The 57,671-nt window shown below is 42.0% G+C and carries 50 protein-coding genes and 2 pseudogenes (1 of these 52 cut by a window edge); 19 read left to right on the plus strand and 33 right to left on the minus strand.

Annotation, left to right across the window (positions count from 1 at the left end; genetic code table 11):
- On the plus strand, window positions 1–483 hold the end of the coding sequence (locus PROVALCAL_RS11085; RefSeq protein WP_006659345.1) for a GMC family oxidoreductase. The gene continues 1,125 nt to the left of window position 1, outside the view; 483 of the gene's 1,608 nt are visible here — the last part of the coding sequence; the start codon falls outside the window, past its left edge; it ends in the stop codon at window positions 481–483.
- Window positions 484–530: 47 nt separating this feature from the next.
- On the opposite strand, the gene purT is transcribed toward PROVALCAL_RS11085, so the two are convergent.
- Together purT and rarD are read right to left on the minus strand one after the other, a co-directional pair.
- On the minus strand, window positions 531–1,709 hold the full coding sequence (gene purT, locus PROVALCAL_RS11090; protein ID WP_036961552.1) for a formate-dependent phosphoribosylglycinamide formyltransferase: 1,179 nt from the start codon (window positions 1,707–1,709) through the stop codon (window positions 531–533).
- Between the two features lie 162 nt (window positions 1,710–1,871).
- Window positions 1,872–2,798, minus strand: a complete 927-nt coding sequence (gene rarD / locus PROVALCAL_RS11095; RefSeq protein WP_006659347.1) for an EamA family transporter RarD — start codon at window positions 2,796–2,798, stop codon at window positions 1,872–1,874.
- 633 nt (window positions 2,799–3,431) lie between these two features.
- Between rarD and PROVALCAL_RS11100 the strand changes: the two genes are divergently transcribed.
- Window positions 3,432–4,061 (plus strand): LuxR C-terminal-related transcriptional regulator, encoded by a 630-nt coding sequence (locus PROVALCAL_RS11100; protein WP_006659348.1) that lies wholly within the window; start codon window positions 3,432–3,434, stop codon window positions 4,059–4,061.
- 660 nt (window positions 4,062–4,721) lie between these two features.
- Here the strand turns inward: PROVALCAL_RS11100 and PROVALCAL_RS11105 are convergent.
- The 3 genes from PROVALCAL_RS11105 to PROVALCAL_RS11115 form a co-directional block, all read right to left on the minus strand.
- Window positions 4,722–5,354 carry a helix-turn-helix domain-containing protein gene (locus tag PROVALCAL_RS11105; RefSeq protein ID WP_006659349.1) on the minus strand — a complete coding sequence of 211 codons (633 nt, stop codon included), beginning with the start codon at window positions 5,352–5,354 and terminating at the stop codon, window positions 4,722–4,724.
- A 217-nt stretch (window positions 5,355–5,571) separates the two neighbouring features.
- Window positions 5,572–6,906 carry a 30S ribosomal protein S12 methylthiotransferase RimO gene (gene rimO / locus PROVALCAL_RS11110; RefSeq protein WP_006659350.1) on the minus strand — a complete coding sequence of 445 codons (1,335 nt, stop codon included), beginning with the start codon at window positions 6,904–6,906 and terminating at the stop codon, window positions 5,572–5,574.
- Window positions 6,907–7,072: 166 nt separating this feature from the next.
- Window positions 7,073–8,002 carry a DUF7916 family protein gene (locus PROVALCAL_RS11115; protein WP_006659351.1) on the minus strand — a complete coding sequence of 310 codons (930 nt, stop codon included), beginning with the start codon at window positions 8,000–8,002 and terminating at the stop codon, window positions 7,073–7,075.
- A 266-nt stretch (window positions 8,003–8,268) separates the two neighbouring features.
- On the opposite strand from PROVALCAL_RS11115, the gene PROVALCAL_RS11120 reads away from it, so the two are divergent.
- From PROVALCAL_RS11120 to efeB, 5 genes are all read left to right on the plus strand, one after another.
- Complete coding sequence (locus tag PROVALCAL_RS11120; protein ID WP_006659352.1) at window positions 8,269–8,826, plus strand: iron transporter; 558 nt, start codon at window positions 8,269–8,271, stop codon at window positions 8,824–8,826.
- 100 nt (window positions 8,827–8,926) lie between these two features.
- Entirely contained in the window at window positions 8,927–9,265 is a 339-nt protein-coding gene (locus PROVALCAL_RS11125; protein WP_006659353.1) for a cupredoxin domain-containing protein, read from the plus strand.
- A gap of 8 nt (window positions 9,266–9,273) precedes the next feature.
- On the plus strand, window positions 9,274–10,131 hold the full coding sequence (locus tag PROVALCAL_RS11130) for an FTR1 family iron permease (protein WP_006659354.1): 858 nt from the start codon (window positions 9,274–9,276) through the stop codon (window positions 10,129–10,131).
- Window positions 10,124–11,011 carry an EfeM/EfeO family lipoprotein gene (locus PROVALCAL_RS11135; RefSeq protein ID WP_006659355.1) on the plus strand — a complete coding sequence of 296 codons (888 nt, stop codon included), beginning with the start codon at window positions 10,124–10,126 and terminating at the stop codon, window positions 11,009–11,011. Before PROVALCAL_RS11130 ends, PROVALCAL_RS11135 begins: the two co-directional genes overlap by 8 nt.
- 11 nt (window positions 11,012–11,022) lie before the next feature.
- On the plus strand, window positions 11,023–12,312 hold the full coding sequence (efeB, locus tag PROVALCAL_RS11140; RefSeq protein ID WP_006659356.1) for an iron uptake transporter deferrochelatase/peroxidase subunit: 1,290 nt from the start codon (window positions 11,023–11,025) through the stop codon (window positions 12,310–12,312).
- A gap of 75 nt (window positions 12,313–12,387) precedes the next feature.
- Here efeB and PROVALCAL_RS11145 read toward each other — a convergent pair whose 3' ends face one another.
- The 3 genes from PROVALCAL_RS11145 to PROVALCAL_RS11155 form a co-directional block, all read right to left on the minus strand.
- Complete coding sequence (locus PROVALCAL_RS11145) at window positions 12,388–13,122, minus strand: vWA domain-containing protein (protein WP_039861894.1); 735 nt, start codon at window positions 13,120–13,122, stop codon at window positions 12,388–12,390.
- Between the two features lie 143 nt (window positions 13,123–13,265).
- The gene (locus PROVALCAL_RS11150; protein ID WP_006659358.1) at window positions 13,266–14,153 is read right to left on the minus strand and encodes a hypothetical protein; all 888 of its coding nucleotides are present in this window, start codon (window positions 14,151–14,153) and stop codon (window positions 13,266–13,268) included.
- Window positions 14,154–14,336: 183 nt separating this feature from the next.
- On the minus strand, window positions 14,337–15,272 hold the full coding sequence (locus PROVALCAL_RS11155; protein ID WP_006659359.1) for a LysR family transcriptional regulator: 936 nt from the start codon (window positions 15,270–15,272) through the stop codon (window positions 14,337–14,339).
- 145 nt (window positions 15,273–15,417) lie between these two features.
- Here PROVALCAL_RS11155 and PROVALCAL_RS11160 point away from each other — a divergent pair, with 145 nt between their 5' ends.
- Window positions 15,418–17,226 (plus strand): adenine deaminase, encoded by a 1,809-nt coding sequence (locus tag PROVALCAL_RS11160; protein ID WP_006659360.1) that lies wholly within the window; start codon window positions 15,418–15,420, stop codon window positions 17,224–17,226.
- Window positions 17,226–18,569 carry an NCS2 family permease gene (locus PROVALCAL_RS11165; protein ID WP_006659361.1) on the plus strand — a complete coding sequence of 448 codons (1,344 nt, stop codon included), beginning with the start codon at window positions 17,226–17,228 and terminating at the stop codon, window positions 18,567–18,569. Before PROVALCAL_RS11160 ends, PROVALCAL_RS11165 begins: the two co-directional genes overlap by 1 nt.
- A gap of 79 nt (window positions 18,570–18,648) precedes the next feature.
- Here PROVALCAL_RS11165 and mdlC read toward each other — a convergent pair whose 3' ends face one another.
- A complete protein-coding gene (gene mdlC / locus PROVALCAL_RS11170) occupies window positions 18,649–20,322 on the minus strand; it encodes a benzoylformate decarboxylase (RefSeq protein WP_226890345.1) in 1,674 nt (557 codons plus the stop codon).
- Between the two features lie 663 nt (window positions 20,323–20,985).
- Here mdlC and gltS point away from each other — a divergent pair.
- The 5 genes and pseudogenes from gltS (at window position 20,986) to PROVALCAL_RS11195 (ending at window position 26,850) form a co-directional block, all read left to right on the plus strand.
- On the plus strand, window positions 20,986–22,191 hold the full coding sequence (gene gltS / locus PROVALCAL_RS11175) for a sodium/glutamate symporter (RefSeq protein WP_006659363.1): 1,206 nt from the start codon (window positions 20,986–20,988) through the stop codon (window positions 22,189–22,191).
- A gap of 186 nt (window positions 22,192–22,377) precedes the next feature.
- A complete protein-coding gene (locus PROVALCAL_RS11180) occupies window positions 22,378–23,286 on the plus strand; it encodes a LysR family transcriptional regulator (RefSeq protein ID WP_006659364.1) in 909 nt (302 codons plus the stop codon).
- Between the two features lie 56 nt (window positions 23,287–23,342).
- Window positions 23,343–24,583 (plus strand): annotated as a pseudogene (locus PROVALCAL_RS11185) (D-amino acid dehydrogenase).
- 3 nt (window positions 24,584–24,586) lie between these two features.
- Entirely contained in the window at window positions 24,587–24,940 is a 354-nt protein-coding gene (locus tag PROVALCAL_RS11190) for a RidA family protein (protein ID WP_006659367.1), read from the plus strand.
- A gap of 251 nt (window positions 24,941–25,191) precedes the next feature.
- Entirely contained in the window at window positions 25,192–26,850 is a 1,659-nt protein-coding gene (locus PROVALCAL_RS11195; RefSeq protein ID WP_006659368.1) for an alpha-keto acid decarboxylase family protein, read from the plus strand.
- Window positions 26,851–26,897: 47 nt separating this feature from the next.
- Here PROVALCAL_RS11195 and PROVALCAL_RS11200 read toward each other — a convergent pair whose 3' ends face one another.
- The 3 genes from PROVALCAL_RS11200 to PROVALCAL_RS11210 all read right to left on the minus strand — a co-directional run bounded on the left by PROVALCAL_RS11200 (window position 26,898) and on the right by PROVALCAL_RS11210 (window position 29,818).
- Window positions 26,898–27,443: a DedA family protein gene (locus tag PROVALCAL_RS11200; protein WP_006659369.1), complete on the minus strand. Its 546-nt coding sequence runs from the start codon at window positions 27,441–27,443 to the stop codon at window positions 26,898–26,900.
- 201 nt (window positions 27,444–27,644) lie between these two features.
- On the minus strand, window positions 27,645–27,914 hold the full coding sequence (locus PROVALCAL_RS11205; RefSeq protein WP_006659370.1) for a YdgH/BhsA/McbA family protein: 270 nt from the start codon (window positions 27,912–27,914) through the stop codon (window positions 27,645–27,647).
- Between the two features lie 257 nt (window positions 27,915–28,171).
- A complete protein-coding gene (locus tag PROVALCAL_RS11210) occupies window positions 28,172–29,818 on the minus strand; it encodes an alpha-keto acid decarboxylase family protein (RefSeq protein ID WP_006659371.1) in 1,647 nt (548 codons plus the stop codon).
- Between the two features lie 124 nt (window positions 29,819–29,942).
- Here PROVALCAL_RS11210 and PROVALCAL_RS11215 point away from each other — a divergent pair, with 124 nt between their 5' ends.
- From PROVALCAL_RS11215 to miaE, 3 genes are all read left to right on the plus strand, one after another.
- Window positions 29,943–30,833: a LysR family transcriptional regulator gene (locus PROVALCAL_RS11215; RefSeq protein ID WP_006659372.1), complete on the plus strand. Its 891-nt coding sequence runs from the start codon at window positions 29,943–29,945 to the stop codon at window positions 30,831–30,833.
- Window positions 30,834–31,038: 205 nt separating this feature from the next.
- A complete protein-coding gene (gene mutS, locus PROVALCAL_RS11220; RefSeq protein WP_006659373.1) occupies window positions 31,039–33,606 on the plus strand; it encodes a DNA mismatch repair protein MutS in 2,568 nt (855 codons plus the stop codon).
- Window position 33,607: 1 nt separating this feature from the next.
- Complete coding sequence (miaE, locus tag PROVALCAL_RS11225) at window positions 33,608–34,381, plus strand: tRNA isopentenyl-2-thiomethyl-A-37 hydroxylase MiaE (protein ID WP_006659374.1); 774 nt, start codon at window positions 33,608–33,610, stop codon at window positions 34,379–34,381.
- Window positions 34,382–34,436: 55 nt separating this feature from the next.
- On the opposite strand, the gene rpoS is transcribed toward miaE, so the two are convergent.
- The 15 genes from rpoS to cysJ all read right to left on the minus strand — a co-directional run bounded on the left by rpoS (window position 34,437) and on the right by cysJ (window position 49,932).
- On the minus strand, window positions 34,437–35,423 hold the full coding sequence (rpoS, locus tag PROVALCAL_RS19565; RefSeq protein ID WP_006659375.1) for an RNA polymerase sigma factor RpoS: 987 nt from the start codon (window positions 35,421–35,423) through the stop codon (window positions 34,437–34,439).
- Between the two features lie 54 nt (window positions 35,424–35,477).
- Window positions 35,478–36,539: a murein hydrolase activator NlpD gene (gene nlpD / locus PROVALCAL_RS19570; RefSeq protein WP_036961513.1), complete on the minus strand. Its 1,062-nt coding sequence runs from the start codon at window positions 36,537–36,539 to the stop codon at window positions 35,478–35,480.
- Between the two features lie 215 nt (window positions 36,540–36,754).
- On the minus strand, window positions 36,755–37,381 hold the full coding sequence (locus tag PROVALCAL_RS11240) for a protein-L-isoaspartate(D-aspartate) O-methyltransferase (RefSeq protein WP_006659377.1): 627 nt from the start codon (window positions 37,379–37,381) through the stop codon (window positions 36,755–36,757).
- The gene (surE, locus tag PROVALCAL_RS11245; RefSeq protein ID WP_006659378.1) at window positions 37,378–38,139 is read right to left on the minus strand and encodes a 5'/3'-nucleotidase SurE; all 762 of its coding nucleotides are present in this window, start codon (window positions 38,137–38,139) and stop codon (window positions 37,378–37,380) included. The genes PROVALCAL_RS11240 and surE overlap by 4 nt, the downstream gene beginning before the upstream one ends.
- Window positions 38,117–39,169: a tRNA pseudouridine(13) synthase TruD gene (gene truD / locus PROVALCAL_RS11250; protein WP_006659379.1), complete on the minus strand. Its 1,053-nt coding sequence runs from the start codon at window positions 39,167–39,169 to the stop codon at window positions 38,117–38,119. The genes surE and truD overlap by 23 nt, the downstream gene beginning before the upstream one ends.
- Window positions 39,135–39,647, minus strand: a complete 513-nt coding sequence (gene ispF / locus PROVALCAL_RS11255) for a 2-C-methyl-D-erythritol 2,4-cyclodiphosphate synthase (RefSeq protein ID WP_006659380.1) — start codon at window positions 39,645–39,647, stop codon at window positions 39,135–39,137. The genes truD and ispF overlap by 35 nt, the downstream gene beginning before the upstream one ends.
- A 9-nt stretch (window positions 39,648–39,656) precedes the next feature.
- Window positions 39,657–40,385, minus strand: a complete 729-nt coding sequence (gene ispD, locus PROVALCAL_RS11260; RefSeq protein WP_006659381.1) for a 2-C-methyl-D-erythritol 4-phosphate cytidylyltransferase — start codon at window positions 40,383–40,385, stop codon at window positions 39,657–39,659.
- Between the two features lie 60 nt (window positions 40,386–40,445).
- Window positions 40,446–40,742 carry a cell division protein FtsB gene (ftsB, locus tag PROVALCAL_RS11265; protein ID WP_006659382.1) on the minus strand — a complete coding sequence of 99 codons (297 nt, stop codon included), beginning with the start codon at window positions 40,740–40,742 and terminating at the stop codon, window positions 40,446–40,448.
- A gap of 158 nt (window positions 40,743–40,900) precedes the next feature.
- Window positions 40,901–41,509: an adenylyl-sulfate kinase gene (cysC, locus tag PROVALCAL_RS11270; protein ID WP_006659383.1), complete on the minus strand. Its 609-nt coding sequence runs from the start codon at window positions 41,507–41,509 to the stop codon at window positions 40,901–40,903.
- Window positions 41,510–41,513: 4 nt separating this feature from the next.
- Window positions 41,514–42,956 (minus strand): sulfate adenylyltransferase subunit CysN, encoded by a 1,443-nt coding sequence (cysN, locus tag PROVALCAL_RS11275; protein WP_006659384.1) that lies wholly within the window; start codon window positions 42,954–42,956, stop codon window positions 41,514–41,516.
- Window positions 42,957–42,978: 22 nt separating this feature from the next.
- Window positions 42,979–43,887, minus strand: coding sequence for a sulfate adenylyltransferase subunit CysD (gene cysD, locus PROVALCAL_RS11280; RefSeq protein WP_006659385.1), 909 nt, complete (start codon window positions 43,885–43,887; stop codon window positions 42,979–42,981).
- Window positions 43,888–43,901: 14 nt separating this feature from the next.
- The gene (gene cysG / locus PROVALCAL_RS11285) at window positions 43,902–45,314 is read right to left on the minus strand and encodes a siroheme synthase CysG (protein ID WP_006659386.1); all 1,413 of its coding nucleotides are present in this window, start codon (window positions 45,312–45,314) and stop codon (window positions 43,902–43,904) included.
- A 336-nt stretch (window positions 45,315–45,650) separates the two neighbouring features.
- Entirely contained in the window at window positions 45,651–46,385 is a 735-nt protein-coding gene (locus tag PROVALCAL_RS11290; protein WP_006659387.1) for a phosphoadenylyl-sulfate reductase, read from the minus strand.
- Entirely contained in the window at window positions 46,382–48,127 is a 1,746-nt protein-coding gene (gene cysI / locus PROVALCAL_RS11295; protein WP_006659388.1) for an assimilatory sulfite reductase (NADPH) hemoprotein subunit, read from the minus strand. The genes PROVALCAL_RS11290 and cysI overlap by 4 nt, the downstream gene beginning before the upstream one ends.
- Window positions 48,127–49,932 carry an NADPH-dependent assimilatory sulfite reductase flavoprotein subunit gene (cysJ, locus tag PROVALCAL_RS11300; RefSeq protein WP_006659389.1) on the minus strand — a complete coding sequence of 602 codons (1,806 nt, stop codon included), beginning with the start codon at window positions 49,930–49,932 and terminating at the stop codon, window positions 48,127–48,129. Before cysJ ends, cysI begins: the two co-directional genes overlap by 1 nt.
- A gap of 264 nt (window positions 49,933–50,196) precedes the next feature.
- On the opposite strand from cysJ, the gene queD reads away from it, so the two are divergent.
- The gene (queD, locus tag PROVALCAL_RS11305; protein ID WP_006659390.1) at window positions 50,197–50,562 is read left to right on the plus strand and encodes a 6-carboxytetrahydropterin synthase QueD; all 366 of its coding nucleotides are present in this window, start codon (window positions 50,197–50,199) and stop codon (window positions 50,560–50,562) included.
- Between the two features lie 48 nt (window positions 50,563–50,610).
- Here queD and queE read toward each other — a convergent pair whose 3' ends face one another.
- Entirely contained in the window at window positions 50,611–51,282 is a 672-nt protein-coding gene (gene queE / locus PROVALCAL_RS11310) for a 7-carboxy-7-deazaguanine synthase QueE (RefSeq protein WP_006659391.1), read from the minus strand.
- A gap of 177 nt (window positions 51,283–51,459) precedes the next feature.
- Here queE and PROVALCAL_RS11315 point away from each other — a divergent pair, with 177 nt between their 5' ends.
- Window positions 51,460–52,827 (plus strand): amino acid permease, encoded by a 1,368-nt coding sequence (locus PROVALCAL_RS11315; RefSeq protein WP_006661012.1) that lies wholly within the window; start codon window positions 51,460–51,462, stop codon window positions 52,825–52,827.
- A gap of 66 nt (window positions 52,828–52,893) precedes the next feature.
- Here PROVALCAL_RS11315 and PROVALCAL_RS11320 read toward each other — a convergent pair whose 3' ends face one another.
- The 5 genes and pseudogenes from PROVALCAL_RS11320 to PROVALCAL_RS11340 all read right to left on the minus strand — a co-directional run bounded on the left by PROVALCAL_RS11320 (window position 52,894) and on the right by PROVALCAL_RS11340 (window position 57,375).
- Window positions 52,894–54,084, minus strand: a complete 1,191-nt coding sequence (locus tag PROVALCAL_RS11320; protein WP_006659393.1) for a methionine gamma-lyase — start codon at window positions 54,082–54,084, stop codon at window positions 52,894–52,896.
- A gap of 14 nt (window positions 54,085–54,098) precedes the next feature.
- Window positions 54,099–54,491 carry a helical membrane plugin domain-containing protein gene (locus PROVALCAL_RS11325; RefSeq protein WP_006659394.1) on the minus strand — a complete coding sequence of 131 codons (393 nt, stop codon included), beginning with the start codon at window positions 54,489–54,491 and terminating at the stop codon, window positions 54,099–54,101.
- Between the two features lie 13 nt (window positions 54,492–54,504).
- Entirely contained in the window at window positions 54,505–55,692 is a 1,188-nt protein-coding gene (locus PROVALCAL_RS11330) for an NAD(P)/FAD-dependent oxidoreductase (protein WP_006659395.1), read from the minus strand.
- 242 nt (window positions 55,693–55,934) lie between these two features.
- Window positions 55,935–56,504 (minus strand): DUF1287 domain-containing protein, encoded by a 570-nt coding sequence (locus PROVALCAL_RS11335; protein ID WP_006659396.1) that lies wholly within the window; start codon window positions 56,502–56,504, stop codon window positions 55,935–55,937.
- An 80-nt stretch (window positions 56,505–56,584) separates the two neighbouring features.
- Window positions 56,585–57,375 (minus strand): annotated as a pseudogene (locus tag PROVALCAL_RS11340) (endonuclease/exonuclease/phosphatase family protein).
- Window positions 57,376–57,671: the final 296 nt, after the last annotated feature.

The raw sequence follows: 57,671 nt of genomic DNA on the forward strand, positions 1-57,671 counted from the left end.
GCTCATGGTTTTTCACTGAAAGTCGGTTACTTACAACCTAAGTCTCGCGGAAAAATTTTACTGCGTAGCCAAAACCCGCAAGACCCATTAAAAATTCATGCCAATTACTTAGCTGATCCTGAAGATATGGAGGGTTGCAAACGTGCGGTAAAATTTGGTTTAGACGTGTTAAGCCAGCCATCATTGCAAGCTGTCAGTAAAAATACGTTGATGCCACCTGCCCAAGTTCAGCATGATGAGGGTCAATTAGAAGAATTTGTACGTAATTTCTGTAAAACCGTATACCACCCAGTTGGTACTTGCCGTATGGGTACCGATATTGCAAATTCCGTCACCGATTTACGTCTTCGTGTTCACGGAATAAATAAGCTGCGCGTGGTGGACTGCTCCGTGATGCCTGAAATTCCAAGTGGCAATACCAATGCACCAACCATTATGATTGCGGAACGCGCTGCCGCGATGATTATTGAAGATAGACAATAATCACCCTAAAAAGCCCCCGCCAAAACCCAACAGGCGGGGGATAATCTCTAACCTGTTACTTTCACTCTAGCCGCCGCCACTTTCGCCATCTCTAACGCTTGCTCTATCGAATCCCCAATCGCCAATGCCACACCTAGACGGCGAGTTCCCGCGATTTCCGGTTTACCAAATAAGCGCAATTGAATATCAGAATTTAATGCCTCATCGATTCCCGTGAAAACCACATTACGACTATGAAGTTCCGGTAAAATAACCGCCGATGCGCTGGCACCGTATTGGCGAATAGAACCAATTGGCAAGCCCAAAAAAGCGCGAACATGTAAAGCAAATTCAGAAAGATTTTGGGAAATCAGTGTTACCATGCCAGTATCATGAGGGCGCGGAGAGACTTCATTAAAAATAATCTCGTCCCCACAAACAAACAATTCCACACCAAATAAACCGTATCCCCCTAACGCTGTCACGATTTTTTTCGCCACGTCTTGCGCTTTTTTCAAAGCAACGTCACTCATGGTCTGTGGCTGCCAAGACTCTCGATAGTCACCTTTTTCTTGACGATGGCCCACTGGCGCACAAAAATGAACGCCATCTACCGCGTTGATAGTTAATAACGTAATTTCAAAATCGAAATTCACCATCTTTTCGACGATAACGCGTCCTTGACCCGTTCGACCGCCTTCTTGAGAGTAGTTCCACGCACTGTCTAACTGCTCCGCGGAACGGATCACGCTCTGCCCTTTGCCTGAAGAACTCATCACCGGTTTGACAATACATGGGAAACCAATTTCATGGGCAGCAGCTTCAAAGTCCGCTTTGGTTTCTACAAAACGGTATTCAGAGGTGGGTAGTTGCAACTCTTCAGCCGCTAAACGGCGAATTCCTTCACGATTCATCGTGAGGTAAACAGCATTCGCAGAGGGTACAACCTTCTGCCCTTGTCGCTCTAAGTCAACCAAGGTTTTTGTCGCAATGGCTTCAATCTCTGGCACAATAAAATCCGGTTTTTCGCTCGCCACTAACTGCCGCAATGCGTCGCCATCTAGCATATTGAGAGTATAGCTGCGATGAGCAACATGCATAGCAGGTGCGTTGTCATAACGATCGACCGCAATCACTTCTATACCTAAACGCTGGCACTCAATCGCCACTTCTTTACCTAACTCCCCAGATCCGAGAAGCATAACTTTTGTCGCGCTAGAACAAAGTGCAGTACCTAATTGGCTCATGATAATGACCTTATATCCCAAGAGATTAATTTTGCTGCTTAAAAAATAATGTATAAAAAGATGGTTGAGATTATATACGCAATCGTTTGCCTTGACTATCATCGAAGAACCAATAGGCAATATACCGACTAGGAAATAACGCTAATCGCTTAAAATTACAGGCTAAATTTGTGGTGGCTCATCACGCCCCGTCACATACGGTTGGCGGCGAGCTCCCTTGCCATAGCGCTTATGCAACAACGCTAAGACACAGAATAGTAAACCAATCCAAATAAGGGTGAAACTCACACCTTTAACCCAGTCGAACACTTCATTAAACAGGAACACCGCTAATAAGAATTGAATGGTTGGCTCTATATACTGTGCTAAGCCAATAACCGTCAGCGTTGTGCGCTTAATAGCTGCGGTAAAGAACAAGAGTGGAATGATAGTAACAGGTGCCGCTAGCATATAGAGTATTTTCGTTTGCCAATCCCCGTTTGCTACTGCACTGATACCATGGGCAGATAACCACCAAGTGATACCGACTGCCAGTGGTAATAGCCATAAGGCCTCCAAGAATAGAGACGTAATGACATCAAAGCGGATAAATTTGCGGATCAATCCATAAACCGCAAATGCGCTCCCCATCACTAAAGCTAAAACAGGTAGCTCGCCATATTGAATAATTTGGTAAACCACTCCCGAAAAAATAAACACGACAGCCAACTTTTCAGCAAAGACCAAACGTTCCCGTAAAAAAATCACGCCAAGCAAGATGGAAAATAGCGGGTTAATAAAGTAGCCCAAGCTCGCGGCAAGTACTTGCCCGTGCGTTAAGGCATAAGTGAATGTCGTCCACGACACCGCCATAATGGAAGAACTAAAAAGACATAACACTATCGAGCGTTTGTCCGCCCATACTTGCTTCCATAATGATTTGTTTTTGATAAGTAATCGAATAACAAATAAAAAGGGAATAGACCAGATCAATCGTTGAGCTAGCAACTCCATGGCTTGAGCATCAGGTAACAGTCGATAAAACAGCGGGGTTATCCCCCAAAGGATGTAGGAAAAGATAGCCAATGCTACCCCTGAACGCAGCAACATAATTTATCCGTCTGAAAGTATGACCAATTTGCCTCTATAATACGCCAATAAATGAAAGAGTGTAGGTTGATGTGCAAACTATAATGAGAATAACCTCGCTACTTAACTCCTTTAAACACTTCCCTTAATAAAATATACGTAAATTATGCAATACTTTTAAACGTTCAATTACGTGTATTCACTCATTTTTGAGTGACAGTACTATTTGACTGAGACAAATTTTAATTTTCTGGTGATAAATTTAAAAAAGATAAAAATATTTCATAGGATGATTAATAAAATTTCATAAAATTGCTAATAGTGCTTTTTATGACTACCAATTTGCGATATTATTACTTAGCTAAATAACATTATTTTCGTGTTATCTAGAAAACATAATAATCGTAAGCCAAGTTTAAAATTCCATATTGTTACAAAACATTAAACAGATGTTACGTTTTGACACATACTTTAACTTTTGTTTCTTTTTTATATTAAAATTAGGCAAGTTCTTTTTTTAATATCATTTACGTTCAGCAATAATCTATAAAAAAGAATAGTTGAAAATACATTACCATTTTCATCGGTAAATTATTCTCATCCTATTTAACTATGTTAATTTGAATGTCAAATCCGTTTAACAGGAGTTTGGTGATGAATAGCGCCATTCATGTAATCGTTGAAAATGATAATGTCTTTAAGAATAAGCTGAAATCAAAGATGGAGTCTTTTGATTTTATTTTTAAATTCTATAATGACGAACAGGTATTTATTAGTACTTATACTTACCCTAAAGAGGAGAATGCAAAGGATTGTATCTTATTATTTGTAGACAATAACTCAAGTTATATTAATAAATTAAAAAACATTACTCAATCTTTAGCCATTGTACCCGTTATCGTCATTGCCCCAGAAGCATCTGCAACACTGTGCCGGGACTGCTTTAAAGCTGGTGCCTTTGACTTTTATGCATTTCCATTTGATGATCGAACGTTTCTAAGCGCTATTCAAGGAGCTAATGAGCACTTCGAAAAACAAAATGAAAATCATAAAAAATATATTTATTTATCGGACAAATTTGATCGACTCTCTGCCAGAGAACGTGAAATCATGGATATGATCTTAGACGGGAATACCAGTAGGGAAACTGCTGAAAAATTATCATTATCACCAAGAACCGTAGAAGTGCATCGCTCTAATATTTATACAAAACTAGGAATAAAGTCATTACCTCAATTAATCCAAGAGTATGAATATATTAATACTTATTCAGCAAACACTTAATTACTTTATTCACCAGATCTCTCCTGCCTGATGATCATGCCTAGAATCATCAGGCATTTTATTCCTTCTCAAATACCCATAAAAATATAACTAAAATTAGATTTTTATTTATATTTATTATTTAACTTAAAGAAAAAATTCAGAATAACTATTAATCCATGCTATTTACACTTATTTATTTAATGAGCATAGGATAACTATTTTTTAGCCAATAGTGGTAAATAAAATAAGTTGAACTATCATTTTCATACATGGAAATTATTACGTTAGTTATCAATAATGGAAGACTTATTTATAGCTAATTATTAAATTAATATATTTAGTTTAAAATGGTATATAAACCTATATATCCATCCATATCCACACACTCACACTGTAAGTATGCAATCTCATTGAAATAAAAATCTATAATCTTACGTTAAGACCAATTTCTAAAAAATGAAGACTAAGATCAACATACTTACCATCAAGTTAAGTTGATAATCTTAGCTCTTTTTCATTTCTTCTCTATAGTTTCGCCATCAGGCGTGACTGAGCCCACAATCAATAAATTGATATGTTAGGCTTAGTGATTACCGTAAGGCTGTGTGATTTGAATGCTTCGAACATTTTCGGCATTGTTTGCAGAGAATCAGTAGAAGCTTTTTTTATCTAGCAGGGCTATAGCTTGTATTCTCGAATATCAATCTGATATTGCTTTAACTTTCGCCAGAGCGTTGTACGCCCCATATTTAATGCTTGGTGCATCTCCTGAATTTTTCCACCATAAGCCAATGCAGCCTCAATGATAAGCGCTTTTTCCACTTCATGAATATTCAAATCATGGAACAGATTATGCCCTTGGGTCTTATTTGAAAGCTTTTGCCAGTAAAAGTGACACTTCAGCTTCTCACTGATTTCCCGCCCTAAAGCCAGTGTGAGTGCTAAAAGTAACTTACTACTCATCGAATCCCCACGTAAGATAAGTGTGGCTAACAGATGTTTTTCGTCATAAATAGGCGCGAAATAATAGGTATTTCCTTGTGAGTGAATTGGCTGGTCATCGAGAGTGTAGACCTGCATTTGAGAAAATATCCCCGATGGAAACTTAGTTGAGATCTCTGATTTACGGCTAGCCCATAAGGTTTCACCATATTTATCCAGCAACATCCCTTCAATGTCGAAATCATGGATAGACGATAAGCCATCGGTGATGGTATCACTTGCCAGTTGTATCAATAACTCTGGATTAATAGAGCATGATGATTTTTCTGTAAGCTGTGCGAGTTTGGGAATTGTAAAATCTATAGTCATAATCAACCTTATTCTTCGATAAGTATTCTCTTTGATTATGTCAACTTATCAGTTAAGTTTTATATCCTAGATCAAGTTATGATTTGATAGATTTTGGCGGGATGATATAGATCAAGTATTTGAAAAATAGAAAAAACCCAAACTGATCGGGCATATCGAAAAAAGCCTGCGAATATGACTCGCAGGCTAAATTTCGAACTAGATGATAGAACGTTTTTTATTCAGTGACAACAGTGCCCCACAGGTCATATTCATCAGCATGCTCAATCAGCACCTTAACAATGTCCCCTGCCTTCACATCAAACTCACCATTGAGGTACACCATTCCGTCAATTTCTGGCGCATCCGCCATACTACGACCAACGGCACCTTCATCATCAACTTCATCAACAATCACCCATAGCTCACGCCCAACTTTCTCTTGTAAACGCTGAGTGGATATCTCTTGTTGTAGCTGCATAAAGCGGTGATAACGCTCTTCCTTCACATCTTCCGGTACTTGATCAGCCAGTTCATTGGCTTTTGCCCCTTCAACAGGACTGTATTTAAAGCAACCCACACGATCCAATCTCGCTTCTTGCAAGAAATCCAGCAGCATTTGGAAATCTTCTTCCGTTTCCCCCGGGAAACCAACAATAAATGTCGAGCGTAATGTCAGTTCTGGGCACATTTCACGCCAGCGCTTGATGCGTTCTAAGGTTCTTTCGACCGCGCCAGGGCGCTTCATTAATTTTAGAATTTTTGGGCTTGCGTGTTGAAGAGGAATGTCCAAATAAGGCAGCACCTTGCCTTCCACCATTAATGGGATCACATCATCAACATGCGGATATGGGTAAACATAATGGAGACGAACCCAAACGCCCATCGATGCTAGCTGTTCACATAGCCCGACCATGCTAGTTTTCACTGGCTTACCATCCCAGAATCCCATTCGGTGTTTCACATCCACACCATAAGCGGAAGTATCTTGGGAAATTACCAGTAGTTCTTTAACACCTGATTCCACTAAACGTTTTGCTTCATTTAATACATCACCAATGGCACGACTATCTAAGTCGCCTCGCATAGAAGGGATGATGCAGAAAGTACAACGGTGGTTACAACCTTCCGAAATTTTCAAATAGGCATAATGCTTTGGTGTTAATTTCACACCTTGCTCTGGCACTAAACTAAAGAACGGATCATGCTCTGGTTTGGGAACATAATGATGGACATGATTGAGCACCTGCTCATAACTATGTGGACCTGTGATTTCTAACACCTTTGGGTGAACTTCACGGATTTGGTTCTCTTTCGCGCCCAAACATCCAGTCACAATCACTTTACCATTTTCATTCAATGCTTCACCAATAGCTTCTAACGATTCTTGAACCGCACTATCAATAAAGCCACAGGTGTTCACGATAACCAAATCGGCATCGTCGTAGCTTGGAACGACTTGGTAACCATCAGTGCGCAGTTCCGTTAAAATGCGCTCTGAGTCAACGAGGTTTTTTGGACAGCCAAGTGAAACAAAGCCAATCTTTGGCACTGAATTCGTATTTTGCGACATAACTCACTTCTTTTATTGTGTTATAGATATTGTTTTAAAAAATGGGCTGGATTTTACCTGAAGTATAGCGGGAATTGTATATTTTTTTAGCGATATGAATGTCATTTTGAATGGAATCCCACGCCCTAAATCACGCGGGAATTCCTCTGGGATAAACAGCAAAATATTAACGGTTAATTGAACGAGCTATACGAGCATAAGTATGTCTGACACCTCGAATAACAATGCCATAATTCAAAATATTCTCCGGTAAAGCAATTCCGTTATAGCCGGAGTCACCGATGTGATGTAAATCCGTGCCAGCCATTTTACACATTAACGCGATTTGACGAATAGTTTGCAGATCAGCCCCTTCTTGAGAAGTCCCGATCGCTGTCATGGTCATCACGCGTTGTGAATGGCAATAACTCACCATTCTTTGCACAAATTCCAATGAAATACCCGGTACCGTGCCCGGTGCAGGCAGTAAAATAATATCAGCCCCACTCTTAATAAAAGACTGAATATCATCTTCCGTAATAAGCTGTTCGGCGGACGCATTCAATACCCCTGCTGCATGCATTTTCCCCGTAATAAGCACAACATCTTCCCCCACCACCGCTTTTAACTCTTTTAAGCTTTGGTTAATTTCTTGGTTAGTAACGCCATTACCCGGATTGCCTGTTAACACGATAATATCTGCGCCCATCTGTTTTAGTTTCAGCGCATTTTTTACCGTTGCTAAACGCCCTTCAGATATTTGCCACTGTTTATCTTGATGCGGATTATTAAAGCCTGCGGGAACGGGTTCTAAATTGACGCCAATAGCACGCCCAGTTAAATGTTTTAGGGTTCGAATAATTTCATCTGGCGCGGTGCCTTCAGGTAACCCTTGCATCTCTGGGTGATTCACATCAAAGACATTCAGTAACAGAATATCTGCACCTTGACTTGCCGCTAGCTCTGCATTCGTGACATTCATCAGAACAGGTTGAATGGTTCCAATCGTTTCGCTAACTAATAGCCGACCTTCACTCGCTTTAATCGCCTCCAATAAATTCTTCTTATTGAGTTTTGCAATTTCAGAAGCGGAACAATCCAAATAACGTTTTTGCATTTCCAAAACCTCGGCTTTGTGCCCAAGAAAAGAGAGAAAGTGTTTTGACTATAACATGTGGAACCCACTATAGAGTCTGAACAACATCACCTTTCTAATACTTATTTTTTATGTCTAAAAAAGGAAACATTAACACTTTGATTAATATTAAATTTAAATATATTCATAGGGTAAATTTAACTATCCATTAAAACATTCTGCTTGTTTTTCATTAATAGTAATGATTATCATTATGTTTCTAACTTCATTCAGGTAAGGATGTCATAATGAAATTCGCTTATCAGGCAGCCGTTTCGGGCTTAGCCTTATTCTCTCTATCCGCCTTTGCACAAGAATATCCTCTCGGTCATCCAGTCATTAAAAACGGCATGGAAATCCAAGGTGTTTATTTACAACCTATCACCATGGATACCGAAGAAGGTCACCACAAAATGGCGCACCTACCTGCGGATAAAGCCGACGTTCACTTAGAAGCTGACATTCATGCCGTAGAAGAGAACCCGAATGGCTTTGCAGAAGGCGATTGGATGCCTTACTTAACCGTTGAATATACCGTCACAAAACTGGGTGATAAACCACAGACCCAGTCAGGCACCTTTATGCCGATGGTGGCTAGCGATGGTCCTCACTATGGTGAAAACATTAAACTGAACGGTAACGGTAAATATCGCGTAACCTACAAAATTTACCCGCCTTCACATAACCAACAAGCCGCTTTCGGTCGTCACATTGATAAAGAAACAGGCGTTGCACCTTGGTTTGAACCGTTTGAAGTCTCTTGGGACTTTGACTATGCAGGCATAGGTCGTAAAGGCAGCTACTAGTTTTTCAATGATGCGCTGGGGGCTTTCGCGGGGGTAATATTCCGCGCGAGCCCTTTTTCGCTAGTAAGAAACTCTCAATTTCAATAAGTTTGAGCCAACAATGAAAACATTTCTCAGCTTTTTACTGGTTTTTATTTGCGCATTATTTTCGCAATCCGCATTAAGTGCCGAAAAATATACGGTTGAATTAGAAATGAAGAATGGGGATTTAATCCCTCGCGTTCTCGAAGTACCAGCCAAAACCATTATTCGCATCAAAATTACCAATACTGGCACTGAACCCGCAGAATTTGAAAGCTTACAACTACGTAAAGAGAAAGTATTGGCGCCAGGCGCAAGCTCTGTTGTTGTTATTGCACCGTTAAAACCAGGTAGTTACACATTTTTCGACGATTTCCATCTTTCTCACCCAAAAGGCGAGATCATTGCTAAAGAGTAGGATCCAACATGGGGCAAGTTCTCTTTGTAGTTTGGCGTGAAAGTTTTGAAGCGCTATTAGTCATCGGTATCATCTACGCGTGGATCAAACGCCACCCAGACGCTCGAAATGGTATGAAGTACCTATGGGGCGGGGTTGGGTTAGGTATTGCCATGTCCATTTTACTGGCATTACTCATTTACGGTGTCTTCAATGTCCTTGATGACACCGGTCAATCGATTTTCATGATAGTCATGGAGATCCTCGCCTGCATATTGATTGTCCAAATGGTTTATTGGATGAATAAAAGTGGCGGCTCGATGAAAAAAGAGCTGGAATCCGGTATTAATCGTAATGCCGAACATCACAGTTGGTGGGGTGCAACACTGATTATTGCCATCGCCATTGCGCGTGAAGGCAGCGAAATCGTCGTGTTCCTCTCTAGCTTTATCATGTCGTTAACGTCAGCAAACGCGAATGAATTTATCTTTGAAGTGGCGGCTGGTATTGTCATTGCAGGTATGACGTTATACGCATTCTTATTAACTAACCGCATCATTTCATGGAAGATTTTCTTCAAAGTCACAGGCGTGATTTTGTTGTTTCTCGCCCTATCTTTACTGCTAAGGGGTGTCGAAGAAATTTCAAACTTAATGATTGAATTTGATTATCCAATCCCTGAATTTTTAATCTATCCAGCATGGGATACGAGTGCATTACTGGATGATTCTGGCGTTGCAGGAAACTTTATCTCATCATTCTTTGCGTATCGCTCACAGCCCATTTGGTTAAGTGTCATCACATTTGTTATCTACTGGATTGTGATCATCGCACTATTTATGTGGAACAAACGCCATACCGCTAAACGGAACTTACAAAATGCGTAAAACCTCTAGATTAGCAATCAGTATGATATTTGCCTCATTAATGGTATCCACTGCGCACGGCAAAGCCCTACGCTCCCCTGTGCAAACGGGGGATAATATCATTATTGCCAAAGGCGATATTCCCACCCCCGAAAAATATCAACCAGCCATTCAAGAATACTTAACCTTTGTCAATAAGGAGTTAAGTGAAATGGTCGAGCAGTTAGAGAAACTCAATCAAAGTATACAGAAAGGTCAACTGGCACAGGCTAAAGCAGCCTATATCCAAGCTCACCAGCACTATGAAACGGTACGCCCAATCATTGTGTTATTTGGCAATACTGACCGTACCATCAATTCTCGTGCAGATTATTTTCTGGATAAAGAAAAAGATTACCGCTTTGTCGGGTTCCACCTTGTTGAATATCTATTATTCTCTCAGCAAGATTTAAAAGCAGCGCTCCCCGCCTCTGATGAGCTATTACTCAAAGGCCGTGATCTGCAAAAACGTGTACTGACCGAAACCATTGAAATTCCTAAGTTGGTTCAAGCTTCTGCTGATTTTATCGAAATGATCCTTGAGACCAAATTGTCAGGTAAAGAGAATATCTATAGCCAAACAGATCTCTTCGATATGGCGGCGAATGCCAAAGGCTCTCAAGTGATCATCGATGTTATCAGCCCATTTGTTGAAGCCAAAACTCTTGATCAAATAAAAGAAAATGATCAGAAAATTAATAAAATAGTGCAGTCATATCAATTAGCTAAAGGGCAATACGCACCTTATAGCCAACTAAAACAACAAGACAAAATGACACTCTATTCTCTGTTAACGCAACAAGCTGAGCTACTCGCCACATTGCGCGCTCAGTTAGATGTTGATGTTTACTATAAATATTAAGGCATAAGTTTATGCAAGCTAAACCAAAAAACGAGTTAGATTCTTCCCGTTTTTCTCAGACCAATATTTCTCGACGCCATGCACTGAAAACATTAGTCATGGGTAGCGCAATTCTCGCCGCCCCCGCCCTCAGCGCTAAAGCGGCGATTGCCGATTGCCAACTGACTTATGATAAAAGCATCAATTACTTAGGCTCTCATCAAGCTGGGGTACTTACCCCTGAACAAAAGCATGCCTCGTTTATTGCGTTTCATATTACATCGACATCCATTGATGAGCTGCAATCGCTGTTTGATCTATTAACTCAACGCATTGCCTTTCTAACGCAAGTACAAAAATCCTCGCCAAATCAGAATGATAAAATGCCTCCTGCGGAGTCCGGTATTTTAGGAACGCTCATCCAGCCAGATTCTCTGAGTATCACCGTTTCTTTGGGAGATAGCCTGTTTGACTCACGTTTTGGGTTAGAGAAGCTAAAGCCACGCCAATTGGTGGAAATGACCAGCTTCCCGAATGACCGCCTAGAAGACAAATGGTGTGGTGGAGATGTGGTCCTACAAATTTGTGCGAATAGCCAAGAAAGCGTGATTTATGCCCTACGCGATGTATTGCGCCATACCTCGCCTTATTGGTTCCCCCTATGGAAAATCGATGGTTTCCTACCGTCACGGGATATCGACAGACACACTACCCCAATCAATTTATTCGGTTTTAAAGATGGCACCGGAAATGCGCCTTCAGATGATAATGCGTTGATGAATGAACTGATTTGGGTCACCGAAGACAGCAAAGAGCCACAATGGTGTATTGGCGGTACCTACCAAGCCGTTCGCCTTATTCGCTTCAATCTTGAATTCTGGGATAGAACACCACTGGAAGATCAAGAAAATGACTTTGGACGCCATAAAGAAACTGGCGCACCAATGGGTATGAAGCATGAGATGGATGATCCCGCTTTCGAGAAAGATCCTCACGGCGATCGCGTGCTATTTGACTCTCATATGCGTCGTGCGGAGCCAAGAAACCCAAGTCGCCATACTGCAAAATTACGCCGCCGCAGTTACAGTTATTCTTTAGGATTAACCGATAACGGCGCATTGGATATGGGGCTCATTTTTGTTTCGTATCAAAAAGATTTAAAAACCGGCTTTATTGATACCCAAAAACGCTTAAATGGTGAACCTCTCGAGCGTTACATCAAGCCATTTGGCGGGGGATACTATTTCGTTTTACCGGGAATTAAATCCGCTGAAGATCAGCTCGCCAAAGGATTATTTTCGGCATTGAAATCCACAAAATAATGCCATAAAAAAAGCCCCGATAGTCAGCTCGGGGCTTTTAGCTTTTTTCTATAAACTAAAATAGTTATTGTCTTATTATTTTTTACGATCCTTCGCGTCTTGCTCAACTTCCTGTTTCCATTCCTCTGATATTGGTGCAGCACTCTGTTTAGCTTCTACGGCTTTATTCACTGCTTTATACGCTTTATCGTAACCCGTGCCATCCTGAACATAGCCAGTCGCATTTGAACGCTTGATACCAATATTGTCAGCCTCAGCAATTGCATCAATATTGGCGCCTAAGAAAATAAAGTCCCATTTATCTTCAACTTCAGCGGATTTAATCATCGATTTAATCTTAGCTTGACTATATTTAGTGCTGCTGTTTTCTTCACCATCGGTAATAATCACAAACAACACATTATTGTTCTTGGTAATTTTTCTATTCTCACGCATCTTAATAATGCTATCACCAATCGCATCTAATAATGCGGTATTTCCCCCGACAGAATAATCATTCAAGGTAAGATTTTTAACTTTATCAATAGGTTCTCTATTATGTAGTAAACTCGTTTTATTATTAAATAAAATTGTCGTGATAAAGGTTTTATTCGCTTTATTTCTGTTCTCAGTCAGTACGCTGTTATATCCACCCACTGTGTCAGACTCAAAACCCGACATAGAACCACTTTTATCTAAAATAAAAATCAAGTCTAATACTTCAGGATCTTTAATTGGTTCAATAACTGATGTCGCGCTCGAAACATTGGAAAAAAATAATACAAAAATAGCGGATATCGTAGTAAAAAATGACGTTTTAAATAAATTCATCACCGAGCCTCTTATCATATTATCCTAATGAAACTATCGATTAGTTTCCTTGTTTCATCGGGATATCACATAAGATTACTCTGTTTAATTTATAAGCAAATTCTTAATTATCAAAACACTCACATAAACTTAATGGAATATACTTATCTCACCCACACTCCGTAATTTCGGATTTGATTAATCTGTTTAATAAACTTATTTAACTTTATATATTCCGCCGCAATCTGACTAGATGGGCTTTGTGTGAACGTTTCAACAAGCTGAACCGTTAATTGGTGATATTGTTTATTCAAATCTTGATGAATATCGACTTTATCAGCATGTTTTAGTGTTTCCGTTAATGCCACAATCTCGTTCGCGACAGTTTGCACCTGTGGGTCACTAAACGTGACTTCCGGCACTTGATAACTTAAGTGCTGGCTAATTGAATTATTTTCTTCATTTTGAGGGGTGTTAGGCACTAAATTTTGGTCGTGCACATTCGCGAAATATTCAATCAATTCAGACTGATCAAAACATTTCGATTTAATATCTTCTTGCTTGTATTGCTTATTTACCGCGCCCGGCAAAGCTTTTCCAATCGGATAAGTACAACGAAATAAATTGCCATCAATGACAGTCGCATTGCTACTTTTAATCGGTAGCGTTAATTCATGTCCATAAATAGTGACATCATACTGGGTGGGCTGATATCCCTTATAGTCATGTTGGTCGGTATACACTTCAGAAAAAGTATAATATACCCCGTGATTCGGGTTTAATATCCCGCCAGAGTTGTGCTCAAATACCATAAAAGTAGTTGTATGACCGAGTGCATCTTCCAGAGTATGCTCACCACTCGCTAATGCAACCGAACCAAATTGGTTAGGTTCAACGCGATACTCTTTGCCATCAACTTTAAATGAAATTGTTTTTTCTGTTGGATTGCTATAATAAAACTTTCCTTTATTCCCCATAATGTCCAGATCGCCACAGGCTGTCACCAATAGCATGGCTGTCGTGAGTAGGCTGACTTTCAATATAGCGTTCATTTATTCCCCCAACATCTTATTGACCACCTAGATATGCGACCAAAAAATAAACAATCAAGGGCAATAATCTTATTCATTTGAATAAAAATAGTTTTACGATTAGTGCTTAACACTCTTCACTTGTTATAAATCAAACAATCATCATGTATTACGGTAAATTATATTTAGATTTATGATGTCGAATTAATACTTATGAGTATGCGAGCGTCTTAATACTTTAAATAATAGCTGAAATACCGATTCCATCATCGGCGTCAATGTTTGGTTGTTACGCATTAGCGAAATTGAACGCGTCAGAGCTGGTTGTTGTAATTGTAAAACTTTAAGCTCAGGATCCCGTAAATGAACGGTATATAACTGAGGCAGAATGCCAATTGCCAATTTCGACCTGACCAAACCATATAAGGTTTCTATATAGTCGACTTGATAACGAGGGTTGATATTGAGCCGATTACTTTCAATCGTTGCCGTCACCAATCGGTGAATATTTCCTTTTGAAAACATCGCAATATCACGGTTATTTAATAGTTTCCAAGGTAAGTGAAATGCATTATCAGAAATAAATTCATCACGATGGATCACCGCCACAAACGGATCATCTTGAAGTGGGTACAGCGTTAATTCTTCAGGAACTGAACTATCCAAAACCCCGATGCCAAAATCAATTTCGTTATTGACCAATTTATTCACTAGTGAGTCATTCGTTTGGTCATAAAATTCCACATTCAACTTAGGAAAATATAGCTGTAATTGCTCAGGAATCATCGGGAATAATAACGAACTCACGGAAGGCACCAGCCCAATACGTAATGTGCCATCGCCCCCCTCTTCAATAATTTTCTGAATATCGCTAAACCCACGATGCGACACACTTAAAATACGCTCCGCATGAGGTAAAATCGCCGCGCCCAATTCGGTCAATGTGACAGAGGCTGCAGTACGGTTAATTAATTTACCGCCAATCACGGTTTCAATTTGCCGTAACGCGCTACTCAGCGCAGGCTGGCTCACGGCGAGACGGTTCGCTGTTTCGGTAAAATGGCGCAACTGAGCGAGGGTCACAAAATATTGCAACTGCTTTAAGGTTAATGCAGGAAGACGCTGCCATGGCTCAGTCATTGGATTTCCTCACTTAAATGGATAGTTATTCTTATCATTATGCTCTGCATTATAACCTCTCTTTATGATCTGATAAATTTTATCATCTTGGCAAACGTTTGCCTTACTCATAAAGTAGCGACATAAATCTTGAAGATGGTGTTTTATGAAGCTAACAAATCAAACTCGACGTCGTGCCGTTCAGGCCGCAAAAGGGGAAATTCCCTTTGACCTTTTGCTTACCCACGCCAATATCATCGATATGGTCACAGGTGAAATTCGCCCTGCCGATATTGGTATCACTGAAGGGCTGATTGCGAGTGTCCATCCGACGGGAAGTCGTACGGATAGCCATGAAATTCACGACCTATCGGGGCAGTTTATTTCTCCCGGCTTCATCGATACTCACGTTCATTTAGAAAGCTCCCATCTTCCTCCAGCTCGCTACGCTGAAATTGTCCTCACTCAAGGCACCACTGCAGTATTTTGGGATCCCCATGAATTGGCGAACGTACTTGGGTTGGAAGGGGTACGTTATGCTATTGATGCTAGCCGTAATCTACCTCTGGATGTCATGGTTGCTGCGCCATCTTCGGTACCATCAACACCCGGCTTAGAAATGTCAGGGGCAGACTTTGCAGGACAAGAAATGTCTACCATGCTCAGTTGGCCAGAGGTGCGTGGTGTCGCAGAAGTGATGGATATGTTTGGTGTGTTGCATGGCAGTGAGCGCATGGAAGAAATCCTCGATGCCGGATTAAATTCAGGAAAAATCATTGAAGGTCATGCGCGTGGATTAAAAGGCGCTGATTTACAAGCTTACCTTGCCGCTGGCGTGACATCAGATCACGAACTCACCTCTGCTGAAGATGCTCTCGAAAAACTACGTGCAGGGCTGACGCTCGAAATTCGAGGTTCTCACCCTTATTTATTACCTGAAATTGTCGCGGCCTTACAAACACTTCCCCATCTATCATCACAAATTACCGTGTGTACCGATGATGTACCACCGGATATGTTGATTGAAAAAGGGGGCGTGATAGCCCTACTGAATTTGCTGATTGAACACGGACTGCAAGCCACAGATGTCTTGCGCTTTGCGACGCTCAATGGCGCCATTCGCTTGCAACGCAATGACCTTGGTCTGATTGCCGCTGGTCGTCGAGCAAATTTAGTTGTGTTAAATTCACTGGAAACTTTAAACGCTCAGAAAGTGTACGTTGATGGTAAAAAAGTGGCAGAAAATGGGCAACTTACCCGCCCAATCGCACCAGAAAATACGATTTTGCCACCACGCGACACCATGCACTTAGCGCCAATCTCCGCACAAGATTGCCAACTTCAACTCACTGATTTACGAAATGGCACAGCGCGATTACGCCATATTAGTGGTGCTCGCTTTACCCAATGGGGGGAAGTGGATGTACCGGTGAAAGATGGCATAGTACAACTCCCTGACGAATTTAGTTTAATCCGCGTACAACACCGTCATGGTCGCCATGATGCCAAACCTCAAGTTGCCTTGTTAAAAGGATGGGGTGAATTACGCGGCGCCATTGCCACCAGCTACTCTCATGATTCCCATAACCTTGTGATACTCGGGCGGGATGCAAACGATATGGCAATGGCAGCCAACTTACTGATTGAAAGTGGCGGCGGTATGGCATTAGTCCAAGATGGTAAAGTCCTAGCCCATGTCGCCATGCCAATTGCGGGCATGCTATCTGAATTACCAGCGCCTGAGCTTGCTGCCCAATTTCGCCAACTGAGAGAATTAAGTAGCCAAATCGCCGATTGGGAACCACCGTATCGCGTGTTCAAAGCGATTGAAGGCACCTGCCTTGCATGTAATGCAGGTCCTCATTTAACTGATTTAGGATTAACTTGCGGTACCACCCGCCAAATTGTCAATGCCGTCTTAGAACGTCATGAACATACTCACCATATAAAAAATAATGATAGGAGCGCCAATTAATGGCTAACAATTCTCGTCATCAGCCAACATCAGGGAGTTGGTTAGAAAGACGTTTTGCACTGCGTGAACGGGGTAGTTCAATCAGAACAGAATGCCTAGCTGGAATCACTGGGTTCCTTGCAGCAGCCTATTTACTTGTGGTTATTCCGGGATTATTAGCCGCAGGCGGAATGGATAAAGGCGCGGCGACCACTGGCACTATCATCGTATTTGTATTAGCCAGCCTCTTAATGGCATTTTATGGCAATCTACCATTTATTGTGGGTCCCGGCATTGGCGGCTCCGTTTTAGTCGGGGTTACTCTCGCAGGCAGCGAAGGGATTGATTGGCAAATCGGTTTAGGTATCGCGTGTTGGTCTGGGATTTTATTTTTCCTGTTAACCAAATTCGGTTTACGTGAAGTGGTTACCCGTTCAGTTCCACAGTCTATCAAGCTCGGTTTAACTGCCTCGATTGGCTTGTTCGTGGCGATACTGGGTTTTCGTAACGCAGGCTTAGTCCTCGCTAACCCAAAAACGAATGCGTTAATGCTTGGCGACTTTCTCTCTCCGGGCGCCTTAGTCGCACTTGCCGGTTTCTTTGTCGCGATTGCACTGCAATCTCGCCGTATTCCGGGAGGGATTTTATGGGCAATTTTATTCGCCACTTTGCTAGGGATTCCTTTCGGCGTCACTAAATTACCAGAAAGTTTTATCGGCGTGCCCCACTCAATTGCCCCTGTTTTGGGACAAGTGGATTTAATCGGCGCACTCAATATCGCGTTCTTACCGTTCTTGTTCGTCTTTTTTGCAGCTGAATTTTTCTCCACCATGGGCACGACATTAGCGGTGGGTGGCGAGGCTGGATTACTGGATAAAGAAGGTAATATGCCGAATATCAATCGACCCTTTATTGTGGATTCCATTGCGGCGGCATTAGGTCCTTTAGTCGGTATTCCTGCAGCAACGGCTTTAATTGAATCTTCCGCCGCGGCTGAAGCGGGAGGAAAAACAGGGATGACCGCATTGGCGGCAGCATTTATGTTCCTTCTGATGTTGCTGTTTACGCCAATTGCTTTAATGATCCCAGCGCAAGCAACCGCACCCGCGTTAATCTTAATCGGCTTAAATATGTTTAGCGGATTACGCAAAGTTGATTTAGGTAACTTTACTGACGGCCTACCAGTACTCATGATGGTGATGATTACGCTCATCGCAAACAGTTTCGGTACAGGTATTGCTGGCGGGCTACTGTTCTATATCTTAATTAAAGCCGTAGCAGGCAAGTGGCGTGAAATTCCAATCAGCCTATGGATTCTCGCAGTCCCCTTAGTGTATTACTTCTCCACCCTCGTGAAGCACTAAGTTTAATAAAAAAATCCCCTAATTCTCTCAATATTAGGGGATTTCACGTTAAAGGTTATGATTCAATCTTCACCTTATTTTAAATCAACGGTGGAATTTGAGGCAGGATAGGCACTTCAATCACGGTAGGTCCTTGGCGGTTAAATGCGTCACGGCAAGCCGCTTTTACCTCATCAATCGTTGTGGCTTTTAACGCGGTACAACCATAACCTTTACCTAACGCCACAATGTCTAAGTTTGGAATATCCAGACCCGGAACCCCCGGCGTTTCTTCTAACACGGCAAATGATTTTAAAATCGCATATTCGCTATTTCGCGGGATTACAAATACAATCGGTAAATTGTGTTGAGCGGCGCTCCATAACCCTTGAATAGAATATTGCATCGAACCATCACCTATAATTGACATCACCGGACGATGGCGTCCACTGTCTTTTTCCGCTAATGCAATTCCCACGCTCGCAGGTAAATTCCACCCTAGCGAACCGCTGGCAAAGGTATAGAAAGAATCCGGCGATTCAATCGGCCATTCACGATGGAGTTCGCCAAGATTGGAAGGCGACTCTTCAACTAGAATCGTCTCTTTCGGAGAAACTTCTCTCAGCGCTTTAAACAGCTGTGCTGCACTCAAAACAGTAGAATCACCTTTTACTTCCGGCGCGGCTGGGTGTGGAGCCATACCATGTGATTGCTTTTCCACGCTATTTTTTGGCGCAGGTCGCGCTTTCACACGCTGTGTTAACCCTTCAATTGCCAATACTGAATCACTGAGTAAACTATCCCCAACAGGCGCTCTTCCTACCTCAATAGGATCGTCAGTAATATGCAATAAACGCATGCCATCAGGAAGATAACTTCCTGCCACATAAGGATAATAACGAAATACCGGCGCACCAATAATTAACGCCAAGTCGTGTCCTTTCAGCTTATCGGATAATGGACCCATCGCAAAAGGCAGTCCTCCGGCATACAGAGGATGCGTTTCAGGGAATGGTGGACGTTCAGAAGCCGGAGCCGCCCACACAGGAATATTGAGCTTTTCAGCTAATGCGATTCCAGCATCCCAACCCTCACCTCGAGCAATTGCAGAACCATAGATCAGTACCGGATTTTTCGCCGAGCTAAGCGCATCCGCAAAGGCTTGTAAGCGAGCGGGATCATAACCAATCCGCTGTGAAACTTCGCGTACAACGGCTTCTTGAGCAATCGCAGGCTTGTCCCAATCATCCAGCGGAATGGAAAGGAAAACAGGTCCTGCTGGCGGCTGGAGAGCCATCGCATACGCCCGCATAAATGCCGCAGGTACATCCTCTGCACGAGCCGGTTGATAACTCCATTTGACCCAAGGCTTGGGTAGCGTTTCAGGCTCAATATTGGTTAACCACGGCTCCATTAATAACATTTCACGGGTTTGGTTTCCGGCAGTAATAATCAGTGGAGTGCGATTCATGTAGGCAGTCAGGATGTTACTCATACCATTACTGAGCCCAGCGGAGGTATGTAAGTTGACCATCGCCACTTTACGCATACCTTGGGCATAGCCATCCGCAGCAGCAACCGCCGAAGCTTCATGTAATGTCTGGATATAACGAAAATCACTCGGAAAATCTTTTAAAAATGTCTCTTCTGTCGAGCCTGGGTTCCCAAAAATAGTGGTAATGTCCAACTGACGTAATAAATCAAAAGTAACTTGGCGAATGGTTTTCTTCATTTTAAATACCCTAATTAAGATATCTGGATCAGTTCCTATCATAACGAATCCCTCAATGAAAAACATTTACACCAGAGATGCTTCTCCACTTTTAAATCGCTCAAATAATTTTAAATTTCAATATAATACAATAGGTTAAAATAACATCTTGTTTCGATGATAGAAATAAAATAGGAATAAAAACTACCTATTAAGATTTAATCCATATAAATCACGAAAGAGACCTAAGAATATTGGCATTTATATTCATTTCATCTGCTCTTTAATAAAGAAAAAGTAAATGAAACCTTCCCTAGAAGCATCTAAAACGTGAGTCATATGGCAATGACTTAACAAACATTAACAAAATAACGGCTTTATGCCACTCATCACACTTCTAACAATTAACCCACTCAACGCCTCATTTCTACGCCCTAGAAACACGTCAAAAACTCGATGAGTTTCCCATCTGATGGGGAAATTTAAAATTTAAATTAAAATCAATGAATTAGATTATTCATAACGGTTTATATAATTGAATAACATTCTGGTAATAAATTAAATCAATCAATAAATGCGTTTTTTTTAAACAATTTAATTAACTAAAAGTTATAGCAACCCAAACAAAACTCATTGTTAAACAAAAGTTAAGCAAAGTAATTTAATTTAACACCAATGTTAAATTGCAAAAGTAAACACTCTGGTAAACTCATATGAGGTAAAATAATGATCTTAGATGCCAGTTATACGTTATTATTTGCGTGCTTAGCGCTTCTTATTGGGATGATCGTGGTTAAAATCAGCCCTTTTCTACAGAAAAACCATATTCCGGATGCCGTTGTTGGCGGATTTATTGTTGCGATTGTTTTATTAATTGTTGATAAAGCCGCTGGCTATACCTTCTCATTCGATACGTCATTACAAAGCACATTAATGATTGCTTTTTTCTCATCAATTGGTTTGAGCTCAGACTTTTCCCGATTAATAAAAGGTGGAAAACCACTCGTTATTTTAACTCTCGCTGTAACAATCTTAATTGTGATTCAAAACATGGTCGGTATGGGCATGGCTGTCATGCTAAATGAAAGTCCATTTATTGGTTTGATAGCGGGCTCAGTTACCTTAACCGGTGGTCATGGTAACGCAGGTGCTTGGGGACCGATCCTTGCCGATAAATACGGTGTAACAGGTGCTGTTGAGCTTGCTATGGCATGTGCCACAATGGGGCTTGTACTGGGTGGACTCATTGGTGGACCTGTCGCTCGTCACTTACTGAAAAAAGTCACTATTCCTAAAGCGACAGAGCAAGAAAAAGAGACAATTCTCGAAGCATTCGAGCAGCCGTCAGTGAAAAGAAAGATCAACGCCAACAACATCATTGAAACCATTTCAATGCTGATCATTTGTATCGTTGCCGGTAGTTACATCAGTGAATTAGTCAAAGATACACCAATGCACCTCCCTACATTCGTCTGGTGTCTGTTTGTAGGTATTATTATTCGTAACGTCTTAACTCACGTATTTAAGCACGAAGTTTTCGAACCTACTGTTGATGTATTAGGTAGCGTGGCACTCTCACTGTTCCTTGCTATTGCCCTGATGTCATTAAAATTTGGTCAATTAGCGAGTATGGCAGGTCCGGTATTAATCATCATTGCCGTACAAACGGTAGTTATGGTGCTATTTGCCTGCTTTGTGACCTTCAAAATGATGGGAAGTGACTATGATGCCGTCGTCATCAGTGCAGGTCACTGTGGATTTGGAATGGGTGCAACGCCAACAGCGATTGCCAACATGCAAACTGTTACCCGCGCATTTAGCCCATCCCATAAAGCTTTCCTCGTTGTTCCAATGGTAGGAGCATTTCTTGTGGATATCACCAACAGTATCGTAATTAAGCTGTTTATTGAATTAGGTGCATCCATCGGTTAATTCTCGATACTGTATGCCAGTTCATAACTAAATGTATATGAGCTGGCATTGTCACTTTAGATATTTTCTCGTTTTATTCGCTTTGAATCCTTTTTTCCTTTCGAGTAAGTGACTCCGATATCGGATCCTCTCCCGGCTTTTCTGTAAAATAAGAAAAAATGCAATATATTGCTTAGGTTACCAATAATGAAATTAAGGCACCTTGATATTTTCTATGCTGTTATGACTTGTGGCTCACTGACACGTGCCGCTGAAGTTCTCCATATTTCCCAACCTGCGGCGAGTAAAGCCCTTAAACATGCGGAACAACAGCTTGGACTGGTTTTATTTCAACGGATTCGAGGGAAATTAATTCCAACAGATGAAGCTAATTTATTATTTGAGGAAGCCAAGGAAGTTTATCAGAATTTAGATAGACTCAGAATTTTGGCACAAAATTTATCACGAAATCCACAAGGTAAATTAGCGATTGGGTGCTTACCAAGTCTGGGTCTTAACTTAGTTCCCGAAGTCACCGCCCTTTTTATTAAAAAACATCCGAATATCAAACTCACTATTGGCACGCATCACACTACCGATATTTTGCAATTATTAACCCAGCAAGATCTGGATATTGGTATCGCGTTTAATTTAGCGATCGAAGGCGGGATCACTGTCCTTCCCGTCGCCGACATTCCACTCGTATATGTTGACAGTCAGCCACCCATATCTTCCCCCGTATCATTAATGGATATCGATCAAAACCGTTGGATCCACCCAGGATCAGACTCATTGTCTCAACTGCTACAACAGGTACATGAGTTCGAGGAATCGAATATCAGTGTGCATACTTATCATATGGCTGCAGAGTTTGTGCGTGCAGGATTAGGTTGCAGTATTACCGATATTTTTTCCGCGGAACATACCTTACCTGAATCCATGATTTATCCACTCAAAGAGCATTTACACCTCGCTGTATCAGTCTTCCATCGTGCTGACAGACCACTGACCAAAGCCGCCCAAAATTATGTAAACACCTTGTCGCTAATACTAAAAAAACGCAACGCAGTAGTTAACCAAAAGTTATACTCTGGTGATGAAAACTCAATTGTTTAGTCTGACTATTCGCCGTTAAATGATAACTCCTAAGTTATTATTGGTTGCGGAATATTATGACTAAACATGTGGTAGTGATCGGTGCAGGGGTGATTGGATTAAGTACCGCATATGCTTTAATTAAAGCAGGTCAAACCGTCACACTCATTGAATCCGATTCTGATGTGGGCATGGAAACAAGTTTTGCTAACGGTGGTCAATTAAGTTATCGCTATGTTTCACCATTAGCGGATGCTGGCGTTCCCTTACAAGGTTTACGCTGGATGGGTAAAAGTGATTCCCCATTAAATTTAAGAATCGATTTTACCTTACATCAGCTTGCTTGGATGACTCAATTCACATTAGCTTGCAACCGCACAACCAATAAAATCAATGGCGCCCATTTATTACGATTATCACTCTTAAGCCAAAATGTAATGAATACTTGGCGAACAAGTGGCGATATTTCTGATTTTGCTTGGGAGAAATCAGGGAAATTAATTATCCATCGAGATCAATCTAGCTTTAAAAAAGCCAGTGAAACCGTAGATAAAGAATTCCAAAAAGTACTCAGTGCACAAGAAATTGTTCAACTAGAGCCTGCATTGAAAAATATCCAATCACAATTAGTTGGTGCTATCTACGCGCCAAATGATGAAACCGCAGATTGTTATTTATTCTGCAAAAATATTCTGGCGTACTTAACAACACAACCACAATTTAAATTATGCCTCGAGCATTCAGTAAAATCCTTTATTAAGCTTGGCAATGCCATTACTGGTGTAGAGACGTCTCAAGGCACCATTCAAGCCGATGATGTTGTGATTTGTGCGGGTAACGGAAGTCGAGAGCTATTAAAACCACTCGGTATCGATGTACCCATTTTAGGTTTAAAAGGTTACAGCCTCAGTGTGGAATATCCACACATGACACATATCGTTCCTAAAATTAGTGTTACCGACTACGGCAATAAAATTGTTTACGCCAAACTGCATGATCAATTGCGTATCGCGGCAATGGTAGATATTGGCTATGACAAATATGGATTACGGGAAAACAGAATTTCTGCATTAAAAAACATTATTAAAAAACATTTCCGAATTTACCTAAAATCGATGAAGCAGAAACATGGTGCGGTTTACGTCCGTCAACACCCAAGGGACCCCCTATGTTAGGCAAGACAACACACAGCAATTTATGGCTCAATGTGGGTCATGGCAGTTTAGGTTTTACATTAGCAGCGGGTAGCGCAGAGATATTAACTCAGCTCATTACTCAGCAGAGTTCTCCAATTTCACTAGAAGGATTAACGAGGTAATTGATGCCAATTAAACGGAATAACCCAAAACCCCGCTTAGCGGATAGCGTTGAATATGCTGGCTTAGTTTACTTATCAGGACAGGTCCCTACTGATTTAACCGGAGATATTACAACGCAAACCCAAGACGTATTAAACAAAATTGATGCATTGCTTGCAGCCAGTAACAGTGACAAAACACGTATTTTATCTGCACAGGTGTGGATTAAAGATATGAAACGCGATTTTGCTGACTTTAATACTGTTTGGGAAGCATGGATGCCGGCTGAATTTAGCCCTGCTCGCGCTGCCGTTGAAGCTAATATGGCACGAGAACAAGTTCTCGTTGAAGTGATGGTCACTGCTGCCCAACGTTAATTATTACTCATTCGCTATCGCATTCAAAAGGTTAGATTTATTCTTTTGAATGCTTGTTTTACTCCTCTTTTCATCTTTTTCGTCCAATTTCTATCTCAATCACTCTTTTTATTACCCTTCTAATAAAAAAAATACGCCTTTATCTAGCATTCCTACTACTATTATCTATATACGCTATTTAAATAATTATCTGAAAATTAAAACAAAACCAATAATTATTGGTTGTTTTTATATCAAGATGGAGAGATTACATGACCCAAACTGTGATTGAGCATGTTTTATCCCGATTACAGGATTTAGGCATCAATGACATTTTTGGCGTTGCAGGTGATTATGCTTTCCCAATTAATGACGCTGTTTGCGCTAATCCAAACTTACGTTGGGTAGGAAACTGCAACGAGCTTAATGCGGCCTATGCCGCAGATGGTTATGCGCGTTTAAAGGGGGTTGCCGCCCTCGCCAGCACGTTCGCAGTCGGAGAACTTAGCGCCTTAAATGGCATTGCTGGTGCGTATGCAGAGAGATTACCAATTTTTCATTTAGTGGGCATGCCATCTAGCCATATTCAAAAAAATCAACGCATTATGCATCACACTTTAGGTGATGGTGACTTTGACGTATTTTACAAAGCGGCTCAATCTTTCGCTTGTGCTCACGCAATACTCACGCCTGAAAATTGTGTTAGCGAAATGAATCGCTTAATTACCCACGCCCTATCACAAAGACGCCCTGTCTATATTGGTATTCCCGCTGATTATGCCGTTCAACGTATTGCCATATCGAAAGCAAAACCATTGGTGCTACCGACCAGCCGACCTGATACATTGAAAAAAGTCATTAGCTTAATTGCCCATAAACTTCAAAATAGCGAATCAGCTTGTGCATTAATTGGTTCCCTCATTTCGCGGTTTGATTTAGTCAAAGAAACCGAAGCTATCATCAAATCAACTCATCTACCCTATGCCACCATGTTTATGGATAAAGGCGTCTTAAATGAGACAGACCCTCAATATATGGGAATGTATTCCGGACATTTAATGAATTTAGCAGTCGCTGATTTTATTGAAAACTGTGACTGCATTTTAAATATTGGTGCAGCAATGAGTGATGTAAATACAGGATGCTTCAGCGCCAATATTCTCCCTGACAATCTGATTCAGATTATGGACGATCACGTGGTGATTGATTCTATTGTTTATACTCAAGTTTATATTTATGAGCTTTTGAATGAACTCAAAGATATTTTGACATTTATTCCTAGCACATCAATAAAAGCACATGGTTTAGGAAACCCCATCTCCAACAATGAAGGAAAAATAACGAGTAGTTATTTATATCCACGATTTGAAAAATTTATAAAGCAAAATGACATTGTGTTTGCAGATACCGGTACATTCTCAATGGGATTAGGCTTTGCACTTCTTCCTAAAGAGGTTTCATTTCAAACCCAATCCTTATGGGGCTCTATTGGTTGGGCGACACCTGCCGCATTAGGCGCAGCCCTTGCAGCCCCCCATCGTCGAGTCATTCTCGCGACCGGAGAAGGTTCACACCAATTAACGGCTCAAGAAATTAGCCAATTTGCACGTTGGGGACTTAAGCCGCTGATCTTTGTTCTCAATAATGATGGCTACCTTATTGAACGTCTTTTCTGCCATCAGCCTGAAGCTTATTATAACGACGTACATCCATGGAATTATGCGCAACTCCCTGCGACCCTTGGATGCAAAAATTGGTATTGCCAAACAGTGACAACCTGTGAAGAGCTCGATCGCGTTCTTAATACACTCGAAAGAATAGACACTGCCGCCTATATAGAAATTATGACTGACAAGTATGAAGCATCAGAATTACTTAAAAAAATGGGGGAAATCATTCGCACGGGAATACCAAAGGCTCACACCGCTTAAATATCGCTACTCGCCGCCATCACTTGGTGGCTTATCATTATTGATACTTACCGTTTGTTTCGTCGAATCCACCAAATACCCACGATGACTAACGCAGCAATAACCAACCAAGAAAAGTGAGGATGGAATGGAAGTGACAATACAAGTGAGCTCACAAAGTACCCAATAGAAACAATCAGGCATCCCCAAATTGCACCGCCAAAAATATTTAACACAAAAAATCTCAGCGGATTCACTTTGCTAGCACCAATAATAATGGGACCGATGGTTCTCATGCCATAAGCAAACCGAATTCCAATAATAATCCAATTTTCATGACGCTGTATCAATTGCTGCACCCGCACGATTTTATGTTGATGCTTTTGAAATTTAGGTAAAACTTTCGCTCCCGCATAGCGCCCAACGAAAAAAAGTACGTTATCGCTAAACACACCGCCCAGAGCAGCAAATAACATCGTCAAAGGATAAGAAAGTAATTGATTATGGGCAGCAACCCCTGATAAAAAGGCAGCCGTTTCACCTTCAAGCATTGCACCAAGAAATACAGCCCAATAACCATATTCCATTAACCAATGAGTTAAAACTTCAGACATAAAATGAGGAGCCTTTCCAAACCAATCAATAAGCGATATCTCTGGCTAAAATCTTAGCACAAATAAATATGAAATTTGAGGTCTCTGCGAGTTGATTCAATATGATGGAAAACTGCAGGTTAGGATAGCGATACATAAAAAAACTGCACTTAACGCTGACTTAAGTGCAGGGGATCACAACGCATAAAATATAAATATAGACTATTTATTATATAAGCTAGCATTGATTGAGATATCGTTGCCTTCACCTTCAGTATTAACTGACGTTATGATGAAATACTTTGCTCCAGCTTCATCTGCTTTTTGTGACACCGCATTCACATAATCCGTTGTTGTCGCTGCATTCATGACAATATTAATGTTACCCATTAATTTCATTTCCATAGATTGAACATAATTAATTTCAGTTGCACTCATCGCAAATGGACTTAAAAACATCAAGCTAACTAGTGCTACTTTTAATTTATTCATCAAATTCACCTTTATTTAAATAAATGACTATTAATTAACACTTCCACTTTTAGAAAATCCAATATTGATAATCATCAAAAGAAGCGTTATTTATCTATTAGTAAAAAATGATATCTATCTATTAAAATAAAGAATGCCATGAAGAAGATCAAATTTAATATCATGCTGAATTGAACAAATATTGCTTTTATTTGTGCAATGTTAATTTTTTAAAACTAGAGCTAAAAATAGCAACAAATACAAGCTTATCCCTAGCATCAGAATGAATATAACGATGCTACAGATTTACCGAGTTTTTTAGCCAAATCGGAAGCCGCATAGCGGTCCATCACAATCTCAATATACGCAGCTGAGTCTGTTATTTCAGCCTGTTTAATGGCGGCATCTAGCTCGTCGCAAGTTGTTACTGTTTGGCAAAACCAATCATCACAGCCTAATGCAGCAGGAAGTTGTGCATAATTCCACTGAGGTAAATCGTTGTAATAGGCCTCTGGCTCTTTACATAATAACCGCTCAATAAGGTAGCCATCATTATTCAACACAAGCACAATCGGCTTTAAACCAAAGCGCGCAAATTGGCTAATTTCTTGAGCCGTTAATTGGTGTGAACCTTCCCCCGTCACTAAAATCACACGTGTATTTGGCGCCGCAATCGCAGCACCAAAAGCCGCTGGTGTTGCCCAACCAATAGAGCCCCATAATGTTTGATTATGAAATTGGGCATCTTTAGGTAATAGCGCAAAACCAAGCCCCATGGAAGCCGTGCCGGTCTCCGCAACAATAATATCCTGCGCTTTAAACATCTGCTCTAAACGAGGATACAAATATTGTGCTGTAATTTGTCCATTAGCCTCTTTTCTTGGCTCGCCTAATCCTTGCGCCTTAATACCTTTATGCTGTAATGAAGGCGCTAATGTTTGCAGTTTTTCTAACACCTCTTTCATGACGACATTCGGATAAATAGCTGAACCCACTTTCACATGATCCGCTAAAATATTAATACGCTGTTCAGGGGAGACCGATGCCGTAAAACTTCCCGAATTAAAATCAGTCAATACTGCACCAATACCTAAAATACAGTCGCAACTCTCCACGAACTCCCCAACTTGCGCATTCATTAACTTGCCGTTATATATCCCCATGTAAGTCGGGTTAGATTCACTAACAATCCCCTTATCCATAAACATGGTGGCATAAGGTAGTCCCGTCTTATCAATAATTGCCTGCACATTATCCGAACACCCTAAACGAGCAGAGAGGATCCCCGGAATAATACACGCTTTTTGACTGACACTCAGTTTATCCAAAATCGCATTCACCGCCGCCTTTAAGGATTGGTCATCACTTTTTAGCGGAATACGCTTTTCATGCTGACTTTTAGTCATAACCGGCATTACCGCATAATCGGATGGGAACCCCATATAGACTGGTCGACGTTCTTTTAGTGCCGCTGCAATTAATCGTTCTGTTTCATCAATGCAATTTTCTGGCGTTAAGATCCCATGAGCACAACTTAAGTGCTGACTCATTTTATAGAACACCTCAAAATCACCATCCCCCAATGTATGGTGAACAAGACGATGGCTTTTTTGTACACCACTGGCTGGCATACCAACCAAATGGAAGACGGGTAGATGCTCCGCATACGAACCCGCTAAGCCATTCAAAGCACTAAGTTCACCCACCCCAAAAGTTGTTGAAAGTGCAGCGATTCCTTTAATTCTTGCATAGCCATCTGCGGCATAAGCCGCATTTAACTCATTACAATTTCCTATCCAACGCAACGTTTTACTTTCACAGACCGCATCTTCGATAGGGAAAGCATAATCACCCGCGACACCAAAGACCTCGTTAATACCCAGCATATGCAGGCGATCAAGAACATATTCGATAACTGTTTTCATTGTTTCATTCCCAATAATAATGATGGCTGATTATTCAGCTTTGTATTATTACTAGCTCGAATATTGCATTAACGGAAATTATTTATAATCATCATCGCTATAACAAAATATCATAGAGGTTAGGATGGAGATTCGAGGATTACGCTATTTTGTTGAAGTTGTTCAGCAAAACAACTTTAGTCGTGCAGCAGATAAATTGTGCGTCACTCAACCCGCTATCAGCCGTAGTATTCAAAAGTTAGAACAAGAGCTCGAATACACGTTGTTAATCCGAGAAACTGACGGGGTAAAAATGACAGATGAAGGCGAGATTTTATTCAACCATGCACGGCAAATACTGGAGCAGTTTGACAGGATGAACGATGCATTAAAAAACAGATCAGATCCCCTCTCTGGGGTGTTAAAAGTTGGCTTACCCCCTGTTATCGCTTCAACCTACTTTGCCGACATCATCATGGAATTTAGCCAAAAATTCCCACAAGTTGAATTACAAATCATTGAATTAAGCTCTAACCACATGATGGATGCTATGCTCAGAGGAGATGTTGAAACCGCAGCGATCATGTCTCCATTTGATGAACAACAATTTAATTTATACCGATTCGCAACTGACCGTTTAATGCTACTCGTTAATGATAAGCATCCATTAGCCTCTAAAAATATCGTTAAATTTGCAGAAATTCTGAATGAGCCATTTATCTTTTTCCAAGATAGCTATCGCATCAATGAATTGGTGACGAGTGCTTGTGGTATTCATGGTAAAAAACCGATGATTGCTGGGCGTAGCGGGCATTTAGACCTTGTTATGGCGATGGTACGGGCTGGGGTCGGGGTTACATTACTTCCTGAAAGTATGTGGCAAAAAAATCACATTGATGGGCTGTCCATTATTCCCGTTACGGAGCCAGTGTTGGCTTATGAGCTTGCCTTATCTACCTTAAAAGGTGCGCATCCTAGCCGTAGAGCAAATGCATGGATAGCGTTAGCATTAAAAATGTTGAATGTTAAATCTTAGAGATTTAACCATTTCATTTCTTTTTCAAACTTTTGACCATTTTTTCGTTCCCATTAGTACAAGTTTTACCTTAACTGGGCTACTATGATGGGCGCAAATGCACCTTTCGACTCTTCGCGCGTCCACTATAACAACAAGATAAAATGACGTTGGCACCGAAAGTCAGAAGCCCATAAATACATTCAATATTCAACAAGTTAAAAACATGACAGAAAACCAAAGTTTCGAATCTCATACGCCGATGATGCAACAGTACTTAAAACTCAAAGCGCAACATCCCGATATTTTACTGTTTTATCGTATGGGAGATTTCTACGAACTCTTCTTTGATGATGCTAAAAAAGCGTCTCAATTATTGGATATTTCTCTTACCAAACGCGGTCAATCTGCGGGGCAGCCAATTCCAATGGCGGGTGTCCCTCACCATGCAGCAGAAAACTACTTAGCGCGATTGGTGCAAATGGGAGAATCTGTCGCAATTTGTGAACAAATTGGCGATCCTGCCACTAGCAAAGGTCCTGTAGAGCGCCAAGTCGTGAGGATCGTAACCCCTGGCACCATCACTGACGAAGCGTTATTGAATGAACGCCAAGACAACTTATTAGCGGCAGTTTGGCAAGAATCCCAAGGTTATGGTTTCGCCACCTTAGATATCGCATCAGGTCGTTTTATTATCAGTGAAATCGATGATGATGAGTCATTAAAAGCTGAGCTTCAGCGTACTCGTCCTGCGGAATTACTCTATCCTGAAGATTTTGCTAGCATGTCCTTGATTGAATTGAATAAAGGATTACGCCGTCGACCGATTTGGGAATATGAATTAGACACGGCAAAACAGCAATTAAACCTGCAATTTGGCACCAAAGATTTGGTCGGATTCGGCGTTGAAAATGCCCATAAAGCTTTACGTGCAGCGGGTTGCTTACTGCAATATGTTAAAGATACTCAACGAACAGCACTCCCGCACATTCGTAGCATTATTATGGAAAAACAACAAGATAATGTTATTTTAGATGCAGCAACACGCCGAAACTTAGAGTTAACTCAAAACCTTGCAGGTGGAACAGAAAACACACTCGCCGCTATTTTGGATAAATGTGTGACACCAATGGGTAGCCGTATGCTAAAACGCTGGCTTCATACCCCACTGCGTAATCTCACCGTGTTAACCAACCGCCAGCAAGCCATTGGTGCCTTGCAACAATATGGCATTGAGCTGCAACCATTCTTACGTCAAATTGGTGATCTGGAACGAGTCCTTGCTCGACTCGCTTTACGTTCCGCTCGCCCTCGTGACTTAACACGTATGCGCCATGCGTTCCAGCAATATCAGGATATTCACCAAATTCTGGCACAATCAGACTGTGGTTACCTGAATACGTTAACCCAACGGGTTGGTCGATTCGATGAGTTACAAGACCTGCTAGAAAAGGCGATTGTCGACGCTCCTCCAGTATTAGTCCGTGATGGTGGTGTTATTGCGACTGGCTATAACAGTGAACTCGATGAATGGCGAGCATTAGCTGATGGCGCAACAGATTATCTTGACCGCTTAGAGATTCGTGAACGTGAAAAACTGGGTATCGATACCCTGAAAGTGGGCTATAACGCAGTACATGGTTACTACATTCAAGTGAGTCGTGGGCAAAGCCATCTCACCCCAATTCATTATGTACGCCGCCAAACATTGAAAAATGCAGAACGCTATATTATCCCTGAATTGAAAGAGTATGAAGATAAGGTTCTAACATCAAAAGGCAAAGCACTGGCTATCGAAAAAGCCCTGTATGATGAACTGTTTGATAGACTACTGCCTCATTTAGCCGCATTACAAACCAGTGCAGAAGCTCTGGCTGAACTGGACGTTCTCTCCACTTTGGCTGAACGAGCGGACACTCTGGGCTATGCCTGCCCTCAATTGACGGACAAACCCGGTATTCAGATTACTGAAGGTCGACATCCTGTTGTTGAACAAGTACTTAGTGAGCCATTTATTTCTAACCCGCTATCCCTTTCTCCACAGCGCCGCTTGCTGATCATTACAGGCCCCAATATGGGCGGTAAAAGCACCTACATGCGCCAAACTGCGTTGATCACTTTGCTGGCTTACATTGGTAGTTTTGTTCCTGCGAGTAAAGCGGTGATTGGTCCGGTTGACCGTATTTTTACGCGTGTGGGCGCCTCTGATGACCTTGCTTCTGGACGTTCAACCTTTATGGTAGAAATGACAGAAACAGCGAATATTTTACATAATGCGACTGAACACAGTTTAGTTCTGATGGATGAAATTGGTCGAGGTACCTCAACCTATGATGGGCTTTCATTAGCGTGGGCTTGTGCAGAAAATTTAGTCAACCGTATCAAGGCAATGACCCTGTTTGCCACCCACTATTTTGAATTAACTACCCTGCCGGAAAAACTGGAAGGTGCGGTTAATATTCACCTCGATGCCATGGAGCACGGTGATACCATTGCCTTCATGCATAATGTCCAAGATGGCGCAGCAAGCAAAAGTTATGGCTTAGCCGTTGCTTCTCTAGCGGGTGTACCGAAAGAAGTGATTAAACGCGCTAAGCAAAAACTCAAAGAGTTAGAAGTTATCTCCAATAATGCCAATGCCAGCCATGTAGATAGCGCTCAGCTAAGCTTCTTAGGTGCAGTAGAAGAAGAACCGTCTCCCGTATTAGCCGCTTTAGAAGACATTGACCCCGATAAACTCACCCCACGCCAAGCCCTTGACTGGTTATATCGTTTAAAGGAAATGGATAACTAACATGGATGAATACGCTGAATTATTAGCGCCAATTAAGCAATTTTTACAGTGTGAAACGCCTGATGCATGGATCCACAAAGCGAGTCAGCCTGAAAATTTGCCCATTATTTTGAAGGACCATTTATTGTGTGAATTAAAAGCCGCGCAAAGCGCCATGTTTTTAATTCGCAAATATGCCGTTGATAAAGAAAGCGCAGCTATCCTTTTAGAATGGTTCAAACCCTATGAAGCCTTCGCCTATGATCGGATTGGTGATGTGCATACATTGAAAAACAAGAATCAAATTTCTAAACAAATTTTAGCCAAAAAGCAGTCACCTTATAGCCAAGATCTCATTGATAAAATGGTGTTGTTAATCAAAGAAGAGCTGCACCATTTCTATCAAGTATTGGAAATACTGCATCAACGGGGTATTACGTATGATGGGATCACCGCAGGGCGCTATGCTAAAGGATTATTTAGTCATTTAGATCCACATGACCCAAAAACGCTGGTCGATAAATTAATTATTGGTGCTTATATTGAAGCGCGATCCTGTGAACGGTTTGCTAAGTTAGCCCCTCATTTGGATGAGCAACTTGCCAATTTTTATACGTCACTTTTACGCTCAGAAGCACGTCATTACCAAGACTATCTGCAACTCGCTCAATCAATTAGCAAAACAGATATTACCGAGCGTGTACGTTTTTACGGGGAAGTTGAGGCGCAGTTGATTTCAACACCAGATGACGATTTTAAATTCCACAGCGGTATACCGATTAATTCCGCCGGCTAAAAAAAAGCCCCCTGTTATCAATGACAACAGGGGCTTTGAGTTCAAACACAGCAGATTACATATTGAATAACGCTTCCAGCGTTAAATCTTCACCTTGCAAAATATCTTTAAGACGTCTTAAACCTTCAACCTGAATTTGACGAACTCTTTCACGAGTGAGCCCAATTTCGCGCCCAACCTCTTCCAGAGTTTCCGCTTCATAACCCAATAAACCAAAACGACGTGCTAATACTTCGCGCTGCTTCGGATTTAATTCATATAACCACTTAACGATATTTTCTTTTAAGTTGTTATCTTGGATTGTGTTTTCAGGTCCCGACTCATTATCGTCAGATAGGACTTCCAACAATGACTTCTCTGAATCCCCTGCAATCGGTGTATCAACGGACGTGATACGTTCATTTAAACGTAGCATTCGGCTGACATCTTCTACAGGCTTGTCTAATCGCTCAGCAATTTCTTCAGGGCTTGGCTCATGATCTAGCTTTTGGGCAAGTTCACGGGCAGTACGAAGATAAATATTGAGCTCTTTGACAATATGAATAGGAAGACGGATTGTTCGAGTTTGGTTCATGATGGCACGTTCAATCGTTTGACGGATCCACCATGTCGCATACGTTGAAAAACGAAAGCCCTTTTCAGGGTCAAACTTTTCAACGGCACGAATCAACCCGAGATTTCCTTCTTCGATCAGATCGAGTAAGGCTAATCCTCGGTTATTATAACGGCGAGATATTTTTACCACTAAACGCAGGTTGCTTTCTATCATACGCTGACGCGACGCCACATCCCCCCGAAGGGCTCTGCGAGCATAGAAAACCTCTTCCTCTGCTGTGAGGAGTGGAGAGAATCCAATTTCACTGAGATAAATTTGGGTTGCGTCCAAAACGCGTTGACTCGCGCTTTGGAGTAAATCCGTTTCTTCATCCAGTTCTGAAGCTAGATCCTCTTCTTTGAATTGACTCTCATCAAATGCTTCATCCATCGCATTTTCATCGAGGTCATTATACAACTCGTTAACTTTCAGCGAACTTTGGCTCATCAGTGACTCCGACCCTAGATAATGAGGACGGAATGCGAATACACCCCGCCCAGTTTATCGCTGCGGTAAATAACGCAGCGGGTTTACTGATTTTCCCTTGTAACGAATTTCAAAATGCAAACGAACAGAACTTGTTCCGGTGCTACCCATTGTGGCTATTTTCTGACCCTCAGCAACATCCTGTTGGTCACGCACAAGTAACGTATCGTTATGTGCATAGGCACTTAAGTAGTCATCGTTATGTTTTATTATTATGAGATTTCCATATCCACGCAGTGCATTGCCAGCATATACGACTTTACCCGGCGCAGCGGCAATAACAGATTGACCACGAGAACCGGCAATATCGACACCTTTGTTCCCGCCTTGAGCATCAGAGAAGCCTTCAATCATCTTCCCATCTGCTGGCCAACGCCATTTAATTGACGAATTATTTGTGCTACTTCCGGTTGTGGCTGTTGCAGTCGTAGTGGTTGGGCTTGCTGTTGTCGTAGAAACCGTAGAGGTTGGTTTCTTGTTATTCGGCAACATCTTACCTGAATTCTGCCCGCTACTATTTTCAGGATACCCATTAGTTGGTTGAAGATCAACCGGACGCTGTTGACTATTTGATGCTAATTGTGTGCTCGAGCTCACATTTGCATTACCAATGTTTATCACCTGACCTACATTTAGGCTGTATGGTTCCGGAATGTTATTTTTCGATGCTAACTCACGGAAATCATTACCAGTTATATAGGCGATATAGAACAGAGTATCTCCACGCTGAACGGTATAGTTATTACCGTTATAGCTTCCCTTCGGAATTTGACCGTAGTCTCGGTTGTAAACAATCCGGCCATCACTACTTGTTGATACAGGTCTAGACGCACTATTACCCATCGAACTATTCGACGATAAATTAGGTCTATCTGAAGGCATCGCCGTACTCATTCCCGTGTTAGTCGGTGGGTTCGGCACAGTTCTTGACGCCGTTTGTTGGCTAGAACCTCCATCATTCACACTCGAAATCGGTGCTGCTGGATGATAAGGCGTTGAGCATCCTGCTAATAAAGCACCGCTAAATGAAAAGATAACCGCCCATCGAATTCTGTTTATTGGGCTAACAATTTTCATATTTCTTCTCCCGTGAAGAAAAGTCTGACCTGATACTAAAGGGTTAGAATGCAATTTATGCTTATTGAATATTAGTATCTTAAAATATTTCGCTTATTAAAGCAGAAATATAAAATAATGGACAAGTTAAATGTATCAAAAGTATAACAAATTGAGATTATCACTTAACAGTTTGAGCAAAATACCCTATGAGTAAAAGATAACCCAAAAGGTAATTAGCTCAAGTCACCGGCAACCAGAGGAACAAAACGGACTTTCTCAATCACGTTCGTATGATAGTCATTACCACGACGGGTAATCAATTTCAGAGCCTGATCTTTGTCACCAACAGGCAGGACTAATCGTCCCCCATCTTTTAACTGTTTCAGTAACAACGACGGTATTTCGCTAGGTGCAGCTGTCACAATGATCCCATCAAAAGGACCTTTAGATTGCCAACCTTCCCAGCCATCACCGTGGCGAGTTGAAATATTGTGTAAATCTAATAATTTAAAACGACGCTTCGCCGTCCATTGTAAGCTTTTGACTCTTTCGACTGAATAAACATGCTCACAAAGATGCGCCAGTACCGCAGTTTGATACCCAGACCCTGTCCCAATCTCCAAAACATGATCTGTGGGTTTGACCGCTAATAATGCGGTCATTTTTGCGACAATATACGGCTGTGAAATCGTCTGCCCATGACCAATCGGTAATGGGATATTATCGTAGGCTTTATGAGATAGCGCTTCGTCAACGAACCGTTCGCGAGGAACAAGCGCGAGCGCGTCTAATAGGCGCTCATCGTGAATTCCCTGTTGGCGCAACTGTGCCAGCAGTTCTTTCATGAGCCCAATTTTCATTTTGCCTTCACTCCTGACTTATCTAGCCACTCTTCTAACACTGCCTGCGTTTTATAAGAGGTTAAATCCACTTGCAGAGGCGTAATCGAAACATAGCCATTTTGTACTGCTTCAAAATCTGTGCCCGGTCCTGCATCGCGAATCTCACCTACCGGACCTAGCCAATACAGCATATTCCCGCGAGGATCTTCAATATTATAGACCTTAGATGCCGCATGGCGGCTACCACAACGGGTCACTTTGATCCCTTTTAACTCTTCGTAAGGAATATCTGGCACATTGATATTTAAGATATTTCCCGCACGTAATGGATTTTTTTGCAACATAATGAGGATATCGCAAGTTACCTTAGCGGCCGTGTCATAATGCACTTCGCCATCAAGTGAAACGGCAATAGAAGGTAATCCCAAATGGCGTCCTTCTGTTGCTGCCGCGACAGTACCTGAATAGATAACATCATCCCCAAGGTTTGGACCACAGTTAATACCCGACACCACAATATCAGGGCGAGGACGAACCACTTTATTCACTCCGATATACACACAATCGGTTGGTGTTCCTTCTTGAACAGCCAGATCGCCATTACTTAATGTTTGAATTTTTAATGGCTTATCTAAAGTTAGTGCGTTTGAAGCCCCACTTCGATTACGATCGGGTGCAATCACTTGTACATGATAATGTTGGCGTAACGCCGCTGCCAGAGTTTGTATCCCCGGCGCTGTTACCCCATCATCGTTACTCAATAATATATTCAGCATCAACACAATCCTGATTGATAATTTCTCGTACAACACTGGTCGCAAAACTGCCTGAATTCAGGAAAAAATCCAGTTTCACGGTTGACGAGTCTAACCATTGCCATTGCAAATTTTGCGGCTTAACAAGCACAGCGCGTCTTGCTGGAGAAACTCGCTCATTTTTCATTAGCGCCATAAATGGCTGATAATCTTGTTCTAAGCAATGTATTTCAAAAGCCAGTGCGTCCTCTTGGGTACCTAAATCGCCATCACCAGGAAGCGGCGCTGTCACACTTAATTCTGAAGACTGTAAGCGAGCTTGCAGTGAATCCAACTCTTCTGCGGTCGCGACAAACCAGCTTCCTCTCCCAGTGAGTTGCAAAGCATCTCCCAACATCGCGTACTGCGCCGTATTATTCGCAATTCTCGCACTCGCGATATCATTAAACATAGCACTTCGTGCAGCAGAGAGATAAAAACTACGCTTATTTCGTTCACGAACTGTGATTTCTTGGTTTGCCCAACGACGTGCTTGGACAAGATTTTGTCCATCACGACCAAAACGTTGTTCACCAAAATAGTTAGGAACACCCAGTTTAGCCACTTTTTGTAGGCGTTGCTCCACATCATCTGCGTTCGTGATATCACGCAACGTGATTTCAAATTGGTTACCTTTGAGAGAACCAATCCGTAATTTACGCTTTTGGCGCGTGACGGCAAGAACACGACAGCCTTCAAGCTGCCAAGCAGAAAAATCAGGGGTATCTTTACCTGGCATTTGTAAACAGAACCATTGTTCCGTGACCGCGTGTCTATCTTTTAGCCCAGCATAACTCACTGCCCGTGCTGAAATTTTAGCAAACTTTGCCAGTTGTTCCGCAACAAATAATGTATTGCAGCCTGTTTTTTCGACGCGAACCATAACGTGTTCGCCTTCCCCATCAAGCTCAAAACCTAAATCTTCTTTCACCACGAAATCTTCAGGAATACTTTTTAACGTCCCCGAAGAGAGGGGCTTACCATGCAGGTACTGAACATTCATAACTTTCATTACTATTATCTTTGATAAGTAAAGCCACAGCGGCGCAAGCAATCCCTTCTTTACGACCCACAAAACCCAATTGCTCTGTGGTGGTCGCTTTCACATTGACATCATCCATATGGCATTCGAGATCTTCGGCAATATTCACACGCATTTGTGGAATATGTGGCAGCATTTTCGGCGCTTGTGCCATGATAGTGACATCAATATTGCCAATCAAATACCCTTTTTTACGGACTTGGCAGAATGCTTCTCTGAGTAAAACACGGCTATCCGCCCCCTTATAGGCAGGATCGGTATCAGGGAATAATTTACCAATATCCCCAAGTGCTGCTGCGCCTAAAATAGCATCTGTCAGTGCATGCAAAACAACATCACCATCGGAATGTGCGATAAGACCTTGCTCGTAGGGAATGCGAACACCACCGATCACGATGGGACCTTCACCGCCAAACTTATGCACATCAAAACCGTGTCCGATTCTCATTTTTTTTCCTTATGATTTCATTCTTGAAAGATAAAATTCTGCCAATGCCAGATCTTCTGGTCTCGTCACCTTAAGGTTATCAGCACGTCCTGATACTAATATCGGTTGATAACCACAATGTTCCAGTGCGGAAGCCTCATCGGTGATAACAGCGTTCTCTTTCAATGCCTTATCTAAACAGTTACGTAATAATTCTAATGGGAAAAACTGCGGAGTCAGGGCATGCCAAAGAGCTTCTCGCTCAACGGTATGAGATATATTTTGTGTACCCGCAGTCCCGCGTTTCATCGTATCCCGAACGGGAGCAGCCAATATGCCGCCGCAACAATCATTTTTGGTCACTAACTGAATAATTGTATTTAAATCATCTAAATGCAAGCATGGGCGTGCTGCATCATGCACTAAAACCCAAGCATTATCATACTCAGGTTGTTTAATAAGATAGTTGAGTCCTGACAAGACAGAGTCCGCGCGTTCTTTTCCCCCAATAACTGTTACGACACGAGGATCTTTGGCGATATCAAGGTGTTGAAAATAATCATCTTCAGCACTTAATGCGACCACTATCAGCTGTACGTCAGGGCTACGTAACAAAGCATCAATGGTGTGTTCAATAATCGTTTTACCCGCGACCGACAAATATTGCTTTGGGCAATCCGCGTTCATGCGGCTTCCGATTCCCGCAGCGGGGATAAGCGCAACAATCGGTGCTGCGCTTGATGTTATTGGATTTATCATGATTCGAGTCTTACATCAGAAATTATCAGGCTATTGGGTGTAATATACCCTAAATGATGGTTATTGAGATGACGGCGAATTATTACGCTCTTTGACCATTCGATAGAATGACTCACCAGGCTTTAACATGCCAAGTTCGCTACGTGCCCGTTCTTCAATTGCATCTTGACCATCATTCAAGTCATTAATTTCTGCAAATAGCTGTTCATTGCGCTGTTTTAAGCGCGAATTCACAATTTCCTGCGCAGCAACATCATCTTTGACCTTTACATAGTCATGGATGCCATTTTTGCCTAACCATAAGGAATATTGTAACCAAGCTAATATCGCAATTAATAGTAGCGTTAATTTACCCATTTTGCCCCCTGAAATGATTTGCTAATCATCCCATAACTGAGCGCGTGACGCTACTGTGATGCAAATATTGTCTAAAAAGTCAGAATTTTTCGCGCTAGAAGAGATTAAATATCATCCAATTCCCTATAAATGTAGAAAAGGATGATATTTAAGTAAAATCAATTTGCTATAGAAATGGTCTTTTTTTGCTGAAGCAGTTGAATAATCTGCATTAAAGAATCATCAATAGAACGCGTTCCATCAAGGTGCAGCTCTGGGTTTTCAGGAGGCTGATAAGGTGCGTCGATCCCAGTAAAATGGGCAATTTTTCCCGCACGAGCTTGCCGATATAACCCTTTTGGGTCACGCTCTTCACAAATCTCGATTGGTGTATCAACATACAACTCATAAAACTGGTCAGGCTCAAATAACGCCCGAACTCGCTGTCTATCTTCTTGGTACGGTGAAATAAATGCCGTTGCAACTATCAATCCAGCATCGACCATCAGCTTGGCCACTTCGCCAATACGCCGAATATTTTCCTGCCTATCTGGTTCGTTAAACCCTAAATCGCCACATAACCCATGGCGTATATTATCCCCATCCAACAGATAGGTTTGCATACCCAAAGCCGCGAGCTGAGCTTCAACCGCCCCCGCTAATGTGGATTTCCCTGAACCCGATAACCCTGTAAACCACAATACCGCCCCTTTATGCCCATTACGTTGTTCGCGCCACTGCCGAGTCACCGTGTGTTGGTGCCAAACAATATTTTCTTGTGAACTCATGGTACTACTTCCCACCTAACACATCGCGAGCACCCCAATGAGGGAAATGACGGCGAATCAATTGATTAAGCTCGATTTCAAATTGGCTAAATTCACTGCTATGGATGGCGTCTTCAGACTGAGCTTCTCGAACCAACCCAGCGCCAACCGTTACGTTAGTTAACCTATCAATCAAAATCATGCCACCGGTATCGCCATTACTTTGATAATTTTCCAGTAACAATGGCTCATCGAATGAAAATTCAACTAAACCGATACCGTTTAATGGAAGTTCCGTCGCCACTTTCTGAGTCAAATTATTCACATCCACTTGATACTGGATATTCTCTACTTTGCCTCGGCTACGCTTACCTGCAATTTTGATATCCACTTGCTGCCCTTGTACTAGGGGCTGTTCTGACATCCACACAACATCAATTAACGCATGCTGGCTGGCAAGTAAGTGTTCATTTTCAGCGACAATCAAATCACCGCGGCTAATATCAATTTCATCACTGAGTACTAAGGTAATCGCTTCTCCAGCAATTGCAGAAGACTGATTACCAGCAAACGTCACAATCTCTTTGATGGTGGAAGTCGTGCCAGATGGCAGCACTTTAATCGGCTGTCCCACCTGTATAATTCCCGATGACAATGTGCCGCTGTACCCACGAAAATCCAAATTTGGACGATTCACATATTGCACAGGAAAGCGTAATGGCTGTTCCGCTGCGGTCTGAGTGACTTGCACATTTTCCAATAGCGACAATAATGTTTCGCCGTGATACCACGGTAAATTATCACTTGGCGATACAATATTATCCCCATCCAGTGCAGAAATAGGCACAAACCAAACGTTGAGATCAACGGGCAATTGTTCAGCAAATTGCTGGTAATCACGCTGAATTTTTTCAAATACAGACTGACTATAATCCACCAAATCCATCTTATTCACAGCAACGATCAAATGGCGGATCCCCAGTAGCGTACTAATAAAACTGTGGCGCCGAGTTTGCTCTTGTATCCCTTTTCGAGCATCGATCAGCAGAATAGATAACGAGCAGGTTGACGCACCTGTCGCCATATTGCGAGTGTATTGCTCGTGTCCAGGGGTATCTGCGATGATAAACTTGCGTTTTTCCGTTGAAAAATAACGATATGCCACATCAATGGTGATCCCCTGTTCACGCTCGGCGGCTAATCCATCCACCAGCAACGCCAGATCCAACTTTTCGCCTTGCGTCCCTATTCGCTTACTGTCCGTTTGTAAAACAGACAGCTGATCTTGATAAATTTGTTGAGTATCATGCAATAAGCGACCAATCAAGGTGCTTTTGCCATCATCGACATTTCCACAGGTTAAAAAGCGTAATAATCCCTTATGCTGCTGAGCGAGTAAGTAAGCCTCCACGCCCCCTTGTTGTTGGATTTGATGCGCCATTGCGTCGTTGTAAGCCAGTTCAGCCATGATCTTGTTCCTTACCGATTGATTAAAAATAGCCTTGGCGCTTTTTCTGCTCCATAGAGGCGGATTGGTCACTATCAATCAAGCGCCCTTGACGCTCACTGGTGGTGGATAGCAACATCTCTTCGATTATTTCCGGTAACGTACTGGCATTCGATGGCACAGCTCCAGTCAGTGGCCAGCATCCTAATGTTCGAAAACGGACTTTTTTCTTGGTGATAACTTCACCCGCTTTTAGCTGGATTCGCCCATCATCGACCATGATCAATGTTCCATCACGCTCAATCACAGGCCGCTCATCAGCAAAATAGAGAGGGACAATATCGATATTTTCCAAGTAGATATATTGCCAAATATCTAACTCGGTCCAATTAGATAATGGAAAAACGCGGATACTTTCGCCTTTATTAATTTGGCCATTATAGTTATGCCATAGCTCAGGGCGTTGATTCTTCGGGTCCCAACGGTGAGAGCGATCACGAAATGAATAAATGCGCTCTTTCGCACGTGATTTCTCTTCATCCCGCCTTGCACCACCGAAAGCGGCATCAAAGCCATACTTATCTAGCGCTTGTTTTAAGCCTTCCGTTTTCATGATATCAGTATGTTTTGCACTGCCATGCACAAATGGGTTAATGCCTAATCTTTCCCCTTCAGGGTTACGGTGGATGAGTAATTCAAAACCGTACTTTTGCGCAGTTTCATCACGAAACTGGTACATTTCACGAAATTTCCACCCCGTATCAACGTGCAGTAACGGAAATGGGATCGTACCGGGATAAAACGCTTTACGCGCTAAATGCAGCATCACGGAAGAGTCTTTGCCTATCGAATAGAGCATTACTGGATTTGCAAATTCAGCAGCAACTTCACGAATAATATGAATACTTTCCGCTTCTAATTGCTGTAAGTGGGTTAATTTTTTTTCGTTCATGATTCACTCCTCGCTTAAGCCAATTCCAGCACCGCTGAACGCCATTGAATGGTTTCGGGTTGCTGACCAAACCATGCCAGCTGTTGATGTAATGCCGCCACTTCGCCAATGACGATTAATGCAGGTGCGGGGGCTTGTTGAGCCAATGACTCCAATTCATGTAATGCGCCAGTCACCACTTTTTGATCCTGACGGGTTCCGCAACCGATCACCGCTACAGGCGTATTTCGGTGACGTCCATGCTGGATAAGCTGCTGGCGAATATTGTCAGCCGTCACGGTCCCCATATAGATTGCCAGCGTTTGGTGACCACGCGCTAGCGCTTGCCAATCCAGCTCTGCACCACCTTGTCGGCAATGACCTGTAATAAACGTGATACTCTGAGCGTGATCTCGGTGAGTCAGTGGAATTCCGGCATACGCGGTCGCACCAATTGCCGCAGTGATCCCTGGAACCACTTGGAAAGGAATTTTAGCCTCAGCAGCGACTTGTAGCTCTTCGCCTCCGCGACCAAAAATAAACGGGTCACCGCCTTTTAAGCGCACGACTTTTTTACCTTGCTGAGCATATTTGACGATCAATTGATTGGTTTCTTCTTGAGCTACGCTGTGGTTGCCCGCCCGTTTTCCGACACAAATTTTGTCTGCATCGCGACGTACAAGGTCAAGAATTTCCGCGCTCACTAGATGGTCATATAGCACCACATCAGCATTTTGCAGTACCCTCAAACCTTTGAGTGTTAACAGTCCTGCATCACCAGGTCCAGCTCCCACCAAGGTGAGCTCCCCTTGGTTATCTGGCTCAGTCAATTGTTGTTCAAGTTGTTTTTCTGCATCATCCAATTGCCCGCTTTCTACCAAAGATGCAAAACGCCCGCTAAAACTGCGCTCCCAAAAACGCTTACGCTCACTTAATTTGGTTAAACGCTGCTTAACACGCTCACGCCCACGTCCTGCAATCTCTGCCATCTTGCCAAGTGATGGCGGGAGCATGGCTTCCAGTTTTTCACGCAACAATTTCGCTAAGACCGGTGCAGTACCTCCCGATGAAATAGCAACAATGACAGGAGAACGGTCAATAATGGATGGCACAATAAATGAACATAGTGGCTGTTCGTCCACCACATTAACAAAAATGTGGTGCTGCTGCGCATCATGAAAAACTTTCTCATTGAGAGCGTGATCGTCTGTTGCAGCTATCACTAAATAAGCACCATCAAGATGCTGAGTCTGGTAAGACGCTTGTACCCATAACAATTGATTTTGTTGATAAGCCTCATACAAGCTTTCACATAGCTCTGGAGAAATGACCACCAGCGATGCATGAGCTTTAAGTAATAACTCGGCTTTTCGTGCCGCCACGACCCCGCCACCAATCAGTACTACTTGACGACCGCGCAAACTCACAAATAAAGGTAAGTAATCCATATATCACTTCCATCCAACATTTTAATTATAAGAGCAATGAAATTGACTATATGGTGTGAATTCGTGACTTTGAAATGACAAAAAAGCATGAATAGGAACAGAAAGGCATAAGGTAAATAAAGTCGACAAAACCAAGTAAAACCAGCTTATTTTCAGGAATAATAGCCTGATTAAATAATAAAAAACAAAGAATTCATAATAAAAAACAATAAAGGGATGCCTTTATTAAAGATAATGGCATCCCTTTGTTATTAAACAAATAAAATTATTTTCTACTTATTATTAAAGCAAGTAATTAATTATTTTAACGAAACACTTTAATTTTTATGAAAAGTGTTAGTTTTCATGAAGCCCACATTCGCGCTTTAAACCAAAAAAACGAGTTTGCTCTTCATTCATACCCGGCTCCCACGGTCGACTCGTATGAGTATCCCCCACCGACAAATACCCTTTTTCCCATAATGGGTGGTATGGCAGGTTATGTTTAGTGAGGTATTGATAAACATCCTTATTATTCCAGTCAATCACTGGCAGAATTTTAAAAATACCACGACCTATGCTCAATACAGGTAATTCTGCACGACTGGCAGACTGTTCCCGTCTTAGCCCTGAAAACCAGCTCTGAGCCTGCAATTCCCGTAGTGCCCGAGACATTGGCTCGACTTTATTTAATTGGTTATAACGCTCAATTCCCTCAATCCCTTGAGTCCACAGCTGTCCATGTACCGCTTCTTGCCATGCAGGGCTAATAGGCGAGCGGTACACGTTTAAATTTAAAGCAAGTCGCTCAGTTAATTGTTCAATAAACTGATAGGTTTCAGGAAATAAATACCCTGTATCCGTTAAAATAACCGGAATATTCGGTACGATTTGTGTCACCAAATGCAATGCTAAAGCACCTTGAATTCCAAAACTGGATGACAAGACAAACTCAGCGGGTAAGTGTTCCACTGCCCACTCAACGCGTTCCAAGGCGCTCATCGCTTCGAGTTGCAGATTGTATTCATGCAGATAAGCCTCTTGATCTCGCTTATCTAACTGCTGAAGTTGCGCTAACTGAAGTCGGCTCATACCGCCTCCTTAACCTCGTAGAAATCAACCGCAGAGTTGAGAACGGGTTTCACCACCTCAACACGGACCAGATAGTCACCAAAACCTTCATTAGGCTGACGCTCAGCTGCCCACCGACCAATCAATTCATCAAGGATAGATAAAATTTCTGCGCTACTGATATTTTCCTTATACATCCGAGGAATACGCGTACCGATTCGATTACCACCTAGATGCAGATTATAACGATCAAGGGCTTTACCAACGAGCCCCACCTCCGCGAGCATCGCGCGACCACAGCCATTTGGGCACCCTGTAATGCGTAGTACAATGTGCTCATCCGCGACGTGATGGGAAGTCATGATTTTTTCAACTTCGCTGACAAATTCAGGCAAAAAACGTTCTGCTTCCGCCATTGCTAGAGGGCATGTAGGGAATGACACACACGCCATCGAATTTTCACGCTGACGGGTTACTTCACGGCTCATTAAACCGTGATCAAGGGCAATTTGCTCTATCGCCGCTTTATCCTCTTCCTCAATACCCGCCACAATTAAATTTTGATTCGCCGTTAAACGGAAATCGCCTTTGTGGATCTTGGCAATTTCTGCAACGCCGGTTTTTAATGGTTTATCCGCTAAATCAATTAAACGCCCATTTTCTACAAATAGCGTCAAATGCCAGCGGTTATCAATCCCTTTTAGCCAACCAATTTGATCTCCGCGCTGAGTGAATTGATAGGGGCGGATGATCTCAAACTGTACACCTGCGCGCTTTTCGACTTCCGCTTTAAAAACCTCAACCCCAACTCGTTCGAGAGTGTATTTGGTTTTGGCATTTTTACGCTCCGTTCGATTTCCCCAATCCCGCTGGGTGGTCACTATCGCTTCCGCGACCGCCAAGGTTTTATCTAATGGAATAAAACCAAATTCGCTCGCAAGGCGTGGGAATGTATTCGTATCGCCGTGGGTCATTGCTAATCCACCGCCCACCAGCACATTAAAACCAATAAGTTGCCCTTTCTCTGCAATTGCCACGAAATTCATGTCATTGGCATGGAGATCCACATCGTTAAGTGGTGGGATCACGACGGTGGTTTTAAATTTTCGAGGAAGATAAGTTTGCCCTAAAATAGGTTCCTCATCCGTGGTCACTATTTTTTCTTTATCCAACCAAATCTCGGCATAAGCACTCGTACGAGGTAATAAATGCTCAGAGATTTTTTTCGCCCATTCATAGGCTTGCTGATGCAATTCAGACTGTACAGGGTTAGAGGTACACAGTACGTTACGGTTTACATCGTTAGCCGTAGCTAACGCATCAAGTCCCACATGGCTGAGCATCTGATGGGCAGGCTTCACATCCCCTTTAAGAATGCCGTGGAACTGGAACGTTTGCCGGTTAGTGATACGAATGCTGCCGTATAATGTGTGCTCAGAGGCAAACTTATCGATATCTAGCCACTGCTTTGGCGTGATTATTCCCCCAGGTAAACGGCAACGTAGCATCATCGCGTGGCGTGGTTCTAATTTCTGTTCTGCACGCTCGGCTCGAATATCTCTATCATCTTGCTGATACATACCGTGAAAACGGATCAGTAAGAAGTTATCGCCATCAAAACCCCCAGTAAGACCGTTTTTAAGATCCTCTTTGATGGTGCCTCGTAAATAGTTACTTTGCTGCTTCATACGCTCGCTGTCTGCGAGCTTCCCTTCGACCACTAAAGGTGGTTGAGGTGCAGCTTGTTGATGTTCATTGCTCATTAATAAACGTCCCTCTGATAACGGCGCATCACACGCAGCTCACTTAAAAAGTCATCCGCTTGCTCTTCATCCATGTGCCCGTGCTCGCTGATGACATCCAATAATGCTTGTTCCACATCTTTCGCCATACGGTTTGCATCCCCGCACACGTAGATGTGCGCACCTTGCTGAATCCAATTCCACACTTCACGACCTTGCTCACGTAATTTGTCTTGGACATACACTTTTTGAGCCTGATCCCGAGACCATGCCAGTGACACATGAGTCAGCAAGCCATCTTTGACGTAACGCTGCCACTCCACTTGATATAAGAAGTCGTCAACAAAGTGCGGATTACCAAAGAACAACCAGTTTTTACCTGCGCTACCGTCATTATCACGCTGCTGCAAAAAAGCGCGGAATGGGGCTATCCCCGTTCCTGGTCCAATCATAATCACCGGCGTATTTGAATCTGCGGGTAAGCGGAAGTTATCATTATGTTCAATAAATACCCGTAATTCGTCTCCTTCCTTAAGACGATCCGCTAAAAATCCAGAAGCTCCCCCTGTCCTTGGGCGTCCCTCAATGTCATAACGTACGACACCAACCGTTGCATGAACCTCATCCTCTGCTTCAGCCTGAGAAGAAGAAATAGAGTATAAACGAGGCGTCAGTGGACGCAGTAAATCAACAAATTCTTGCGCGCTAGGCTGTGCCGCCGCTTGACGTACCATATCGACGATTGGCGTGGTTTGCGCATATTGCATAATGGCCGGTTTATCACTAATTAGCGCCAGCAAGCCATCATCTTTTGATAGCTGAGCATATTTTTCGACGATCAAATGGGTATTTTGAGTCAGCTCCAGTTGGTAAGTTAACGCGTCGCGCAGTGAATGACGCTGCTGACCGATAAACACGTCCTCATCCCCGTGTAACCACAATAAGCCAATCAGCTCATCCACTAAGGCTGGGTCATTATCAAACCACACGCCAAGCGCATCGCCGGGTTGATAACGCAACCCCGAGTTCCCTAAATCAATCTCAATGTGGCGAACATCTTTGTCAGACCCGCGCCCAGTTATCTTTTGGTTACTCAACAACGTTGCGGTGAGCGGTGCCGTTTTAGTGTATGGGGAAGAGTCTAGCTGGTTCACGCTGCCAGATTGAGTGTTTATAAGCTGGCTATCTGACTGAGCAGGCACTCGCGCTTTTAAAATTTGTGTCAGTGTACTCACCCACTCATCGGCCAATATTTGATACTCCACATCAGCATCAACCCGTGGTAGCAATTCACTTGCCCCTAACTTCGCGAGCTGGGAATCGAAATCCTTTCCAGCTTGGCAAAAATGTTCATAGGAAGAGTCACCAAGTGCAAAAACGGCATAATGAGTTGCAGAAAGATCTGGGGCTTTTTTCGAGTTCAGGTATTTATGCAAAGCCACCGCCTCTTCCGCAGGTTCCCCTTCACCCTGAGTCGATGCCACGATAATAACGACTTTTTCTTGATTGATTTGCTTAAATTTATAGTCACCCGCATTCACTAAATTCGCGCTGATCTTTTCACTCAGGAGTTTCTCTCTAAGTTGTTCGGCAAGGCGGCGGGCGTTGCCTGTTTGAGAGGCTGAAATAATGGTCACTGTTTCTTGGGGGACAAGCGTTGCGGGAACCGTTTCATCCACAGCACTATTTTGATTCACCATGCCCCATAAATAGCCTGATAACCATGCCAACTGATGAGATGAAAAATCTCCCACAGCGGTCTGTAAACGCCCTAATTGCTCCGTAGAAATCGGTAATGCTGATAATGGAGGTTGCTTGTTTTGCATTATTTTGTCACTCCAACGTGATCCATCATTGAATAGTCAATAAAAGTCATTCATGCCATTCTCTATCCCAAATGAGGATAGAGGTTATAACAGCCATAACTAGGAAGATAAGAAACTATAGCCATAACTAATAGCTAAAAATCCTAAAGAAAATATTCGATGATGAATATCGAATAAAAAGATTAGCCAGAAATCGATAAATAACGACATTTTGAGTCAAAATAGCAGTAGAATACGCTGCTAAACATTAGTAAGGAGAAATTTATGAGCACAACCATCTACAAAGATTTTCACTTTGAAGCGGCACACCGCCTTCCTCATGTACCTGAAGGGCATAAATGTGGTCGCCTGCATGGGCACTCTTTCATGGTGCGCTTAGAAATTACGGGTGAAATTGATGCTCATACTGGATGGATCATGGATTTTGCTGATGTGAAAAACGCCTTTAATCCTATCTATGAACGCCTAGACCACCACTATTTAAATGAGATAGAAGGCTTAGAAAACCCGACCAGTGAAGTACTTGCTCGTTGGATTTGGCAACAAACTAAACCGTTACTGCCCTTGTTGAGTGCCATTACGGTCAAAGAGACCTGTAATGCAGGTTGTGTTTATCGCGGTGATGAATAAGACCTTTATTGAGCTGTAAGTCATCACCTACAGCTCAAAACACGTTGGTTACTGAATATTCAAATATTTGTGTGTTTGAATAGATAAACGCCAGTTACGTTGAATGCAGGTATCGATACACAGCTTAGTGGCAGACGTTTTTTGGCTAATCGGTTGCAACGCGACAATTGGAAGCTGACCTTGGGTGCGTAGAGAAAGCAGCTGATCAAGCGCTTCAATGTCTTTTTCTCTCGCGACAGGATGCTTAATTTCATTGGCACGATTAATCGCCTGTTCAAGCACCTGTAGCCCTCCTTTCATTCCCACTTTGGGTGAGACGGTAACCCACGTATTTTCAGTGCAGAGAATCGGATATGTACCGCTCGTTTCAATTTGGCATTGAAAGCCATTGGCTTCAAGCGTTTGCGTTAATGCCGTTAAGTCATAAATGCAAGGCTCTCCACCGGTTATCACGATATGTTTTGCGGTATAACCATTTTGCAGCATCAGTTGAATCAAACTCTCAGCATCGGACATCGCCCAGAAATCACTGTCTTGTGTTTTTAATGCAATATCACCCAATGTGGACTCTTTCGCAGGTTCTTTATCCCATGTCTGTTTGGTATCGCACCAACTACAACCAACAGGACAGCCTTGCAAACGAATAAAAACAGCGGGGACACCAGTGAAAACACCTTCCCCCTGTAGAGTTTGGAAGATTTCATTTATTGGGTATTTCATATTGCTCCTAGAAGATTCCATTTGGCGCATATTATATTGCAGATATCTATCTCGCGGGCAATGCACTTTGTGATAATGTAGTCACCCTGCGTTCAGGAAAGTACGTCAACTCAATCAACGAAACCGAAACAATATTCGGTACAATATTTCGAAATAAAGTTAATGACAGGAAAAGACATGCAAAGTAGTGAACAAAATCAACTCAGAAAGGGACTGAGTGTCCGGCACATTCGCTTTATGGCCTTAGGGTCGGCGATTGGTACTGGTCTATTCTACGGCTCTGCGTCTGCGATTCAAGCTGCGGGTCCAGCGGTGTTACTGGCTTATATGTTAGGTGGTGCCGCGGTGTTTATGGTGATGCGTGCCCTCGGCGAAATGGCAGTTCATCATCCAGTCCCCGGTTCATTTTCTCACTACGCAAGCCATTATATGGGCCCGCTCGCAGGCTTTCTAACTGGCTGGAACTACGTATTTGAAATGCTGGTCGTCTGCTTAGCCGATATTACCGCCTTTGGGATGTATATGGGATTCTGGTTCCCACATGTTGATCAATGGGTGTGGGTCTTAAGTATCGTATTATTTATCAGTGCGCTCAATCTGTGTCACGTTAAGATTTTTGGTGAAATGGAATTCTGGCTTTCAATTATAAAAGTCAGCGCCATTATCGCCATGATTGTCGGTGGTGCCTTCTTGATGATCTACGGCTTTGGTCAAGAAACTAGCCATGAAGTGGGTATCCAAAACTTGTGGGAACATGGCGGGTTTATGCCTAATGGTATCGAAGGGGTGATAGCCTCTTTAGCAATAGTCATGTTTGCCTTTGGGGGAATAGAAGTCATTGGTATCACCGCCAGTGAAGCGCAAAACCCTGAAAAAACCATCCCAAAAGCGATTAATGCAGTCCCTATCCGTATCCTATTATTCTACGGGTTAACACTGTTTATTCTGATGTGCATCTATCCATGGAACCAAATCGGTCAAAATGGCAGTCCATTTGTACAAATTTTCGATAGTTTAGGGATCCAATCTGCAGCAAATATCTTGAATATCGTGGTGATCACCGCAGCAATTTCTGCGATCAACAGTGATATTTTTGGTGCGGGTCGCATGATGTACGGTATGGCTCAAGATGGGCAAGCACCAAAAGTCTTTACCAAACTGACTAAAAGCGGTGTGCCGTGGGTAACGGTTCTCGTGATGTCCGTCGTGATGTTACTGGGCGTATACCTGAACTATCTGTTACCTGAAAAAATCTTTGTTATTATTGCCTCGATTGCAACCTTCGCGACTGTGTGGGTTTGGTTAATGATCTTACTGTCCCAAGTTGCGATGCGCCGTAAGATGAGCCAAGAAGAAATTAAGAAGCTGAAATTCCCAGTGCCTTTCTGGCCAGTAGGTCCTGCAATCACCATCGCATTCATGGTGTTTGTTATCGCATTATTAGGCTTCTTTAAAGATACACAGGTAGCACTCATTGTCGGCTTTGTTTGGGTTGCGTTACTCAGCATTACCTTCTTTGCCATGCGTTATTACCAAAAACGCTAATAAACATTGATGAATAAAGCAGCCCTACATCGTACACATATAGGGCTGTTTTTTTATCAAGATACGTTACTCAACACTGAGTGCTTGATGAATGTCGGCAATCAACTCATCCACATTTTCTAAGCCAATAGAAAGACGGATCAATCCATCACTAATACCATATTGTTGCCTTTCTTCCGGTGTATAGGTGGAGTGGGTCATACTTGCCGGATGCTGTGCTAATGACTCACAATCTCCTAAGCTAACTGCACGTGAAAACAGTGTTAAATGATTTAAAAACCGTTTACCTGCCTCCAATCCCCCTTTCAGTTCAAAGGCAATCATTCCTCCCGCTAATTCCATCTGTTTTTGAGCTAATTGATACTGCTCAAAACTCGGTAAGCCAGGGTACATAATTGCCACCACCTGCGGGTGCGCTTCTAAATATTCAGCAATTTTTTGTGTACTTTGGACAATCCTATCCATACGAACAGACAAGGTTTTAAGCCCTCGGATAATCAGATTCGCATCATGAGGAGATAAACACGCCCCTGTCATATCTTTCAAGCCCACTAATCTTATATGCTTCGCACGCTCTGCGGTGGTGATCACCGCTCCCCCCATCGCATCGCCATGACCATTCATGTACTTAGTTAATGAGTGCAGAACAATATCTGCACCAAGAACCAGTGGTTTTTGAATATACGGTGTGCAATAAGTGTTATCGACTGCTACTAAAATATTATGCTGATGAGCAATTTGGCTCACCGCAGCAATATCCACTAAGCGCATGTTCGGGTTAGCAGGCGACTCAAAGAATATCATCCGCGTATTTTCAGTAATTGCTTGTGCCAAATTTTCCGGCTCACTCATATCAATATGACGAACTTTCACACCAAATCGAGCCAATCCATGATGAAAAAAGGCATAAGTACAACCATAAACAGTTAGATCAACTAACAGCTCATCACCCGGATTTAATAATGACCAAAACGTTGAGGTAATTGCGCCCATACCAGAGGAGAACACAATAGCCGCCTCTCCCTCCTCAAGAGAGGAAATTCTATTTTCTAATAGACTTAATGTTGGGTTATTAATTCGGGTATAAATATAGCCATCCTTTTCACCGCTAAAATAGGCAGCGCCTTCTTCTACACTTTTAAACACATAAGTCGATGTTTGGTAGATAGGTGAAGCTAAAGAGCCTAAATGATCCTGTGAATTATAATGACTATGGATCGCCCGTGTTTCAAAAGAACGTTTTATATCTAAACTCATACCACCTCCGAAAATTACCCTCCTTGGGATTGAGATAATCGAGAACCAACAATTTGCATTGTTCGCAAAAGTGTTGTAATTCCACGCAATGTATTAGGATCTTTTAATAATCCATACACTGAGCGAAAATTGGGATTTTTACTATCATGAATACCTTCCATTTTAGCCATATTATAGGCAGTACCTAATTCCCAGACAGGAACTAAAGTATCTTCAAAAGAGTTTGATAATCTTTCTACTGTACTGTTATCTAATATGTCCACAAGATCGGAAACTAGAGAAAGTAAATCAACAATATTGTCTAGGTGATTTAACTGTAATAATGGCGCTAATTTCTCAGCAAAATGATTACCCGCATCAGAACTTAATAGTTCAACCAGTTTACTTTGACTTTCATTATTCGACATTTTTAATTCCTTATTAAACTAAGCCACGAATTGCCGCCCAATAAATACCTCTATTGAAACCATTTCTTAGTAATCCACCCAATTTCGTTGGTGGAGTAGGAATAACATCGTGCTTATAATCATATTGCAAAGGCATGCCTGCCGTTAACCCCATTTGAGCAACCGCTTGCACTCGTCCATCATAAATTGCAGCAGGGTATCCGTAGATTAATTCACCGCAAATATTGTCTGCGATAATTGCTGCTTGGTTATGGCAACTTCCCCCTGCTTTACTAATTGGTAAGTCAACCGTATCGCCAATGACATAAACGCCTTCTACACCATAAACTTGCATCGTTTCATGGTCTGTTGGTAACCAACCTTCACCGTTGTTATGCTCACTTAATCCTGTATTCACAACAGCCTCTACCGCAGTAATTGGCGGCGTACTAATTAATAAATCAAAAGGCTGTTCATCCCCTTCTTTGGAGTACGCTAATTTCTTATCTGGATCAACTTTAGCTAAGGTAAACCCTCGTTGCGCTTTAATATTTTTCGTGACAAATATTTCGGGAATAACTTCGCAAACAGGTTGTTGCATGAATAAACAATTACGCAGTAATTGTGAAACTGTTGGATAAGTATAAACAATTTCAATATTATCCCTAACTCGACGTTTTCTTAAATATTCATCAATCATTAAAGTTGTTTCCATCGGTGCAATTCCACACTGATGGGGAACATTAGGCGTCTCAGGGAATGAAACTGTAATAAAAATACGCCCTTTTTCAATCTTAGATAATTGATCAGCTAATTTACGAGATGCATCATAAGCATAAAAATGATTCCCCATTTCTTTTAAACCTTCAATACGCTCAGGTCTAGGAATACATCCCGTTGCTACAACCAAATAATCATAATGGTATTTTTTATTATTTCTCGAGTATAACTCTTTATTTTTAAAATCAAACGAATCAATTTTATCAATAACTAATTCAATTTCCGGTCTTAATAATTCACGCTCAGGACGACTCAATTCGTCCTTAAAAAACATATTAAAAGCCACATACATAAATGCAGGTTTATAATAATGAATGGGATTATCGGTAATTAATGTTATTTTTATTTTTTGAGAAAAAATGTCTTTATTAAGTTTTCTTGCCAAAATATTAGCTAACATGGTACCGCCAGTACCACCACCCACAATAACTATATTTTTCATGATGTAAAATCCTTAAGAAATAAAACAACTCGATAAATATATCCTGATCATCTCTGTGCTTTACACTTAGTAAATATAGTTTAATGCCGATAACAACCAATACAATAAATTGCATATAATTCAATAATCAACAAGAAAAACTAATCACTTTCAGATATTAAAGTATTTTATCCGGTAAATAAACATTAAATTACCCACAATCCTCCCCTAGATAGCTTCCATAACTCTTTGAAATAAGAATATTAATATGAATAATGTCCGACTATCTTCCATTTAAATAGAACATCCTCAGCCACTTGACCATACCCAATGTTATGCATCACTAAGTAAGATTGACTATTCGATGCTTTGATGGATGTCACAATTCCAATATGTGGGCGACCATTATCTAAACGCCACGAAACAATGTCACCAGGTCGATAATCCTCCCCTTTTAATGTGATCGGCTTAACGGTACCTTTTCGTGTAAAAAAGGTTTCCAAGTTAGGGACTCGCCGATGATCAATATTGGCGTCAGGCTTACTAAGTCCCCATATTTTTTGGCTCGGATATTGGCTAAAGTTTTTCTTTATATCTTCATGAAGACGTTTCTGAAGATCGATACCTAATTGACGGTAACTGCGGATCACAACATCAGAACAAACGCCATAATGACTAGGTATATCACCATTGGGATAATCTATTTGTCGATATGATGAATCATACATAACTAAACGGGGCAACTGTTCTGCCTTCTTTGCTAGTTCAAGATTATTTTTCCCTAATGCATAGGGTATGCAACACAGTAAGAGCAAGGGTAGTAATTGTTTCAATGCAGTATAACCCCATAAAATTGAGCGTAAAATTTACAATAATTACAGGGATAAATAAGGTGGGATAGTCTTAAAAGGGGCTATTTAGTTAATTTAAATTGCGTGATGATAGGATTATGGTCAGAGGCATCCGTCTGTAATACACGGCTTTCCTTCAATTTTAAACCACGGTAAAACATAAAATCTAATGGGCGACCAAACGCTTTTGTGCGTAAATCGACATCAAAGAGAACTTCTTTGAGTCCTACAGAACGAATAAAACGCTTCAATGCATTCACTCGTTGACGGCTCCAAGCATTAAAATCCCCCGCTAAAATAACAGGCCCTACATGTTTACTAATATGAGAACCCAATTTGCCCAGCTGCTTAGTATAAACATCCACCCCAAAGCTAAAGTTAATTGCATGCACATTTACGACCATGAGATGTTTGCCATTAGGCAATGGATAAACCGTGATTAACGCTGATTTTGCTAAGCGTAATAACGGCTCTTTTTCTCGTAAAGGACAACAATAAATCGGGTGAGCTGTCGCTAGAGTCATCACGCCAGAGGGATGAGGAGAAAAAGGTAATGCAGGAACTTGATCAGCAATTAATTGATGATGAGCAGCGAACGAGACTAACTCAGGAGACATTTGCGCTTCTTGAAGCAATAACAATTTTTTTCTTTGACAAGTTCCGCCAACGTGGATTTCCAGTTAGGTCGCTGCTGTTTATAGATGTTCCACGCCACTACATCTAATGTTTCACCTGCAGGAAAGAGTGGGAGACCAATAGGAAGTGAATCTCCAAGCATATGAATTGGCATAGGCTGAATACGTTTTGCAGGTTCACCTGCAATGTACCGAACAGAATAGGTTCTTTTAGCCACTTACCGGATTCCCTACAAAATTAATAACCACAGCGATTGATGTAAACTCTACTAGTTTAGCATTGGTCTGATAAACACGAATTCAGTATATCAAATATCTCACGGGTAATCTTAAGGAACTTATTATTCCTTTTTGTGACTTTTTTCTTCTGCCCTCTCTGTTTTTTCGAATTTGCTATCATTTCACCATGATATGACTGCTAAATAATAGTTTAGTGTAGAAAAACATTCAGAATTTTGATTACGGCGTAATACCTAAAATGACTCAGATTTTTTACACTTAAATCACTTAAATC

The organism is Providencia alcalifaciens DSM 30120, from assembly GCF_000173415.1.
Classification (GTDB): Bacteria; Pseudomonadota; Gammaproteobacteria; order Enterobacterales; family Enterobacteriaceae; genus Providencia; species Providencia alcalifaciens.

What these genes read in the sequence shown, in the direction of transcription:
- purT (WP_036961552.1), bottom strand. Translation starts at nt 1,709, where the DNA reads ATGAGCCAATTAGGTACTGCACTTTGTTCTAGCGCGACAAAAGTTATG.
- rarD (WP_006659347.1), bottom strand. Translation starts at nt 2,798, where the DNA reads ATGTTGCTGCGTTCAGGGGTAGCATTGGCTATCTTTTCCTACATCCTT.
- PROVALCAL_RS11100 (WP_006659348.1), top strand. Translation starts at nt 3,432, where the DNA reads ATGAATAGCGCCATTCATGTAATCGTTGAAAATGATAATGTCTTTAAG.
- PROVALCAL_RS11105 (WP_006659349.1), bottom strand. Translation starts at nt 5,354, where the DNA reads ATGACTATAGATTTTACAATTCCCAAACTCGCACAGCTTACAGAAAAA.
- rimO (WP_006659350.1), bottom strand. Translation starts at nt 6,906, where the DNA reads ATGTCGCAAAATACGAATTCAGTGCCAAAGATTGGCTTTGTTTCACTT.
- PROVALCAL_RS11115 (WP_006659351.1), bottom strand. Translation starts at nt 8,002, where the DNA reads ATGCAAAAACGTTATTTGGATTGTTCCGCTTCTGAAATTGCAAAACTC.
- PROVALCAL_RS11120 (WP_006659352.1), top strand. Translation starts at nt 8,269, where the DNA reads ATGAAATTCGCTTATCAGGCAGCCGTTTCGGGCTTAGCCTTATTCTCT.
- PROVALCAL_RS11125 (WP_006659353.1), top strand. Translation starts at nt 8,927, where the DNA reads ATGAAAACATTTCTCAGCTTTTTACTGGTTTTTATTTGCGCATTATTT.
- PROVALCAL_RS11130 (WP_006659354.1), top strand. Translation starts at nt 9,274, where the DNA reads ATGGGGCAAGTTCTCTTTGTAGTTTGGCGTGAAAGTTTTGAAGCGCTA.
- PROVALCAL_RS11135 (WP_006659355.1), top strand. Translation starts at nt 10,124, where the DNA reads ATGCGTAAAACCTCTAGATTAGCAATCAGTATGATATTTGCCTCATTA.
- efeB (WP_006659356.1), top strand. Translation starts at nt 11,023, where the DNA reads ATGCAAGCTAAACCAAAAAACGAGTTAGATTCTTCCCGTTTTTCTCAG.
- PROVALCAL_RS11145 (WP_039861894.1), bottom strand. Translation starts at nt 13,122, where the DNA reads ATGAATTTATTTAAAACGTCATTTTTTACTACGATATCCGCTATTTTT.
- PROVALCAL_RS11150 (WP_006659358.1), bottom strand. Translation starts at nt 14,153, where the DNA reads ATGAACGCTATATTGAAAGTCAGCCTACTCACGACAGCCATGCTATTG.
- PROVALCAL_RS11155 (WP_006659359.1), bottom strand. Translation starts at nt 15,272, where the DNA reads ATGACTGAGCCATGGCAGCGTCTTCCTGCATTAACCTTAAAGCAGTTG.
- PROVALCAL_RS11160 (WP_006659360.1), top strand. Translation starts at nt 15,418, where the DNA reads ATGAAGCTAACAAATCAAACTCGACGTCGTGCCGTTCAGGCCGCAAAA.
- PROVALCAL_RS11165 (WP_006659361.1), top strand. Translation starts at nt 17,226, where the DNA reads ATGGCTAACAATTCTCGTCATCAGCCAACATCAGGGAGTTGGTTAGAA.
- mdlC (WP_226890345.1), bottom strand. Translation starts at nt 20,322, where the DNA reads ATGATAGGAACTGATCCAGATATCTTAATTAGGGTATTTAAAATGAAG.
- gltS (WP_006659363.1), top strand. Translation starts at nt 20,986, where the DNA reads ATGATCTTAGATGCCAGTTATACGTTATTATTTGCGTGCTTAGCGCTT.
- PROVALCAL_RS11180 (WP_006659364.1), top strand. Translation starts at nt 22,378, where the DNA reads ATGAAATTAAGGCACCTTGATATTTTCTATGCTGTTATGACTTGTGGC.
- PROVALCAL_RS11190 (WP_006659367.1), top strand. Translation starts at nt 24,587, where the DNA reads ATGCCAATTAAACGGAATAACCCAAAACCCCGCTTAGCGGATAGCGTT.
- PROVALCAL_RS11195 (WP_006659368.1), top strand. Translation starts at nt 25,192, where the DNA reads ATGACCCAAACTGTGATTGAGCATGTTTTATCCCGATTACAGGATTTA.
- PROVALCAL_RS11200 (WP_006659369.1), bottom strand. Translation starts at nt 27,443, where the DNA reads ATGTCTGAAGTTTTAACTCATTGGTTAATGGAATATGGTTATTGGGCT.
- PROVALCAL_RS11205 (WP_006659370.1), bottom strand. Translation starts at nt 27,914, where the DNA reads ATGAATAAATTAAAAGTAGCACTAGTTAGCTTGATGTTTTTAAGTCCA.
- PROVALCAL_RS11210 (WP_006659371.1), bottom strand. Translation starts at nt 29,818, where the DNA reads ATGAAAACAGTTATCGAATATGTTCTTGATCGCCTGCATATGCTGGGT.
- PROVALCAL_RS11215 (WP_006659372.1), top strand. Translation starts at nt 29,943, where the DNA reads ATGGAGATTCGAGGATTACGCTATTTTGTTGAAGTTGTTCAGCAAAAC.
- mutS (WP_006659373.1), top strand. Translation starts at nt 31,039, where the DNA reads ATGACAGAAAACCAAAGTTTCGAATCTCATACGCCGATGATGCAACAG.
- miaE (WP_006659374.1), top strand. Translation starts at nt 33,608, where the DNA reads ATGGATGAATACGCTGAATTATTAGCGCCAATTAAGCAATTTTTACAG.
- rpoS (WP_006659375.1), bottom strand. Translation starts at nt 35,423, where the DNA reads ATGAGCCAAAGTTCGCTGAAAGTTAACGAGTTGTATAATGACCTCGAT.
- nlpD (WP_036961513.1), bottom strand. Translation starts at nt 36,539, where the DNA reads ATGAAAATTGTTAGCCCAATAAACAGAATTCGATGGGCGGTTATCTTT.
- PROVALCAL_RS11240 (WP_006659377.1), bottom strand. Translation starts at nt 37,381, where the DNA reads ATGAAAATTGGGCTCATGAAAGAACTGCTGGCACAGTTGCGCCAACAG.
- surE (WP_006659378.1), bottom strand. Translation starts at nt 38,139, where the DNA reads ATGCTGAATATATTATTGAGTAACGATGATGGGGTAACAGCGCCGGGG.
- truD (WP_006659379.1), bottom strand. Translation starts at nt 39,169, where the DNA reads ATGAAAGTTATGAATGTTCAGTACCTGCATGGTAAGCCCCTCTCTTCG.
- ispF (WP_006659380.1), bottom strand. Translation starts at nt 39,647, where the DNA reads ATGAGAATCGGACACGGTTTTGATGTGCATAAGTTTGGCGGTGAAGGT.
- ispD (WP_006659381.1), bottom strand. Translation starts at nt 40,385, where the DNA reads ATGATAAATCCAATAACATCAAGCGCAGCACCGATTGTTGCGCTTATC.
- ftsB (WP_006659382.1), bottom strand. Translation starts at nt 40,742, where the DNA reads ATGGGTAAATTAACGCTACTATTAATTGCGATATTAGCTTGGTTACAA.
- cysC (WP_006659383.1), bottom strand. Translation starts at nt 41,509, where the DNA reads ATGAGTTCACAAGAAAATATTGTTTGGCACCAACACACGGTGACTCGG.
- cysN (WP_006659384.1), bottom strand. Translation starts at nt 42,956, where the DNA reads ATGGCTGAACTGGCTTACAACGACGCAATGGCGCATCAAATCCAACAA.
- cysD (WP_006659385.1), bottom strand. Translation starts at nt 43,887, where the DNA reads ATGAACGAAAAAAAATTAACCCACTTACAGCAATTAGAAGCGGAAAGT.
- cysG (WP_006659386.1), bottom strand. Translation starts at nt 45,314, where the DNA reads ATGGATTACTTACCTTTATTTGTGAGTTTGCGCGGTCGTCAAGTAGTA.
- PROVALCAL_RS11290 (WP_006659387.1), bottom strand. Translation starts at nt 46,385, where the DNA reads ATGAGCCGACTTCAGTTAGCGCAACTTCAGCAGTTAGATAAGCGAGAT.
- cysI (WP_006659388.1), bottom strand. Translation starts at nt 48,127, where the DNA reads ATGAGCAATGAACATCAACAAGCTGCACCTCAACCACCTTTAGTGGTC.
- cysJ (WP_006659389.1), bottom strand. Translation starts at nt 49,932, where the DNA reads ATGCAAAACAAGCAACCTCCATTATCAGCATTACCGATTTCTACGGAG.
- queD (WP_006659390.1), top strand. Translation starts at nt 50,197, where the DNA reads ATGAGCACAACCATCTACAAAGATTTTCACTTTGAAGCGGCACACCGC.
- queE (WP_006659391.1), bottom strand. Translation starts at nt 51,282, where the DNA reads ATGAAATACCCAATAAATGAAATCTTCCAAACTCTACAGGGGGAAGGT.
- PROVALCAL_RS11315 (WP_006661012.1), top strand. Translation starts at nt 51,460, where the DNA reads ATGCAAAGTAGTGAACAAAATCAACTCAGAAAGGGACTGAGTGTCCGG.
- PROVALCAL_RS11320 (WP_006659393.1), bottom strand. Translation starts at nt 54,084, where the DNA reads ATGAGTTTAGATATAAAACGTTCTTTTGAAACACGGGCGATCCATAGT.
- PROVALCAL_RS11325 (WP_006659394.1), bottom strand. Translation starts at nt 54,491, where the DNA reads ATGTCGAATAATGAAAGTCAAAGTAAACTGGTTGAACTATTAAGTTCT.
- PROVALCAL_RS11330 (WP_006659395.1), bottom strand. Translation starts at nt 55,692, where the DNA reads ATGAAAAATATAGTTATTGTGGGTGGTGGTACTGGCGGTACCATGTTA.